General features: G+C 29.8%; 41 protein-coding genes. 9 read left to right on the top strand and 32 right to left on the bottom strand.

Translation table 11 applies throughout. The features are described 5' to 3' along the window. Positions 1-148: 148 nt before the first annotated feature. Complete coding sequence (locus tag COL3_RS18065) at positions 149-1,480, bottom strand: PLP-dependent aminotransferase family protein (RefSeq protein WP_008423170.1); 1,332 nt, start codon at positions 1,478-1,480, stop codon at positions 149-151. A 165-nt stretch (positions 1,481-1,645) separates the two neighbouring features. Between COL3_RS18065 and COL3_RS18060 the strand changes: the two genes are divergently transcribed. Then, positions 1,646-2,980, top strand: coding sequence for an MATE family efflux transporter (locus tag COL3_RS18060; protein WP_008423168.1), 1,335 nt, complete (start codon positions 1,646-1,648; stop codon positions 2,978-2,980). 59 nt (positions 2,981-3,039) lie between these two features. Here COL3_RS18060 and buk read toward each other — a convergent pair whose 3' ends face one another. Then, the gene (buk, locus tag COL3_RS18055) at positions 3,040-4,110 is read right to left on the bottom strand and encodes a butyrate kinase (protein WP_008423166.1); all 1,071 of its coding nucleotides are present in this window, start codon (positions 4,108-4,110) and stop codon (positions 3,040-3,042) included. Between the two features lie 313 nt (positions 4,111-4,423). Beyond that, positions 4,424-4,651: a small acid-soluble spore protein Tlp gene (gene tlp / locus COL3_RS18050; protein ID WP_008423164.1), complete on the bottom strand. Its 228-nt coding sequence runs from the start codon at positions 4,649-4,651 to the stop codon at positions 4,424-4,426. Between the two features lie 222 nt (positions 4,652-4,873). Here tlp and COL3_RS18045 point away from each other — a divergent pair, with 222 nt between their 5' ends. Genes COL3_RS18045 through COL3_RS18030 form a run of 4 tightly spaced genes read left to right on the top strand, consistent with a single transcriptional unit; the run spans position 4,874 to position 5,967 of the window. Beyond that, the gene (locus COL3_RS18045; protein WP_008423162.1) at positions 4,874-5,062 is read left to right on the top strand and encodes a hypothetical protein; all 189 of its coding nucleotides are present in this window, start codon (positions 4,874-4,876) and stop codon (positions 5,060-5,062) included. A 31-nt stretch (positions 5,063-5,093) separates the two neighbouring features. Next, on the top strand, positions 5,094-5,375 hold the full coding sequence (locus COL3_RS18040; RefSeq protein WP_008423159.1) for a spore coat protein: 282 nt from the start codon (positions 5,094-5,096) through the stop codon (positions 5,373-5,375). A 51-nt stretch (positions 5,376-5,426) separates the two neighbouring features. Beyond that, positions 5,427-5,657 carry a hypothetical protein gene (locus COL3_RS18035; RefSeq protein ID WP_008423158.1) on the top strand — a complete coding sequence of 77 codons (231 nt, stop codon included), beginning with the start codon at positions 5,427-5,429 and terminating at the stop codon, positions 5,655-5,657. Positions 5,658-5,676: 19 nt separating this feature from the next. Further along, positions 5,677-5,967: a spore coat protein gene (locus COL3_RS18030; protein WP_008423156.1), complete on the top strand. Its 291-nt coding sequence runs from the start codon at positions 5,677-5,679 to the stop codon at positions 5,965-5,967. A gap of 44 nt (positions 5,968-6,011) precedes the next feature. Here COL3_RS18030 and COL3_RS18025 read toward each other — a convergent pair whose 3' ends face one another. From COL3_RS18025 to COL3_RS18015, 3 genes are all read right to left on the bottom strand, one after another. After that, positions 6,012-6,770 (bottom strand): methyltransferase domain-containing protein, encoded by a 759-nt coding sequence (locus COL3_RS18025; protein WP_008423154.1) that lies wholly within the window; start codon positions 6,768-6,770, stop codon positions 6,012-6,014. 139 nt (positions 6,771-6,909) lie between these two features. Continuing rightward, positions 6,910-7,848: an N-acetyltransferase gene (locus COL3_RS18020; protein WP_008423151.1), complete on the bottom strand. Its 939-nt coding sequence runs from the start codon at positions 7,846-7,848 to the stop codon at positions 6,910-6,912. A gap of 34 nt (positions 7,849-7,882) precedes the next feature. Continuing rightward, positions 7,883-8,170, bottom strand: coding sequence for a YciI family protein (locus COL3_RS18015; protein WP_008423148.1), 288 nt, complete (start codon positions 8,168-8,170; stop codon positions 7,883-7,885). A gap of 111 nt (positions 8,171-8,281) precedes the next feature. On the opposite strand from COL3_RS18015, the gene COL3_RS18010 reads away from it, so the two are divergent. After that, positions 8,282-9,616: a PLP-dependent aminotransferase family protein gene (locus COL3_RS18010; protein ID WP_008423146.1), complete on the top strand. Its 1,335-nt coding sequence runs from the start codon at positions 8,282-8,284 to the stop codon at positions 9,614-9,616. Positions 9,617-9,731: 115 nt separating this feature from the next. On the opposite strand, the gene COL3_RS18005 is transcribed toward COL3_RS18010, so the two are convergent. Continuing rightward, entirely contained in the window at positions 9,732-10,640 is a 909-nt protein-coding gene (locus COL3_RS18005; RefSeq protein ID WP_008423143.1) for an ROK family protein, read from the bottom strand. Positions 10,641-11,042: 402 nt separating this feature from the next. Between COL3_RS18005 and COL3_RS18000 the strand changes: the two genes are divergently transcribed. Beyond that, positions 11,043-11,912, top strand: a complete 870-nt coding sequence (locus tag COL3_RS18000; protein ID WP_008423140.1) for an AraC family transcriptional regulator — start codon at positions 11,043-11,045, stop codon at positions 11,910-11,912. A gap of 84 nt (positions 11,913-11,996) precedes the next feature. On the opposite strand, the gene COL3_RS17995 is transcribed toward COL3_RS18000, so the two are convergent. Continuing rightward, entirely contained in the window at positions 11,997-13,334 is a 1,338-nt protein-coding gene (locus COL3_RS17995) for a glycoside hydrolase family 30 beta sandwich domain-containing protein (RefSeq protein WP_008423138.1), read from the bottom strand. A gap of 365 nt (positions 13,335-13,699) precedes the next feature. Here COL3_RS17995 and COL3_RS17990 point away from each other — a divergent pair, with 365 nt between their 5' ends. Beyond that, on the top strand, positions 13,700-15,028 hold the full coding sequence (locus tag COL3_RS17990) for an APC family permease (protein WP_008423136.1): 1,329 nt from the start codon (positions 13,700-13,702) through the stop codon (positions 15,026-15,028). 342 nt (positions 15,029-15,370) lie between these two features. Here the strand turns inward: COL3_RS17990 and COL3_RS17985 are convergent, their stop codons facing one another. The 23 genes from COL3_RS17985 to COL3_RS17875 form a co-directional block, all read right to left on the bottom strand. After that, entirely contained in the window at positions 15,371-16,219 is an 849-nt protein-coding gene (locus COL3_RS17985; protein ID WP_008423134.1) for a helix-turn-helix domain-containing protein, read from the bottom strand. A 144-nt stretch (positions 16,220-16,363) separates the two neighbouring features. Next, complete coding sequence (locus COL3_RS17980; protein WP_008423133.1) at positions 16,364-16,768, bottom strand: Rid family hydrolase; 405 nt, start codon at positions 16,766-16,768, stop codon at positions 16,364-16,366. 19 nt (positions 16,769-16,787) lie between these two features. Then, a complete protein-coding gene (locus tag COL3_RS17975) occupies positions 16,788-17,915 on the bottom strand; it encodes an FAD-binding oxidoreductase (RefSeq protein ID WP_008423131.1) in 1,128 nt (375 codons plus the stop codon). Position 17,916: 1 nt separating this feature from the next. Further along, positions 17,917-18,246 carry a (2Fe-2S)-binding protein gene (locus COL3_RS17970; RefSeq protein WP_008423129.1) on the bottom strand — a complete coding sequence of 110 codons (330 nt, stop codon included), beginning with the start codon at positions 18,244-18,246 and terminating at the stop codon, positions 17,917-17,919. A gap of 11 nt (positions 18,247-18,257) precedes the next feature. Beyond that, on the bottom strand, positions 18,258-19,835 hold the full coding sequence (locus COL3_RS17965; RefSeq protein WP_008423127.1) for an FAD-dependent oxidoreductase: 1,578 nt from the start codon (positions 19,833-19,835) through the stop codon (positions 18,258-18,260). Between the two features lie 37 nt (positions 19,836-19,872). Beyond that, entirely contained in the window at positions 19,873-20,184 is a 312-nt protein-coding gene (locus COL3_RS17960; protein ID WP_008423124.1) for a (2Fe-2S)-binding protein, read from the bottom strand. Positions 20,185-20,217: 33 nt separating this feature from the next. Beyond that, positions 20,218-21,354, bottom strand: coding sequence for a tyramine oxidase subunit B (locus tag COL3_RS17955; protein ID WP_008423122.1), 1,137 nt, complete (start codon positions 21,352-21,354; stop codon positions 20,218-20,220). Between the two features lie 389 nt (positions 21,355-21,743). Beyond that, positions 21,744-22,964, bottom strand: coding sequence for a tyrosine--tRNA ligase (gene tyrS / locus COL3_RS17950; RefSeq protein WP_008423120.1), 1,221 nt, complete (start codon positions 22,962-22,964; stop codon positions 21,744-21,746). 208 nt (positions 22,965-23,172) lie between these two features. Further along, positions 23,173-24,327: an RNA-binding domain-containing protein gene (locus COL3_RS17945; protein ID WP_008423117.1), complete on the bottom strand. Its 1,155-nt coding sequence runs from the start codon at positions 24,325-24,327 to the stop codon at positions 23,173-23,175. A gap of 116 nt (positions 24,328-24,443) precedes the next feature. Continuing rightward, positions 24,444-25,526 carry a sensor domain-containing diguanylate cyclase gene (locus tag COL3_RS17940; protein WP_099716678.1) on the bottom strand — a complete coding sequence of 361 codons (1,083 nt, stop codon included), beginning with the start codon at positions 25,524-25,526 and terminating at the stop codon, positions 24,444-24,446. Between the two features lie 698 nt (positions 25,527-26,224). After that, the gene (gene galU / locus COL3_RS17935; protein WP_008423111.1) at positions 26,225-27,097 is read right to left on the bottom strand and encodes a UTP--glucose-1-phosphate uridylyltransferase GalU; all 873 of its coding nucleotides are present in this window, start codon (positions 27,095-27,097) and stop codon (positions 26,225-26,227) included. Positions 27,098-27,232: 135 nt separating this feature from the next. Next, positions 27,233-28,336: a Gfo/Idh/MocA family oxidoreductase gene (locus COL3_RS17930; protein ID WP_008423109.1), complete on the bottom strand. Its 1,104-nt coding sequence runs from the start codon at positions 28,334-28,336 to the stop codon at positions 27,233-27,235. 163 nt (positions 28,337-28,499) lie between these two features. Further along, positions 28,500-29,105 carry a sugar transferase gene (locus COL3_RS17925; protein WP_008423107.1) on the bottom strand — a complete coding sequence of 202 codons (606 nt, stop codon included), beginning with the start codon at positions 29,103-29,105 and terminating at the stop codon, positions 28,500-28,502. A gap of 35 nt (positions 29,106-29,140) precedes the next feature. Continuing rightward, a complete protein-coding gene (locus COL3_RS17920) occupies positions 29,141-30,163 on the bottom strand; it encodes a glycosyltransferase family 2 protein (protein ID WP_008423105.1) in 1,023 nt (340 codons plus the stop codon). Between the two features lie 75 nt (positions 30,164-30,238). Further along, a complete protein-coding gene (locus COL3_RS17915) occupies positions 30,239-31,330 on the bottom strand; it encodes a glycosyltransferase (protein ID WP_035283310.1) in 1,092 nt (363 codons plus the stop codon). Positions 31,331-31,442: 112 nt separating this feature from the next. Next, on the bottom strand, positions 31,443-32,930 hold the full coding sequence (locus COL3_RS17910) for an O-antigen ligase family protein (protein ID WP_035283308.1): 1,488 nt from the start codon (positions 32,928-32,930) through the stop codon (positions 31,443-31,445). A gap of 10 nt (positions 32,931-32,940) precedes the next feature. Next, positions 32,941-34,806, bottom strand: a complete 1,866-nt coding sequence (locus COL3_RS17905) for a nucleoside-diphosphate sugar epimerase/dehydratase (RefSeq protein ID WP_008423099.1) — start codon at positions 34,804-34,806, stop codon at positions 32,941-32,943. Between the two features lie 39 nt (positions 34,807-34,845). Beyond that, a complete protein-coding gene (locus tag COL3_RS17900; RefSeq protein ID WP_035283306.1) occupies positions 34,846-35,829 on the bottom strand; it encodes a glycosyltransferase family 2 protein in 984 nt (327 codons plus the stop codon). 290 nt (positions 35,830-36,119) lie between these two features. Continuing rightward, positions 36,120-36,992, bottom strand: a complete 873-nt coding sequence (locus tag COL3_RS17895) for a LicD family protein (protein ID WP_008423095.1) — start codon at positions 36,990-36,992, stop codon at positions 36,120-36,122. Between the two features lie 58 nt (positions 36,993-37,050). Then, a complete protein-coding gene (locus tag COL3_RS17890) occupies positions 37,051-38,034 on the bottom strand; it encodes a glycosyltransferase family 2 protein (protein WP_008423094.1) in 984 nt (327 codons plus the stop codon). 346 nt (positions 38,035-38,380) lie between these two features. Beyond that, complete coding sequence (locus tag COL3_RS17885) at positions 38,381-39,718, bottom strand: PTS transporter subunit EIIC (protein ID WP_008423092.1); 1,338 nt, start codon at positions 39,716-39,718, stop codon at positions 38,381-38,383. Between the two features lie 226 nt (positions 39,719-39,944). After that, a complete protein-coding gene (locus COL3_RS17880; protein WP_008423090.1) occupies positions 39,945-40,253 on the bottom strand; it encodes a PTS sugar transporter subunit IIB in 309 nt (102 codons plus the stop codon). A 146-nt stretch (positions 40,254-40,399) separates the two neighbouring features. Next, positions 40,400-40,720 carry a PTS lactose/cellobiose transporter subunit IIA gene (locus COL3_RS17875; RefSeq protein WP_008423088.1) on the bottom strand — a complete coding sequence of 107 codons (321 nt, stop codon included), beginning with the start codon at positions 40,718-40,720 and terminating at the stop codon, positions 40,400-40,402. 444 nt (positions 40,721-41,164) lie between these two features. Here COL3_RS17875 and COL3_RS17870 point away from each other — a divergent pair, with 444 nt between their 5' ends. Then, entirely contained in the window at positions 41,165-43,843 is a 2,679-nt protein-coding gene (locus COL3_RS17870; RefSeq protein ID WP_008423086.1) for a sigma-54-dependent transcriptional regulator, read from the top strand. Positions 43,844-43,991: 148 nt separating this feature from the next. Here the strand turns inward: COL3_RS17870 and COL3_RS17865 are convergent, their stop codons facing one another. Then, the gene (locus tag COL3_RS17865) at positions 43,992-44,717 is read right to left on the bottom strand and encodes a MurR/RpiR family transcriptional regulator (protein ID WP_008423084.1); all 726 of its coding nucleotides are present in this window, start codon (positions 44,715-44,717) and stop codon (positions 43,992-43,994) included. Positions 44,718-45,054 lie beyond the last annotated feature (337 nt).

Genomic DNA, 45,054 nt, shown 5'->3' with positions numbered 1-45,054 from the left:
TGCCCTCATAGTGGGCCTATTAGGTCAATTTGCCGACACAGCATGATGGAAAATATACTGGCAAATGGACTTGTTATTTTTTTGAATGTGCCTTATTACGTACACTCTAATATACTTATCGTATTAAAGAGGTATAAATTAACTATTTTTAACTGCTAATCTCATTTAATATTATTGAAATTCCTTTTTCAATCTCATTGTTATTTAGTTTACTTATACTGATTCTTATAAATTTGTTATTTACATTATTATTTAAATAATATCTGCTTGAATCACCAATTAAAATATTCTTTGTATATAAATTTTTAATTATATCTCTAACATTCTTATCATTATTAATTTCAAAGCTTGCAAAAAATCCACCCTTAGGTATGTAATATTTATCAATTGGATAATTTTGATTTTTAACTAAATCAAAAAGGAAATTCATCCTTAAATGATACAAATTTTTAATTTCTTTTATGTGTCTATCAAACATACCACTTTTAATATATATCTGTAGTGCCCCTTGAGAAAGCATTGAAGTATTTATATCTGTCCATTTTTTATATTCTCGAAATTTACTGATAAGTTTTGATGGTATTACAGTTGCAGCGATTCTTAGCCCTGGTAGTAATATTTTAGAATAAGTTTTTAGATATATTACTCTTGCTGAAGCATCTAAAGAATATATTGGGTATGATCTCTTATCTACATCTAAATCCCCAAGATAATCATCTTCAACTATATAAACATCGTATTTTTCGCAAAGCTTAAGTATCCTTTGCTTTTCTTTATTAGTATAAGAGTAGCCTGTAGGATTATGAAATCTCGGTATAGTATAGAAAAACTTTATATTTTCATTCCTAAAAATTCTTTCAAGTTCATGAAAGTTTATCCCATCTTCACTTCTATCTATCCCTAATATCTTTACATTATTAAGCTCTAAGGATTTAATAACACCATGATATGTTGGTTGCTCAACTAGTACATTTCTATTCCCATTTGGAAATTCCATCATAGTTAATATGTTTATTGCTTGTTGAGATCCAGAAGTAATAAATATATTCTCTTCATTAGCAAATACCTGATAATTTTGCAATTGCTTTTTTACTACAGTTAATAAATCTTTTAATCCTTGAGTATCTGAATTATGAAACAAATTCTCCTTATAATAATTCATAGCCTGATTTATACAATGCTGAAAGTCTTCATAAGGAACAACGGAGCTATCTGGAGCAGATGTAAAAAAATCAATTTTTTCCGAAACAAGCTTCTCTTCTTTAGTTAAGTTTCTCGCTATAGCATAATGTCCGCTTTTAGGAATCGAGTATGCTATATGCTCCTTTTCTAACAAAGTATACGCCTTTGTTGCAGTTACTTTGCTACAATTAAATTTTTCAGAAATAGTTCTTATTGATGGAAGCTTTTTACCTTGCTTAATACTTCCACTCATTATCCCGTCTTTTATATAATTTATTATAGCTTCATATTTGGTCAAAAGGCTTCCCTCCATATTTATCTGTACTAGTCCACATTCAAAATCCAGTTGTTGTCCATATTTTATAACTATCTTATACTCTTAGTGTACTATAAATGCCAAATAAATTAAATGAAATGAGTACTTTTATTATAATAAAATATTTAAATATGGATGGTGATAAAAATGAAAGATTTAACTAAAGGCAAAGAAGAGTCTGTTATATTAAAATTTACAATCCCAATACTTATAGGAAATATTTTTCAACAGTCATATAATATTGTAGACAGCCTTATAGTAGGTAATCTTCTAGGTAAAAACGCACTTGCTTCTGTTAGTGCCAGTTCTAATATTATGTTTGCTATCTTATTAGTAGTTATGGGATTAACTTTGGGCATTAATATATTAGTTGCTCGATATTTTGGCGCAAAAGACATGCTCAATATAAAAAAGACTATAGATACATCATTCATATTTTCCTTTGTTATATCATTAATAGTTACTATATTAGGATTTATAAATATTTCGCACTTGCTAGTCTTTTTTAATATTCCACTGGAGATAATGTCTGAATCTAAAACTTTTCTTAAAATCCTTTTAATTGGAACTATATCTTCATTTCTTTATAATACTATAAGTAGCATTTTAAGAGGTATGGGTGATTCAAAAACACCTCTGTATTTTCTTATAGCTTCAACTATTCTAAATATTTTTTTGGATTTTTTGTTTATAGGGATTCTTAATTTAGATTCATCATCAGCAGCTGCTGCCACAGTTATATCTCAAACCTTTTCTTTCATTGGGTGCTTTATTTACTTTAATAAAATTTATTATGAATTTAAGTTTAACATTAGAGATATACATTTTGACTTAAGTATACTTAAATTAAGTTTAGACATTGGATTCCCAATTGCAATCCAAAAACTATTTATTGCTGGTGGACTTATAGTTATTCAAGTTTTAACTAATAGCTTTGGAACAGATTCTGTCGCTGCATTAGCCATTGCTGGGAAGCTTGATTCCTTTGCTCAAATGCCAGCTCTTAATTTAGCTGATGCTCTCTCTATTTTTACTGCGCAAAACTTAGGTGCAAATAAACCGTGTAGAGTAAGAAAAGGTTATTATTGTACATTAGCAATAAGCTTTATTGCCTGCATAAGTATAACTAGTATAATTGTTTCATCTTCAAGATTTCTCATGCGGTTATTTGTCAGCGACCTTTTAGTTATTAACATAGGACAAAATTATCTTACTGTAGTTGGATTATTTTATATTGTATATGCAGCTATGGTTGTTACTAATGGTATTTTACTTGGCATGGGTAATTCTTTAATACCAATGATTTCGACTATAATATCACTATGGTGTGTACAAATACCTATTTCAATATTTTTAATTAATAGAATTGGTATAAGCGGTATATGGATTGCTATACCTATTGGTTGGATTGCCGGATTTTCTGTACGATTTCTATATTATCTCTATGGAAACTGTAGAAAGAAAATTCTATTAAATACTTAATTTTTAATTGTGCCTTAAACATATTGCCACTTTTAATTTGGCAATATGTTTATATAAAATTATTTATACTCTTTAACTTCCTCTTCTCCATTTAAAACTCTAATTACTCCTTGCGCCAAAGCAAGCATTTCATCTTCACCAGGATAAACGGTAATCGGAGCTATAAATGATACCCTTTCGCTAATCAAGTTTACTATTGGTTTTCCGTATGCCATACCTCCAGTTAAAATTATAGCATCTACCTTGCCACTAAGTACTGTTGCTGCTGCACCTATATCTTTAGCCACCTGATATCCCATTGCGTCATGCACTAATTTTGCTTTTGGATCTCCTTCTAAGGCTGCATTTTCTACGACTCTTGCATCATTTGTATTAAGGTACGCTACAAACCCACCTTTTCCTGTTATTTTCTTTAAAATTTCTTCTAATGTATACTTTCCGCTAAAGCACATTCTCGCTAAATCACCACTTGGAACGTTTCCACTTCTTTCTGGCGAAAAAGGTCCCTCTCCATCGAGAGCATTGTTAACATCAATTATTTTTCCTTTTTTATGCGCCCCAACAGAAACTCCTCCACCCATATGTGCTACGATAACATTTACATCCTCGTAATTAAGTCCAGATTCTTTTGCATATTTTTTAGCTACCGCCTTCTGATTTAGTGCATGGAAAATACTTTTTCTTGGGAGTTCTGGAATTCCTGATAATCTTGCTATTTCTTCCATTTCATCTACAACTACTGGATCTACAATAAATGCTGGTTTATCTATTGATCCCGCAATTTCATTTGCAATTATAGCACCAAGATTTGATGCATGTTCTCCATTTACGCTTTCCTTCAAATCTTTTAACATATTATCATTTACTTTGTATGTTCCACTTATAATCGGCTTCAACAGTCCTCCTCTGCCAACTACAGCGTCTACCCCCTTTATATCTATTTTATTATCCTCTAACATTTTTAATATAACTTCTGTTCGGAAATTTTGTTGATCTGATATGTGTTTATATTTACTTATTTCTTCTGAAGAATGTCTTAATGTTTCTCCAAAAATTTCTTTTTCATCCTCATATACAGATATTTTTGTTGATGTTGAGCCTGGATTTATTATTAATAATTTATAACTCACACTTTTTCCTCCCTTAAACTTTTATTTTCAATATTCCCACATACTAAAAAAATTAAACCTCATGGCTGCTAAAAATCACTGCATAATTCAAAATCGTTTTAAATATAATATAATTATAATCTAATACCATTATTTTACATATACTTTTTAAAATTGATTCTGCTATTTTTATAAAATAAAGATCACCTGTGAACTTATTAATTCACAAGTGACCTTAAGTGCTAGTTCTTTAATTTATATTATTAGAGGAAATTATAATATTATTTAAAATGGGGTATTTTGTTAAATGCTATATTATGTTCTAAGCTAATCTTTATTTATATCCGTTTTCTTTATCTAGTGCCTCATCCCTAATTTCTTCTCTCATCCCTTGAAGAGACTCTTCTCTTCTTTCATTCTTTTCTCTTAATGCTTGCTTCATTTTAGGATCATCTGTTTTTGCTATCATCTCATCAGCGAGTTCACAATTTAGAATAGTTCTATCAATGTTATATTGAATTCTGTCTACATTATCTGTTCTATCATCTGGCTTATTGTTCATAATTGCATCTCTCCTTTGTTAAAAAATTTAAGGCGACTTATTTACTAAGCGCTTTACTTTTTTATTATGTACAAAAACGTAGTGCATTATGTACAAACACTTAACACATAAATGAAATTAATATTTATTTCAAATTATACTAATAACTTATCTAAATTCATTTATTTTCCACACATTAATGCACATATGGGAGAAATACTATTATAGTCAGGAGGTGATTATATGAATGCACAATTAGCACCACATGAAGTTATTGAGGTTAGAGAACTTATAAGCCAAGAAATGTTAGGTATTAAGAAAATTAGTGCAAGCATAAACATGGTGAATGATGAAGAGTTAAAAAATTTTATGCAAGATTCAATATCTTCAAAGAAGACTGCTCTGCAAAATATACAATCAGTATTATCATAACTAAATTATTACTTAGAAAGGAGACATTTTAATGAATCAAAATACTACTTTATCAGAAAAAGACATTGCTCTTGACTTAATTACAAGTTCAAAAGCAACAATAACAACCCTAGGAAAAGTACTAACAGAAACAACAAATCCTGAGTTGCGTAATACACTTCATGGTCAACTAACTGCTTGTATTAATTCTCACTATAGATTATCAGATATTGCAATGAATAAAGGCTGGTACAATGCTCAAGAGGATCCACAAAAGCAGCTTCAAAATGAATTATCCTCTATTAGTTCACTAACTCAAAATCAGCAAGGTTAATAAATTCATTTATATGTTAAGTCCAAAAACTATAAATCAGGAGGTGAAATCATGAGTAATAATAATAATAATAATAATAATAATAGCTTAGCTCCACATGAAATCCTTGAAATAAGGGAGTTAATGGATACAGATATTATTGGTGCAAAAAAGATTCAAGCTAGCATGTCAATGGTTGAAGATGATGATTTGAAGTCTTTTATGAGCAAATGCTTGGATAGCAAAAAGGATAATATAAATTCAATGCAGACTTTTATTGAAAATAATTTAAATATGCAATAGGAAATAGGAGGTAATTATTATGTCTTTTTTAGATGCGTTACTAGGAAATGATGACTCATCATTATCAGATAAAGATATAGCACTTGATATGGTTAAAGACTCAAAATTTGCTGTTACTTCTTTATCTGCTGCAGCCGCAGAAGCTGTAAATCCGGAGCTGAGAGAAATGTTACGAGGACAATTAGATAAAGCTGTAACTGAACATTTTGAATTGTCAGATATAGTTATAAATAAAGGTTGGTATCCAGCGCAAGACCAACCAATGGAACAACTAAAAAATGAGTATGAAAACTCTCAAAGCTTAAGTTAATTAGTGCATGCAAAAAAGTTAGAGTATAAAATACTCTTATTACTCTAACTTTTTATTCCTACATAAAACTGCACGCATCCATTAGACACATGATTTTCTTCAGAAATACTATCTATAAAAACCTTACAAAATTCAGGATAGTTTTCTCCTAAATACTCTTGTAATCTAACCATCCTTTCTAATCTTGCCTTCCAATTCTCAATAATTTCACTGGAAGCTTTTCCTTTAAAGTTCAGTTCTCTATCATGCCAATCTATTTCTTCAACAGTTACTTTAAGTCCATTTTCCTCCATTAATTTTTTAATTTTACTTCCTATTCTAAAATCATAATTCCCACCTTTTTCAGATTCGTTTTCAAATTTTTTTATTTGATTAAAATATTTATTGTCTACTGACAAATGCTTGGAAAACAGCCCATCTATATCAACAATTGCAAACCATCCTCCGGTATTTAGATAACTTGTCCACTTACGTATAAATAAATTAGGATTTTCCATGTAAGCTAATGCAAAACTAAACCAAATCCCATCATATTTTTCTAATACATTTGGATCTAATTTAGATATATCCGCCAGCGCAAAATTACAAGTATCTTGTTTTTCTCTATTTGCTTCCTCTAATAGATATATATTATTATCAAAGCCAACTACCTTACTTACTTTAGTGGACAATAACTTTGAAACTTTTCCAATAGAACAGCCTAGATCATAAACAATTTGATTTTTATCTAACGGTAATTTTTCTAGATATCTTTCCCATTGGCGCCAATTATTCTGTTTTATATATTCCTCTAATAATGTCATATAAATTCCCTTGCCTTCTATAATATAATGAAAATTTTTACTTATATGTTATCATACTCCTTATATTAATTCAAAAAAACTGCAAATAAACAAAACTTGTTCACTTACAGTAAAATATTCTATAAAATACTTTCAATCTTTATCCAGCTAAACGAGTCAATAATAATGTTCCTTTACTTTCAAAAGGATTAACTTCTCCCATAAGCATCATGACCTGAGTCTTGTCTATTTTGAATTTATGATTTTCCATTAGGTAATTACAAATCTCCTTATTATAAGTATTGCAGTCTATAGATATACTTTCATAGTTAATTTTTTTTGCATACCTGGTACAGAAGTGCATTATAGAATCTATTGCTTCTTTATAATCTATTTTATTATCTATAATTGCTAGTTTTATCTGCAAGTTTTTAGATGAAAAGTCTCTTACTGCCTTTGTATAACAAATTACTATTCCATGAATTTCCCCATAACTTTTTAATGTGAGAATAGTTCCAAAAGATTCTTCCCTTATTAAATTAAGTTCAGAAGCTAAATCAAAACCCATATGTATTTTATTAGACAATGATTTTAGATTTTCTTTTATGGTTAAATAATTTCCTTCATTACTTATATCTATATCGTTAATATCATACTTGTTAGATTCTATAGAATCCTCTTTACTTGTAAAATCAAGCTGCCTTTTCATGCTTAACGAAAGCTTAAGTGGTGTAAAATCAAGATTCATATAAAAACCTACATTGTACTGAGATTCTGGCATAGTATTAAGACCAATAGTTGATACCTTATAATCTTCTTTTAAGATTCTTATAGTTTCATTTATTAAAACTTTTCCGATACCTTTTCCTTGATATTCAGTATGCACTCCAAAAGGACCAAACCAGCCAAAAGATCCCCATATATGTATAAAGTTAAATCCGACAACTTTATTATTTACTTCATATACAATACTTGAATTATTACTTGCTTGCATATATCCGCGTATTCCTTCTGTAGTTCTTTCAACATCAATTTTAAAACATACTTTATCTATTTTCTTTATCTCTTCAATATCTCTAAGTTCCATTTTTCTTATCATTTTAAAATCTCCTTATATGATGTAATTAATGACTTTATAAAATAAATTCCTTGAAATTCTCTGCGTATTTAGTTGGTATAAACTCTATAATTTCGTATTTTGCAATATTATTTTTGTAAAAAGGATCTTCTTTAATTATTGAATTTATTTCCTCTTTATTTTTACCATTACATAATATTATTCCACCTACTTTTGGTTCTTGTCTTCCAGAACATATAAATTTATTTAAATCATAATATTTTTTTAGAAAAACATTGTGATCATCTAAATACCTCATAACATCCTCTATTGTTTTTTCATATTTTAAAACTATTATAAACATAATATTTCTCCCCCTTGAATTATATGGTTATGGTACAATTAAATTGTAAATTATAAAATATACTTATTCAATTTATAAAAATTCACATTGTACTAGTACAAAAGGAGACATATGAGTAAATATAATGATATAGTTAATTTTATTAATAATCAAATTGATAATGGCAGTATAAAACATAATGAGAAAATGCCTACAATCAGAGAATTATCTGATAGATTTAGCTGCAGTAAGCAAACTGTTGTGCATGCTTATGAGAAACTTCAAAAAGAACATATTGTTTATTCTATACCTCAAAGTGGTTATTACTTAGTCGATAAGAAAAAACTACATCTAGATAAAGAAAATACAATTATAGATTTTTCAGCTGGTTCACCTGATGAAAGTATATTAGCCTATGAAGAATTTCAGCACTGCTTAAATCAAGCTATAGAAATATATAAAATTACCCTTTTCAATTACTCATCGCCACAAGGGCTCCCAGGATTAATTGGGACGCTAAAGACTTTTTTTGAAGATTATCAAATTTTTTGTTCCCCGGACGATATTTATATAACTTCTGGTTCACAACAAGCAATTAATATACTCTGCAGTATGCCTTTTCCAAACGGAAAAAGCAATGTCCTTGTAGAGCAGCCAACTTATCATGGCACATTAAAAGCTCTGGAAACTACTAATACTTCTGTTATCGGCATTGAAAGAAAGTTTAATGGAATAAATCTTGAGGAACTTGAAAAAAAATTTGCTCATGGAAGTATAAAATGTTTTTATACAATTCCACGTTTTAGCAATCCTCTTGGAGTAAGTTATTCAAATGAAGAAAAGAGACAAATAATAAGATTAGCTGAAAAGTATGATGTTTATATAATAGAAGATGATTATCTTGGGGATTTAGAGAATAAAAATAATGTTTATCCAATGTATTACAACGATGTTTCATCTAGAGTTGCATATATAAAGAGTTTCTCAAAAGTGCTTCTTCCCGGACTTAGAATTGCTGCTGTTGTTTTACCTAAGATATTAAGGAATACTTTTGAAGAATACAAGCGATGGATGGATTTAAATACCTCTGTACTATCCCAAGGCGCTTTAGATATTTATATTAAGAGCGGGATGTTTAAAGCAAATAGAAATCGTATAAGAACCATATACAAGGATAGAATGGCTGCCTTAAATAATGCATCTAAAAAAATTAATATTTCAAGTATAAAATGGCATATTCCAGACACTGGATTTTACGGATGTATTGAATTTTTAGATAACATTAATATTGATTGGTTGATTAACGAATGTGGTAAAAAGGATATTATTATCAAAGATATGCGTGAAAACTATTTAAAAGACTACTTTAACAATGATATTTTGAAGATAAGCGTTGGAAGTTCTAAAATATCTGATATAGAAAATGGAGTTGTTGATATACTAAAAATAATTGAAAGATCTGTATGAATAGAATTTTACTTAATCTAAATGATCTATCTTTTCCAATGTAATAGAACATGATTGTAACAACAGCCATGTTCTATATTCAAATTTTACCTAAAATAAAAATCAATCTAAAAACTTAATTATGATTTAGAAAACTAAATAAGGCACCTATTAAATTGGCATCATTTCTGAATTTGCATCTAACTACATTTAATTTGGGAATATAAAAATCAGAACCATTAATTTTTTTAAAGTTTTCACGGTACTTGTCTATGTTTTTCTGAATATATTCTATTAATATATCTTGGCTGCTTATACCTCCACCAATTGCATATACCTCTGAATCTAAGACACAATGTAAGTTAAAAATTTGAACAGCTAATTTGTAAGTAAAATCATCTAGTACCTTAAGAACATCTTCATCTTTATTATTTGCATAATCGAATACTCTATATCCGTCTAATTCTTCTATAGGCATATTTTTTGCTTTGGCGACAGCTTGTATTAATGCTTTGGAGCCGCTAACAGCCCCCCACCAGTTTTCACTACTTTTAGTATCATTAATATTAGTAGACATAAAACTGAATTCTCCAGCGAAAAAGTTTTTACCTTTATGTAGTTTCTTATCTGTAATTATTCCTCCACCTACTCCAGTTCCAAGAACAATAACTACTCCATCATTATAATCTTTTAAGCTTCCTTTCCATACTTCTGCTAGAGCTGCACACTTCCCATCATTTTCTATTGTTATCTTTGTTGGACATCTTTCTTGTAATATCTTTACAATCTCTTTCCCATTATTATAAGTTAATGCTCCTCCTGTATAAGCATAACCTCTTTCACTATCTAATACTCCAGGCATACTTATAGCCATTCCCTCTATTTCATCTTTATATTGATCATATATTTTGCCAACGGTTTCAACAAAACTTTCAATACTGTCCATAGGTGTTGGCTTTTTCCCTTTTTCAATGAAATCTAATTCCTTTGTCATTAGTGCGTATTTAACAGCACTACCGCCAATATCTAAAACTAAATACTTCATCCTTTCACTCCCTGCCATATGCAATTACTTACTTCTAAACTTATGTGCATATAATTAGTTATACCTCTATAATAGCTCAGATTTTCATCTTAACCAATAACGTAATTTATTCAAAATACCTCACATTTTTTAATGCTGATTGTTTTCTTCAATAACTATTAAATCCCAAGAGTTTAATAGTTGTATTTTTAATTAGTAATCTCTAGTTGCACATAGTTTTTACTTATAATAAAATTAAAATATAATTTTTTGTTAAACATTTTCAACTGTTTGAATAAATTATATCAATTTTTTCTTTTATAAATTAGTAATATTATTGACCTAATTTAGGTTGTTTTTTGTCCTAATTTTAAATTGTTAGATTGCTGTAACTATTTAAATAAAAAGATTGTAGGTGGTTTTATGGAATTTAAACATGAATTAGTTAAACCAAATGAAGATATTAGAGTAATGTTCGCTAATATAGAAGATAATGCCAGAATTATACCTAAGCATTGGCATAATCATATGGAGATTATTTATATTTTAGATGGTTATCTTGAAGTGCATATAAATAATTCTAAGTATTTAATTGAAAAAGATCAGTTAATAGTAATAAGTCCAAGAGATATTCACTCAACAGCTAATAAGGATTCCAATACATCAATACTTTTACAAATTCCCTACGAACTTTTGGAAGATAGTATTGAGGATGTTCAAAATGTCTATTTTAAATGTAATCCTTATATGGAAGACAACAATTATTTTATTTATCAAAATGATATAAAAGTTCTTTTGAAGTCTTTTGCAGAAATTTATAAAAACAAACCTCTTGGTTATAAACTTAAAATTAATAGTTTAATTTATGATTTGCTATTTATTCTAGTAAGTCATTTTAGTACTTCTTTGCCAAAATTAAATATGCAAAAAACAATTCGATATTTAGATAGATTGGAATTAATAACAAAGTATGTTAAAAGCCATTATGCAGAATGTATAAGCTTAGATGACATATCAGCACATGCTGGATTAAATCCTGAATACTTTTCAAGGTTTTTTAAAAAGTATATGGGAACAACCTTTTTAAAGTATTTAAACAGTATACGATTAGAACATTTTTATACTGATTTAATAAACACTGATTATAGTATTACTGAACTTATTGAAAAAAATGGCTTCACAAACTATAAAATGTTTATGAAATTATTTAAAGATACTTATGGATATACTCCAAGTAAAACCAGAAAGTTAGTTTTAGAAGCTAATTTTAAAAATTCGAAATTTCAATTTTAACTCTAAAATTATATCCATATAATTCTCTAATTTTCAAATCATATAAATATTAATTTCTTTTAATCGAGATTCAGGTACTTTTTGTCATGCTTGTACATAAAAAGTATTAACTGAATGAGATTTAATAATTGTAGAAAAACTTGTATCTTTATACTTGAATGTAAATTCTCTTTCACTATCCATTGCATTGCCAACAATGGCTACTAATTCGCCATTAGGATTTTTAAATACTATAGAATTTGAAGTCCAGTGTCCTGTAGTTACTATTCTCTTAGCTTCTGGCTTTACAAAATGTGAAAAATGCTTCATCACATAAAACTCTGGTTCATAAACTACTTCTTTTGTTTCTGGATCAATTGTTATCATAGTATTTTGTTCCCAACCCCAAGTACTTACTCCGCCTTTAGGTAAAACCATATTCCAATAAGAATAACTTTCAACATTGTGAGTGAAATAATGCCAGAAAAGTCCAAAAACATATTCAGCATGTGTCCACGTATTTTTACCATCTCCACATTCATTTTCAGTCTGCATAAGTCTTACCTCAGGATAGCTTAATGCAACCTGTTCAATTACATGTTTTCCTCCCCACTGAAAGCCTGCTCCTGTTATATACTTTCTTGCCTCTTTATCAGAAAGTACTGTATTTACACATTGATCATAAAACTGTGAAAACGGTGCTCCATAACCTGGAAGCTGAAAATCTACAAATGGCCCATTTATTGTACCAAGCCAAATTTCTGTATCAATTCCTTTTTCCTCAAATACTGGTCCAAGATGATTCTTAATAAAATCTCTCATTTCCTTACCTGTCCACATGCATGATGGGAATTTTTGATCAGCATGAGGTTCATTTTGAATATGAATTTGCTCAATTTTTATCCCTGCTTTTTCATATGCTTTTACATATTTAACAAAATAATTTGCATAAGCATCTAGGTTTTCTTTTTCCCAGCATAATGTCCCATAATTGTATACTTTCTTAGTTTTCATCCATGTTGGAGGACTCCAAGGGGAAGCAAATAGTGACATATTAGGCTTACGAATTAATGCTTCCTTTAAATAAGGCAATAAATATTCTTCATCCCTTTTTATGCTGAAATCTTTTAATTCATAATCTTCATCTGTTTCATCATAGCTATGCCACTCAAGAGCATAATCGCTAGCCCCTATTGGCAAACGACCTATATTTAAATTTAAACCCTTCTCTGTAAACAAATTATCTAAAATTTCATTTCTGCTGCTTTCATCTATTCTTTTTAATACATCCCAGCTGATTTCATTAAAACATCCACCAAAGCCCTTTACAATTTGCTTTGTTTCATCGGTTATTTCCAATGTATCTTCATATTCTGCATTTTGAATTTGTCCTTCTTGCCAGTAAATTTTATCACTACTATAAATGTGTTTAATTTTCCTCACTTTCATCCCTCCTGAAATCAATAACTTATTACTTATTTATATATGAATAATATAAAGGTTAAATTTGATATCATTTACAATAATAATTTTAACAAAACTATAGTTTTCATTTTAGTATCTTTATTGACGTAAACCTAGTATCTTTTTGACCTAATCTGCGAATCCTTCAACTACAATAACCATTCCATTGTTCCGAATTTTACAATCTTTAAAAATTTAAATTTGCTATTATAGCTAAAAGAAGGTTCTTCCTAACAAACATTTATTTAAGAGAAATTTTTTATTAAATTTAGGGCAAGGGTGCTCTGCTTTAGCAGAATACTCTTGCCTTTTTTATAATTTTAAATATAATGGAGGTTTTTATTATGGAACACGGAAAATTAAAACGAACTTTGAAAACGAGCGATTTAGTAATTTTTGGACTGGTATTTATGATACCACTGGCCCCTGCTGGTATGTATGGTGTATATTTAGCACCTTCTGGAGGGATGGTTGCATTATGCTACTTAATAGGAATGGTCGCTATGTTCTTTACCGGGATGAGTTACCGGGTGATGTCACAAAAGTTTCCAACAGCAGGTTCTGTATACGTATATGTTCAGAAAGGTGTATCACCTTCATTAGGTTTTTTAACAGGCTGGGCCATATTATTAGATTATTTCTTAATGCCTGCAACTGTTGTTATTATTGGAAGTGTTTATGGCAATGCTCTCATACCTTGGATTCCAGCCTGGATTTGGATACTACTATTTATATCATTTAGTACAGTTATTAATGTTTTAGGAGTAGATCTGATGTCTAAATGCAGCTGGATATTATTTGCATTGCAGATAGTTGTAATTGTAGCCTTTATAGGATGTATTATCAGGCTTCTATTTAATGGAACCATTCATTTTAACATGATTTCATTTTATAACCCTGAACAATTTGATTTATCTAGTATCCTTAAGGCAACAGGTATTGTTATTCTTAGCTACTTAGGATATGATGCAATTAGTACATTAGCAGAAGAAACTATTAATCCTGAGAAATCTGTAGGAAAAGCAATTATACTTTCAATTTTAATCATTGGATTAATATTTATTGCAACCACTTTTTTTGCAGGAATGGCTTATCCAAATTATCAAGACTTAAATCCTGATACTGCTTTTACAGATGTAGTTACTTTTGTAGGTGGGACATGGCTTAATATATTAACAACTATTACATTGATTGTTTCCTTTGGAATAGCAACGACACAAGCTTCACAAGTAGCAGTTGCTAGAGTGCTTTTTGCAATGGGACGGGATGGAGTATTGCCAAAGCAGCTGGCATATGTTAGTGAAAAAACACAGAGCCCTGTAGTTGCTACTGTATTAGTAGGAATCATAATAACACCTATTTCACTGTTTTGTTCTCTTGATTTTATCACTTCAATTGTAAGCTTTGGTGCCTTACTGGGCTTCATTTTATTAAATATTGCAGTAATCAGCAGATTTTTACTAAAAAATAATGAACCAATCAGCTTAGGAAAGAAAATAATCAATTACGGAATATGTCCTATAATCGGCTTAGCAGTAACTGTGTGGATTTTTATTAATCTAGATACGAATGCACACTTAATTGGAGCAATTTGGCTGCTAGTTGGTTTTTTATACTTAGCAGTGGTTACAAAATTCTTTAATAATCCTGTTCCACAGTTAGAGTTAAATTAATAAAAATCACAACTACTCGCTAAGTGATGTTATAAATAGAAATAGAAGTAGACATAGGTGGAATTACCTATTGTCTGCTTTTTTGATGTAAACTAAAAAAGGAATCATATTATGGGCCTACCTAAGGAACTAAGATAATACAATTATAGAATAAATTAATGAATGGGTTAAGTCAGAACTACGTTGTGGCTATACACAATGCGGATTCCTCTAATCCTAATAGTGTCCTTTTGAATCTTCTACTTTGAATTAACAACTTCATTCTTTTTCAGCACGCAAAAAGTACACTGATAATCATATTAGCAATATAGTTATCAGTGTACCATTTTCGTTTATGATAAGTTATATGATTACTATTCGTTTTTTATATTCTATCTCTTGTAATGAGTGTATATATTTGCTAGGTGTTTTGTTGGTAAATTCATAAAAATCTTTAATCATATGAGATTGGTCATAGTATCCTAAATCCGTAGAAATTTGCGCTAAGTTAGAATCAGATATATCTTTATCAAAATCATTTAATATACTCAAAAGATATTGAAATCTCATTAATTTGCAAAATACTTTTGGTGATAAACCAAACTCTTGAGAAAACGTCTTATTAATATATCTAACTGAATATCCTGTTGCTTCTGCAAGTTCGTTAATTTTAATTTTCCCTGCTGTCTGCATAATGTTATTCATGATATATTTCTTTAAATCCTTGTATTTATTTATCTCTTCCAAATTAACATAAAGCTTTATATATCTCTCCAAAAACACCTGTATCTGATAGTTAAAATCTCTGCTGGTAGTAATTTTTTCAAACAGCTCCCTATCTTCCATTACTTCTAAGAAAGGAATTTCCTGCTCCACTAAGTCTGACATAGTGATATTCTTAAATTTAAATGGACTTCCTGGCAAAAATCTTACTCCAAAAAAATATTTATTTTGATTGTTATGAGTTAAAGTAGGACGGAGAACTGTTCCGCATACATGCGCATATGGGTCATTATCATCGCAACAAAACAATATATCAATACATCCATCCGGAACTGCAATAAATGAATTTTTTATTGTATCTTCTTTCTGAAAACAATAAAAATGAGAAATTCCATAATTCATTACAACTGCTTTATAGTAATGTGATGTAGTCATTACAAAATACGGTTGCTTAGGACAAATAATTATATCTTTTAATCCTACACTCATCAATTCTCCCCCACTTTTTTACTAATTATAATCAAGTTATTTCTCGAACTACATATGATATTCATAGTATTTATTTAAAAAAACCTACTTACACTTATCATAACTATATATTATTTTAGATCAATTGAAAACATATTTGTGTATCTATTCTACCCTTGCTCCAATAACTGCATCGATTTCTATTTCAACTAATTGAGAGGGACGATTAAGCATAGGAGTTCCAACAACTGTAAAAAGCGGCTTAATATCATGAAAAATCTCTGAATAAGCTTTTGCAATTTCAGGTGCAAATTTCATATCAGTTGAATATCCCTTTATTTTTATAACTTCTTCTTTTTTTGAACCTGATCTCTCAAGTAAGTCAACTAATTTTTCAAGAATGTACTTTGTCTGCTCGTAAGCACTGCCTTCACCATATACTGTACCATCAGGTTGCACCGATGTAGTACCTCCAATATAAACAAATGGACCAACTTTAACCATTCTTGAGTATCCAGTCTTCTCCTCTAAAGGAGCCCCTGATGAATAATTTACTCTAACTAACTCCATGTAAATTCTCCTTTTTAATTTATATTTTAGCTTTGAATCTATCATAACGGAAAGCACTTATATCTAGGGTTGTTTCAACTCCTTCTACCATTTCTGATAAGAGCATACCTACTGTTGGAGAGATCCCAAAGCCATGTCCACAAAATGCACATGCAAGTATAAGTCCAGGAACTTCTTCTACATGGCTTATGACAGGTACGTGATCTTTACAATCATCTATCCAGCCTGCCCAGGTACGAACTATTTTAGCATCTTTTAGGTCTGGGAAATACTTCATTATTCCTCTACAGATACACGAAGCGGTAATACTTGCCGTAGTTGGTGTTCCATTATCTTTATTAAGAGCTTCATAACCTGATGTACCACCAAATACAAAAGAACCATGTTTACTTTGATGTCCATAAAAATCTGCTTCAGCAGTACCAAGCATTTGGTAAAACATTGGCTTTTGAGCTTCTGTAACAAGAACTTCTAGCAGAACCTTATTCATTGGAATATCAATCCCCACTGTAGCAGCTATCTTTCGACTTTCATAACCTGCTGCAAGAATTATATGATTTCCTTCATATACATTATTTTTAGTTACTACCTGTCGTACTTTTCCTCTTATTTTTCTAATTTCAATAACTTCTTCACCTGTGATAAAATGAGCACCTAATTCTCTTGCTTTACGATAAAATCCTAAGGTTGTAGTTAAAGGATTGGCGTGTCCATCAGTTGGACACCAGCTTGCACCAATAACTTCTTCTGAAAGATATGGATTAATCTCTCTTACTTCATCACCAGAAATTATGTTTACATCGAGACCACATTCTTGAGCATTCTTGGCAAGATTGGTTAGTATCTTCATATGTTCTACTGTTTTACCTAATCTTAGATTACCTTCTTGATAATATTCCACATCTACCCCTAATTCTTCTGATAGATTTGGCCAAAGATTCTTTATACCATACATAGCAAGTGGAAGTTCTCTTTTATCACGTCCAGATTGACGAACTCCTCCACCATTTCTTGTTGAACCTCCATCTCCAATACTGTCACCTTTATCGAGGACAATAACTGAATGGCCTTTTCTTGATAAATAGTATGCTGCAGCATTACCTATTACCCCACTTCCAATAATTATTACGTCAGCAGAATTTTTCATGTTATTTCCCTCCTATTTTTTCATTTCCAAGAACTTTCATTTCTATAGGTCTCATAGGTGCACGTGATACTGCTGGTTCTAATTCTAAAGGTGATATTTTAAGCTCTCTTGCTACAATCCCCTTAACTAATTTACCGCAGGTTTGACCTTGGCATAATCCCATACTTGTTCTTAGATATCTTCTTATTTCCGTTATTGTGAACATTCCATCATGTACTGCTTTTCTGATTTCACCTTTTGTAATTTCTTCACAGCGGCAGATTATCATATCATCATCAGCTTGCGGAATGAATTCACCTATATCTCTTGACCTATCATTTACTTTATTCATAATCTTACCTCCTATGCTTGCTTAAAAAATCTTACTTTCATTCCCATTTCACTTGGAACCTTTATTGTCAATAAATTAGTGTGGTCAAAGGCTTTAACTGATTTAACATCTATAACTTCTACTTCACATACTTCTTTTCCACTTCTGTCGAGTCCAATTCCCTTTATACCTTTCTCTGGTAATGGTAGAAACTCATAGGGAAGTGTCACTAAAGTATAACCTTCTTCATAATCTTCATTTACAAGGAAAATTGATTGACCAGAACAAGATGCAACGCACATACCACAGCCAATACATGTTGATTCTTCATCAACAACTGGAAGAGAGGTAATATTTGCTCCAATCTTAATGCAGTTTTTAGGGCATGCATCTTGGCATGGATTACAAGGAATATTTTGCGAACATTCTATTACAGGATGAATTCCTTTAATTGATTTTACTCCTGGATATTTTATAACTTCTTCATCAGTTAAATATCCCTTTTTAAGAAGATTCTTTGAAACATCAAAACCTTCTTCTGTTTTATAAATGTCCTTTCCTTTACTTTCTGGACCAAACATACCTTGTCTTAAACTAGATAAAGCTTTTTCTAATTCTTCAGTTTTTTCCTTTAATTCCTCTTCTCCTATGAATCCTAATCTATGAGAAGCTGCCACTCCAGCAATTCTTCCCTCTATCATAGCCGAACTTGCCTCTTCTATTCCCGAAACATCACCAGCTGCAAATATTCCTTTAATAGATGTTTCACCATATTTATTACAAACAGGAACATATCCACCCTTCTTAGGATTTTCCTCCATAGTGCATCCAGCCATTTTAGTAAGCTGAGACATAGGAGAAAGACCTACTGCAAGACATATAGTATCAACGTCAAAATTCTTTTCTGTTCCAGGTATTATCTGCCACTTGCTGTCAACTTCACCAATAGTAACTCCTGTAACAGATTCCTCTCCTTCAGCTTTGATTATGGTGTGAGATAAATAGAATGGAACTCCACATCTAGCTACCTTTGCCGCATGAACGCCATATCCTCCAATCTTAGGCGCTGCATCTACAATTGCAACTACTTCACAACCACATTGTATAAGTTGGTATCCTACAACTACCCCAACATTACCACTTCCAAGCATAAGTATTTTATTTCCTGGCTTTACGCCATGAAGGTTCATCATTGTTTGTGCCGCTCCTGCACCTATTACTCCTGGCAGCGTCCATCCGTCAAAGGTAACCATATTTTCAGATGCACCTGTTGCAATTATTATTGCATCACCTTTGTAATGAACAACTTCATCATTTATCTTTACAGTAACTTCCTTATCTAAATAAAGACCAATTACTATAGCATTTAAAACGACTTCTACTCCTGCCTCATTTGCTTCCTTTAAAAGTTCTTCACCGATTTTAAAACCTCTTACCTTTGCTCTATGTTCTTTTGAACCAAAAAATTTGTGTATCTGTTTAAATAATTGTCCTCCTGGTTTAGAATTTTCGTCAAATACAACAACCTTTAGCCCTCTTTTTGCTGCTTCTATAGCTGCTGAAAGTCCAGCTGGCCCTGCACCAACGACAATACAATCATATCTTTTCATACGAATACCTATCCTTTCTTAGAAAATACTTTTAAATCTAACCTTCCAATTTTGCAGAAACACCATATTGTGTTTTGACTTTCATTCCTTCAACAAGAGGAGTAACACAAGTTCTTACATTTGGCTTACCGTCTACTACCATAACGCAGTCTGTACATCTTCCAATAGCACAGAATATGCCTCTTGATGATCCTTTTTTTGTATGTCTATGTACCAATACACCGGCTGCCCTTAATGCAGCTGCTATTGGCTCTCCCTCATACCCTTCAAAGACTTTTCCGTCAAAATCAAAAGTTACTAATCGTCCTTTATTAGTTTCACCCAAAATTGGATGCTCTGTAATTCTCATTAAAAACTCTCCTTCCAAATTGAATAATTAAACTTATGCCAACTGAGGCTCATCCCAAAGATTTAACTTAGTTCCAATTCCTTTTTTAATAGCATTTCTATAAACTATAGTTCCCCAGGCAACATCTTCTACCGGCATACCTCCAACTGAATAGATAATGATTTCGTTTTCCTTACGGTGTACTGGCACCTTTCCAATTAATACATCACCTAAATCATCGATTTTATCTTTTGCCATCTTGCCTTCCGTAATTAAATCCATGCAATGTACCGCTGGAATTGGGATAGAATTATATGCTGGGAATTCCATTTCTTCTTCCCAAGCTTCATATAATTGAATATTATCAGTAACAGTTCTAGCTCTATTTAAAATGAAGTCATCATCAAATCTTGCTGCTGCCGGACAACATAATATTGCTCCTGGTTTAATCCACTCTTCACTTATATATGGGTATTCATTAATATCACCAGTTGGGCTTGATGTAGCAATATGCACAATATCGGAGCCTCTAACAGCCCCCTCTATTGTATCTACAACAATGATATCTTTAATTTGAGGATAATCCTCATTAAGATACTTAATAAATCCATCAATTGATTTTTTACTTCTTCCTTTAATCTTTACAGTTTCAATTCCTGATCTAACCGCCATAGTTGCTGCAAATGCCGTCTTACTCATAACTCCAGGTCCTATAATACCAACAACCTTAGAATCTTCCTTTGCAAAATATTTTACTCCTACTCCAGGAACTGCACCTGTTCTATAAGCACTCAAGATATTAGCTGACATATATGCAAGGGGAGCACCTGTATCCTTATCATTTAAGATAAGCATAAGTATTGATCTTGGAAGTCCTTTGCTCTTATTCTCTACATTTGAACCGTACCACTTCATACCAGCCATATCAAACTTGCCACCTAGATAAGCAGGCATAGCCATAAATCTTCTGTCTGGTCCATCTTTAGGCATGTTAGGGAATGGAGATTCCTCTGGGAAAGTCATCATTACACCATGTGAATTTCCATTAGGACCGCCCATACGATAGTCACCAATTTTTAACAACTTAAACATCTCTTCCATAGCTTCTACGCAGCTGGCCATTTCTTTCACTCCAGCTTTAATCATATCCTCTTCATTTAGATATAAAAAATCTATTTTTGTTTCGCCCATACTACTTTTACCTCCTAAAAATATACTTATAAATTTTATAAAAAAGAGGTCTAGTTTCTTCATTGAAACTAGACCTCTTTGCCTTTCTTGAGTATTATATTACTCCTTTTGTACAAACTAAAATTGTAAAAATCGGAACTAAATCTCTTATCTAAGATAAATTTTTTTCTCATAACTAATCTGAATTCAAGTTTAAGTTATACGATAATAATAAAAATCAGCACAAATGTTATTTTATCGCTTCTTCCATAACCGAAATAATAAGCTAATCAGCAAAGAAGTTCTAGATATAATTAAAATTTTAATCCACAATAAATATATATAAATTAGAAAAATCCATAATAATACTTACACTAAGTATTATTATGGATTCAACTAACAACAATCTATTATTTAACTTCTATTTTATTATAATTTTTCTTACCTCTTTTAATTAGTACAGCTCCATCTTGGAAATCATCCTCATTTAGAGTTCTAGCTACATCTTCAACCTTAACTCCATTAATAGATAATCCACCCTGTTCAATTAATCTTCTACCTTCTTTTTTAGATGGAACAATTTTAGTGCTCGCCATAATATCTAATATTGGAAGACCAATTTCTTCTTTAGTAATTGTCACTGTTGGTACATTTGACATATCTGCTCCACCGGCAAATAGTGCTGCTGCTGCCTCTTCTGCTTTTTTGGCTTCTTCTTCACCATGAACAAGTTTTGTTATTTCATATGCAAGTACTTTCTTAGCATTATTTATTTCAGCACCTTCTAAGCTTCCAAGTCTTCTTACTTCATCCATTGGCAAGAACGTTAATAATGCTAAGCATTTTTCAACGTCTGCATCATCTACATTTCTCCAATATTGATAGAAATCATATGGTGAAGTTTTTTCTGCACTAAGCCATAATGCTCCTCCAACAGTTTTACCCATCTTTTGGCCTTGGCTATTAGTTAATAAAGTACAAGTCATCGCCATAGCCTCACCTTGAGCCTTTCTTCTTACAAGTTCGACTCCAGCTATCATATTAGACCATTGGTCATCTCCACCAAGCTGCATTTTACAGTTATACTTTTGATTTAATTCATAAAAGTCATATCCTTGCATTAACATATAGTTAAATTCCAAGAATGATAATCCCTTTTCTAATCTTTGCTTAAAGCATTCAGCTGTTAGCATTCTATTTACCGAGAAGTGAACTCCTACTTCTCTTAAGAAATCAACATAATTAAGATTTAATAGCCAATCAGCATTATTTAACAATAGAGCCTTGCCATCAGAGAAATCAATAAATCTTTCCATTTGTTTCTTTATAGAATTAACATTATTTTGAATATCCTCTTTTGTGAGCATTTTTCTCATATCAGTTTTACCACTTGGATCTCCAACCATAGCTGTTCCGCCACCAATTAAGGCTATTGGTCTATGTCCTGCTTTTTGCATATGAGCCATAAACATCATAGCAATAAAGTGACCAACATGTAAACTATCGGCTGTTGGATCAAATCCTATATAAAAAGTTATCTTCTCATTTTCTAATAACTTTCTTGTTTCTTCTTCATGAGTAAACTGTTTTATGTATCCTCTTTCTAATAGCTCATCTAATACATTTGCCATTATAGTACCTCCTAAAAATCTTCTTATATAAATTACTTTTTGCAATAAGCATTTTGTAAATCAATTTATTTAAAACATCCTGTTTTTTAAATCACTTATTATAGTATATCCTCAACATAATATTTTGGCAACAATATAGCTAAATAATCAATACCTAAGCACTTAAGAAAATTCTATAATTTTCTCTCTAACTGCAAACTGCGAACCGTTACTTGTTAACTGACAAAGTTCCTGGCAGTATCACTTTAAAGCTGTGCTCTACTCTAGAATTAATAAATTTCACTTTACCTTTTCCTTTAAAAGCATTTCGAATTATTGTAAATCCCCTGCCGCTATTTAAAAATCTTTTTTTCTCATCGATGGAAATCAATTTTTCATATAACCAAATATTTCGCTTATTATAATTTGTCCTTTGTCCTTTGACATTCTCTCCTATAAATTCACCAGGGCTTGAAATACTTACCTTGTTATTACTAATGATAATTTCAATTATTTTATTTAAATCAAAGTATTCCCTATAGAGAACTGCATTTTTTACTGCTTCAATTACTGCCTCCGCAGGATAGTCTTTTGGTAATATCTCCATTATCTTTTCTTCCGCCTTATCAACCATTGATAAAAGGTTACCTTGTATTATGTGAGTTTCACCATCGGTATTATTTAACTTATTAATAATCTTTATCATATTATTGGGAATATATATATAATTCTCATCTGAAAAAACAAGTAACCCTCCGTAAGTACACTTTAATGGTGATCCCTCTTTTTGCTCAAAAGCTATTCCCGCACTTAGCAATAAAAATCTTCTATTTTCTTCACTGATTTTTATCCCTTTTTTATTAAAATATTCATTAACTAGTTCCATATTTAATATATCAATACTACTTTTAATCAGAGGACAAGTTTCAATAGTTAAACTTAAATTTTCTTCAAATAATGCTATAAGTTCTTGTTTTCTCATTGTATCCGTCGTAGAACCTCTTCTTATATAAAAGGCACCATTTTCTCTAACCTGATAGGGCTTTTGGCCGCCATCATAAATTGATATCACACCTACCTTTTTATTATCAACTTCCACAAACTCCACCTCTATTGGTATGGGAGGCTCGCATCTAGTTGCAACAATTTGCTGTATTTGTTCTTCCGGAAATAAATCTTCATCTTCTAGCCCTACAATTTTTTTAGTTTTATCCTCAACTCCAACTATTATATAACCCCTTCCACCACTCGAGTTAGCTATGGCGCATATATCCTTGGTCAATTCTTTTTTTCCTGTCTCATAAAAAAGTTCTAATCTTAATTTAAAATCTAACTTAGTACCCTCTTCCCTTTTTATCAAAGATAGTAATTTTTTACTATCCATAAATATAATCCTCCTTATTTATTACATAAATTGATCTATACTAGATTACATAATCTCTCTAAAGAATAAAAAAGCAGTCTTATTAAATTTAAATAAGCTTGCTTTATATATTATGATTATATTTTAATTATATTTCCACTTAATACCCTATTTTTTCCACTTTTCTTAGCCCTATATAATAATTCATCAGCTTTGTTAATAAGATCATTTAAATCTATACCATTTAATGGAAAAAATGAAATTCCAAAACTAGCAGTTACAGATTTTTGTTCACCATTAAAACTTACTTTACTATTTTCAAGAGTTTTTCTGATTGCTTCAATTTTATTATACACGCTTTCTTCACTTTCAAAGTTTGGTATGTATAAAATAAATTCTTCCCCGCCATACCTAGCTAATATGTCATCTTTATCTATACCATTTCTAACAACATTTGCAGTATTAATTAAAATTTTATCTCCAAATTGATGTCCATATGTATCATTTATCTTTTTAAAATCATCTATATCTATCATTACTATTGCAAATTTATCGTTTTCCTTATTAATTTCATTTCTTTCTATTCTTTCATAGAAATATTTTCTATTGTATATTCCAAGAAGAGAATCTCTTTGATTTATCTTTTCTAATTCTTTATATAATATAGAATTTTCTATCGCTATTGCAATCTGGTTAGCTATAGATCTAAGAAAAAGTTTTAATTCTGTAGTCATGAATTTATAAAGATTATGCTCTACAATTATGTACCCGATAAATTTTTCTCTTACTTTAATTGGTGATCCCATAATCGAATGTATATCTACCTTATGTTCTCCAGTTTGCTTTAATGGCTTTTTTGAATTTATTAAAAATTCTTCTCCTTGATTTATATATGTGAATTCTTTTGAGGTTAAGTTTATGTTCATATCTTCAATATTACTAGCCTTAATAGTTAATTCTCCATTTTCAATTAAGAATATAGTTGAATAGGTAACTCCTAATATGCCAAGTATCATATCATTAATCATGGATATTAAATTATCACTACTAAAAAAAGTGTTTATGTATTTACTTACTTCTATTATATTAGATAAAGAATCTATGCTTTTCTCTAGCCTAACATTTTTTTCATTTAACTCTTGTATGTGTTGCTCTGAAAATTTTTGATACGTCTCATATTCTGTCTTTAAAGAATTGTATAGTTTCTCATAATCCTGCATTTATTCCCACCATCCTCTAACCATAAACACTTCATGATTATTTAACAACTTTTACTAAACATCATTCTATAATACTCTAATTATACTACAATTATAAAAATAATTGAATAAAATTATCCTAAGCTATTGTATTAAGTTTAAATTTGTTAATAATAAGCATAGATTCAGTAAAATAATTTATATATATTAACCATAAATACGCCTCAAGGTCAATATCTTACATTTATGCTCATTAATGCATATAAAAGAATTTAATTATATTATATGAATACCATTACTAAAGTACAAGTGTATGGATACATCATTATTATAATTTATGAATTTCATTTTTCAATTTAGGATAAACTAACAATGAAAAATTTAATTCTTACAAGGAGATAAAATAATGAGATATATACACTGGCTTTTAAGCATATTCATATTTTTATTTATCTGTGTACTTTTTATACAATTTGGTAATTCGATATTAAATATAATCTTACTAATTTCGCTAGTTATCTTTGGTATAAAGTTCTTAGTTCAAAAGTATACTAATCATTATTAATTTCAAAACAAAATCTGCTTTGCAGATTTTGTAATGTTTCTCTATATGAATTCTTGATATTTTAAATTAATGAATCCTAAAAAGTATTGCAACTTTTTAGGACTTCTTTATCTAGGTACCTTTAATAAAATTTTTGTACAAGCTAATAATTTTCTTATATTTGCTCCCAAGGTTTAGAATTTAAGTAATCTATGACATCTCCTCTTAATTCTTCCTTCTTCAGAGCAAATTCTATAGTTGCTTGTAAAAATCCTAATTTATCTCCCACATCGTATCGTTTGCCTTCAAAATTATATGCATACATAGCTTCTGTACCAATTAAAGCCTTTAATGCATCAGTTAATTGGATTTCTCCACCTTTTCCTGGCTTAGTATTTTCTAATATATTAAATATCTCTGGAGTTATTATATATCTTCCTAGTATTGCCACATTGCTTGGTGCTTCTTCAACACTAGGCTTTTCTACCAAATCCTTAACCTTGTAAATTCTATCTTCTATATGAATTCCGTCCACTATACCATACTTTGATACATTTTCTTGAGCCACAGTTTGAACGCCTAAAATAGTAGTTTTATATTCACTATAGCAGTCTATTAATTGCTTTAAACAAGGAATCTCACTATCTACTACATCATCACCTAATAAGACAGCAAAAGGCTCATTTCCTACAAAAGTCTTTGCGCAATGAATAGCGTGCCCTAGCCCCCTTGGCTCCTTTTGTCTTATATAATGTATATCAACCATATCTGAAATATCTCTTACCAGTTCAAGCAACTCCGCTTTTCCAGATTTCTCTAATTCTAACTCCAACTCTATTGATTTATCAAAATGATCTTCTATAGATTTTTTATTTCTACCTGTAATTATCAAGATTTCTTCAATTCCAGAAGCAACTGCTTCCTCAACTATATACTGAATTGTTGGTTTATCAACTATCGGAAGCATTTCCTTTGGTTGTGCTTTAGTCGCAGGCAAGAATCTTGTTCCAAGACCTGCTGCTGGTATTATAGCTTTTTTTACTTTCATCTCATAATCATCCTCTCAACTTTTATTCTTAATTTTTGGGGCACATGAAAGAAGTGAACATGTTTTAAGTCTGCCTTAATTTTATTATATGTAAACATATCTCATCATATAAATATTTTTGATCGCGCCTAAGCATTATTTTCTTCCCTTAAAGCTATCTTTCATATCTAAAGTCCCAAAGTCTGCTAAAGGAAATTGCACAGGCATTCCTGTCTTCCTTGATTTGTAAGCTGCTAGGATTATTGACATAGCTTTCTTACCTTCTTCTCCAGATACTAACGGATTTCTATTACTATTTATTGCATCAATTACATCTTTAAATAAAGGAGTATGCCCCTCTCCATAGACATTGTCTATTTTAACATTTACAGATTTCTTAATTTCTTCCTCGTTTTCACCATCAAATCTCCATGTTTCAAGCTCATTAACAGCAAGCCCTCCGATAGATACTGCTCCAGTTTCCCCAAATATACTTAATGTCTCTTCTAAATTTTTAGGATAAACGCAGGCTGATCCCTCGACAATTCCGATTGCACCATTTTTAAATCTTATTATAACAGCTCCAAAATCTTCGGCTTCAATATCTCTTAGGTATGTATCACATTCAGCATAAACCCTTTCAATTTCTCCGCCCATCATCCATTGAAGCAAATCAATATTATGTATGCATTGATTCATAAGAGTACCACCATCTAAAGCCCAAGTTCCCCTCCAAGGAGCTTGTTCATAGTACCCCATATTTCTATTCCAAAGTACTCTAGCTGTGCCATTAACTAACTTTCCAAATTTGTTGCCTTCTATAGCTTCTCTTAGTTTTTGTATAGGCTTATTGAATCTATTCTGATGACAAACTCCAAGCTTAACATTGTTTTCTTCTGCAACTTTAATCATTTCATTAGCATCTTCGATAGACATAGCCATTGGTTTTTCTACTAAAGCACTTGCTCCCTTTTTCATAGAGTAAATCGCAATTTCTGCATGATAACCACTCTCAGTAGCTATAGTTACCACATCAATATCTTCTTTATCGAGCATTTCCTTATAATCCCTATATGTATGAACAGAATCTTGAGATGCTCCAGTTTTTTCTATATATTCTGCTTTTTTTGCTTCTGCCTTCTCTAAAATAACATCGCAAGTTGCAACTAATTCTGCTTCCTTATTATTTTTTGCTAAAGCTTCAACATGTTTATAAGAAATTCTTCCACAACCAATAATCGCAAATCTTAATTTTTTCATAGTAATTTTCAACCTTCTCCCAGTATATTTTTAATTGACAATTGACAATTGTCAATTGTCAATTTATGTTGAAAGCCACGGGCTTTCTTTTAATTTATTTCTTGAAAAGCCGCAGGCCTTTCTTCCAAAACTGTTAACTGTTAACTGTTAATTGTAAACTGAACTAAAGGCATTTTATTATAGTCTTAAATATAATATAAATGTCAAAAAAAACATTGTTTTTACTTATATATTCTAAATTTAATGCTAATTTATCAGGCATTATTGTATTAATGTAAAACTCATCTGGATTCTCAACTTTTCCTAGTAAATCATTTTCATCTCTATATCTTATAGATGCTAAGTCAGTTATTCCAGGTTTAACTTCTAAAACTTTTCTTTGCTCTTCATTATATAATTTAACATACTTTGGTACCTCTGGTCTTGGACCAACAAGGCTCATATCTCCTTTAAATACATTTATTAGCTGTGGTAGTTCATCTAGCTTATATTTTCTTAAAAATGCCCCTATTTTAGTAATTCTGCTATCATTCCCCACAGTAATTTGCCGACCCAATTTTTCAGCATCAACAACCATTGTTCTAAACTTAAGAATCTTAAATTCTCTATTTTTCTCTCCAACTCGTACTTGTTTAAAAAATACTGGTCCATCAGAATCTGTTTTTATTTTAATTGCAATTGCAATTAAAACTGGGCTTAGAACTATAAGCCCTAAAGTAGAGCATATTAAATCAAATATTCTTTTAACTACTTTATTAAATATATTCATATATCTACTCCTGTTAACATTATTTAAAGATTATCTTATCTAGACATTTCCTTATTACTTTCTTCTAATTTAGAATTTTTAAATAGGTAAAAGTTAACAATTCCTAGTAAAAATCCTAGCCCATAAGAAATATGTAGTATTGGGAACGTAAATATTAGATACTTAAAATATCCCATCTTCTTTGCAGCTGAAATTTTAGCACTAAAAATTAGGTCCATAATTACATATAATGCTAATATTAAAAGGTATGGTATTCTAATAAACTTTGAAAATATGCTTAATGTTCCTCCGACTGCTAGAAATAAAACAAATAACATTGGAATCAAATGTCTCAAAGCAGCTGGTTTTTTATGTTTTTGTATAACTCTTACTTTCCAGAAACCATACTGAAAATATTGTTTCCAAAGCTTTTTCAAATCTCCTCTACCAAAATATGTAGATTTAATTTTAGGGGATAATAATATTTTTGCTCCACTTTTTACAACTCTATAATTTAACTCATCATCTTGATTTCTAACAAGTTCTTCATCAAAATATCCTATTTCATTTAGTAATTCTCTTCTATAAGCTCCAAATGCTACAGTATCAACAAAACATTCCTTTTCAGCAAATCTAAATAAAGCATTACCTACACCAAATGGACAGCTCATACCTTCTGCTATTGCAGCTCCTTTAATGCTATCATTTATAGTAGTTATTAAACCGCCAGCACATCCTACTTCTTTATTCTCAAGTGCTTTTACATTTTCAGCTACAAAATCTTTATCTGCATATGCATGAGCACCAAATATAATAATTATATCTGATTTGGAATATTTAATACCGAGATTCATTCCTTTAGGAGCTGTTAGCCCCTCATTTTCTAAAAGCACAACATTGTTATTATCCTTTTGTAATTCTTTAATTATATTCCTTGTATTGTCTGTTGACATTCCATCTGATACTATAATTGTTAATAACTCTTTTGGATAACTTTGATCTAAAAATGACGTAATACAATCTTTAATGTATTTTTCTTCATTTCTGCACGGAATTACTATTGAAACTGATTTATTCATTGAGAAAATCCTCTCTTTCATTTTATAAGATTAATTATTTCAATACAATAGATTAAAGAGGGTATACTAAGTCACTTATTTTTTTAATATATCCCTGTAAATTGAGTCTATATCATTGAAATTATTAACAAGGCTATAATTTTCTTCTACAAATTTTCTTGCTGAAACTCCCATTTTCATTCTTAATTCATTGTTGACTACTAATTTTTGAATTTCAGTAAATAAGCTATCTACAGACTTTCTTTTAGCAACTAAACTAGTAACATTTGGTTTAGTTGATTCCATTAATCCACCTACATCACTTACAATCACAGGTATTCCGCATGCTTCTGCCTCAACCGCTGCTACACCAAAACTTTCACTATCTAAAGTTGATGGAAATACTGCTATGTCAAAGTTTTGAAATTCGGTTATAACTTGTGCTTCGCTTAAAAAACCTAAGAACATAACATCATCTTCAATGCCTAACTCAATACATAAGTTTTTTAAATACTCTTCTTGGCTTCCTTTACCACCTATTCTTAACTTTACATTTAAATTTTCATTATTACTTTTAACTTTTGCAAAGGCTTTTATTAAATATTCTACACCATATTTTTCTTCCAAAGTTTTTATTGTCCCAATTACTATCTCATCTTTACCTTCTTTATTATCAACTTTTGGTATAAACTTTTTTATATCAACACCAAAAGGAGTTACCATTATTTCTTTATTTGTATACTTTTCTGTTTCTTTTTTCATTACACGACTAGTAGACCATATATAATCTGCCTTCTTTAAGTTGTATTTTACAATCCATTTGTGCAAAAATGATTTTATTGGAAAGTCGTAAACATCGGCTCCCCATACTGATATTATATAGGGATGGTAATTAGTCATGGCCCCGAGCAATCCATAACTTGTGGCGTAGTGTGCATGAAGGATATCCGGTTTTATTTTATTAACTAATTCTTTAACTCTAGTTATTTTTTTCAAGTATCCAAACTTACCTGTATCTGACTTTTGCTTCACTAAACTTTCGTCTATATCTAAAGAATGAACAGTAACCCCTTCATACTCACCATCACTTAATGATATTACATGAATATCATAAGACTGCTTTTTAAAAAAATTTATCCACTTATGAGTATGAACACTGTTAATATCCGCCAAATAACATATTTTCACCATAATCACCCTTCTGAAGCATATTTTTCTACACATTATTAATCACTATATACAAATTTACATATTTATAAACTTGTATATAGTGCTTTTAACTATAAATCTAACCAAATATTTAATTTATTTTGAATTCCTTTATTTTTGATGAACTAATATATTCTTCAGTATTCTTTGTCACTTGAATACATGATACTGAAAATGCCACAAGTATCCAATAGGAAAATACATATGTTATCGAACTTGGTCCAAAACTTGCTGGCGCAAATGCTACTAACCCAGCTGCTGCTGCAAAGCAATACACATTCTTTTTCTTTATTCCTAGCATTACATTTACTACGAGCATATACAAATAATATACTCCGTATAATAGTAATCCAGGTACTCCAAAATCCGATAATATCTCTATTGGATAGCAATGTGGATTATATATTCCATTTGTGTTATGTTGATTTGATAAAAATTGAAATACATTTCCAACCCCATGTCCTAAATAATTTTTGTTTTTAATTACGTCATCTAACACATTATGTATTATTGTCATTCTTTCATTAATAGAACCTTCTCCGCCTAGTGTTACATCCGCATCAACTAAAACATTCATTTTGCTTGACATGTCATTTTGCTTAGAAAATTCTTCAGAGCTCATAGAGTCTGTTCTTAAAATTTTGTAAGCATTGTAATATGAAAATGTAAGTCCTAAAATTAAAACAATCGGGAATATTAAACCCTTTATGCCAATATTTTTAATATTAAAAACACAGTAAAATAAGTATACGATTAATCCAAAAGCTACAGAAACAAGACCAGTTCTTGAACTTGTCAATATTACTAAGGTAAATCCCATTATGCTAATAATTGCAAAATATACTTTTAACAATATATTTTCGAATCTATTTATTGAGAAAAAGCATATAGGTGTTAATATTCCAAGCGTAGCTGCCAAATTATTAGTGTTAAAAGAAAAAACAATCGGCCTTGCTCTTAAGGCATTAAAATCATGGAGATTAGTTACTTTTAATCCATCATAATGATGTACCACTGGCAATTGTCCAAATAGCACCTCTCCAAAACCAATTATAATAATCAATGATATTAGCCCAATAAGTAAAGTTATTGTTTTATTAAAACGTTCTTTACTAGTGTTATATATCATGACATTTAATATAAAACAAAACATTAATATATATATTGCAATATATTTAATTGATAATTGTTTATTTAATGCCCAAACTATACTCACGCACATGTATATAAACCATATTACATAAATAGTTAAAATCTTCTTATCTATGTTGAACAAAATTCTTCTATCTTTAATTATTTTATACAGTGTCATAAGCGTAAATAAAGCTAATACTATATGAAACATATATGCATTCGTAATTCCCGGTACATATAATACATAATCATAAAAAGTAGAAACTAAAAGTATTCCATAAAGTAAACTATATGTATCATCATCTTTCATGAAATACGCAACTGGAACTAAAGTAAGAATGTACATTCCTGTTACCAAATAATTTTTATTCATTACTCCCATAGCTAATGCAATAATGTATATTATTGCCAATAATACACTTTTCATTCTATTTTCTTTCGTCATATACATAAGTTTACTCCTTATCTGCATTTTCTGCAGCCACTTCATCCTCGTTTTTATAATGATACGTTGGTACAATTTTTTGCATTTGGCGTTTAATTTCTGCTATATCATTAAGTTCTAGTAAATTTTGTAATTGCTCAAGCTTAGCCGTTAGGCTCTGCATATCCTCAAAGGTTGGTTTACCCACATATATCTTATTGTGAACGGTATTTTCTAAACCTTCTTCACTCATTAAAAGTTCCTCATACAGCTTTTCCCCGGGTCTAAGTCCAGTAACCACAATTTTTATATCCCTATTTGGTTCTAGTCCAGAAAGTTTAATTAAATCACATGCCAAATCGTAGATCTTTACTGGTTTTCCCATATCTAAGACAAATATTTCTCCACCTTTTGCAAATGCTCCTGCTTGAAGCACTAATTGAGCCGCTTCTGGAATTAGCATAAAATACCTAATAATCTTTTTATGGGTTACAGTTACAGGTCCACCATTAGCGATTTGTCTCTTAAATTTAGGTATTACTGAACCGTTACTTCCAAGTACATTACCAAATCTAACAGCAACAAACTCTGTTCTAGACTGTTTATCCATAGCTTGAATAATCATTTCACATAGTCTCTTTGTTGCACCCATAATATTAGTTGGATTTACAGCTTTATCTGTAGATATCATAACAAATCTTTCTACATTAGCATCACTAGCTTCTAATGCTAAATTCAATGTTCCAAACACATTATTTTTTATCGCTTCTTTTGGACTGTCTTCCATTAGTGGAACATGCTTATGAGCCGCCGCATGAAATACTACGTTTACTTTATACCTTGTAAATATCTCATGTAGTCTTTTTCTATCTCTAACTGAACCTATTAATACAGTTAGATTCATATCTGGAAAATCCTCTATGAGCTCATTTTGAATATCATACACATTATTCTCGTATATATCGAATATTATAAGCCTTTTAGGATTATAGATTGAAATCTGTCTACAAAGCTCCGAGCCTATAGAACCTCCTCCACCAGTAACCAATATGGTCTTTCCTTCTATATATTCTGATATTCCTTTGTTATCCAATTGAATAGGATCCCTTCCAAGTAAATCTTCTAAGTCAACATCTTTAATTCTACTAACTGTAGCATCTCCACTTAATATTTCATACATTCCGGGGATAATCTGCAGCTTACAATTAGTATTCTTACAAATCTCAATTATTTCAGCTTTATTTTTTGCATCTATAGATGGGATAGCAATTACTATTAAATCAATTTCTTGTTCTCCAGCAATATAAGGTATATCATACCTATTTCCCTCTATTTTAACTCCTGATATTCTTTTTCCCAATTTATTTTTATCATCATCAATTAAGACAATAGGATTATACTTTAATTCTCTTCTTGCCATCATTTCATTAATAATCATCGTTCCCGCTGAACCTGCTCCAACTATCATTACCCTTCTTTGATCTGAAGAATATTTAAATGGTATGTACAAAAGCGTCCTTCGATAAACTCTATAAAGAATTCTATATCCTAATACAAAGAAAATTCCTAAAAGTGTTCCCACAACACAAACATTTAAAGGAATAGTATTTCCAAAATAACTTCTAGTATATCCAATTGATATTACTCCTGCTAAAATATTTCCTCCAACACCTAATAAAAATTCATCAGTACCTGTTAAATGCCATAAGCTTTCATACATTTTAAATAAGTAAAAACATACTAAATAAATTAAGCTTAGAGCTATACAATCCTGAGAATATATTTTTGCAATTGTTGGAAAATAACCAGTGTTTGTTATATTTATAGCAAAAAGATATGCCATATTAACCATAAAAATATCAATAATCATTATTATTATTGTTTTCCAGCTTCTCAATTCAAATTTCCTCCAATCTGGAAAGATTCTAATAAAATCTTAAATTCTGCAACTAAAAATTCTTAATAAAATATTAGGAAAATAGAGCATTCCCTTACATTGAATTAAGTATCTAATATATTTCTTATTAAATTTCTGTATTTTATAGGCTTTTAAATAATTTCTAACATCATCTCTATTTAAAAACTCAAGTAAATTTTCATGAAAGTTCTTATCCCTCGATAAAACAGAAAAAACATGTGCAACTGCATATGGAATTTTATATGTTAGTAAAAAGTCTTTCACCTCTACCGAATCCTTGTAACTTTTTACATATTCTAATAAATCTAAGTAAGAGTTATAGCAATCAAGGTGCTTTAATGATACTGAACTAGTTACAGACGCTTCCCATATAACATAAAATGCTAAAACCTCATTAACACTTGTTATTTTATTTGAGCATAATAGCGATTTAACTATAAATACCATATCCTCACCATATTTTCTTTTACTATCAAATAATAAATTATTTTCTTTAATTATAGAAGCCTTATATATGGCACTTCTCATACCTATGTTAATATCATCATCTAATTGCTTTAATGCTGCATCTTTCCCACTAATAAAGCCACTTAAGCAATTAGCCCTATTTTTCACTAAAATATTGCCATTAATATCAACTTCACTATAATCACAATATATTACATCACTTTGTGTTTCTTTTGCTTTACTGTACATCATTTCAACAAACTTAAAATCAATATAATCATCCGAATCTAGAAATGCTATATATTCACCATTTGCTTGTTTTATTCCCGCGTTTCTTGCTGCGCTAACTCCAGAATTTTCTTGTGTAATAATTTTATAATTAACGTCAGACTTTTCTAACAACCCTCTTGCTATTTCTATACTTTTATCCTTTGAACCGTCATCTATAAGTAAGAGTTCAAAATCTTTAGAGCTCTGATTTATAATTGAATTTATTGTCTTTTCAATGCATCTTTCTACATTATAAACAGGAGTAATTATAGATACATTTACCAACACTATTCACACCTTTACTAATTTTATACTTTATCTTAATTCATTTGTTTATTAGAAAATATTCACAGATTTTTTTCATCTCTTACCCAGCCTAGTATATTCTCTTTGAATTATACTAATATTATTGATTATATGCAATAATTAGTGGTTTTTCTTAAGCAAAAATTCATATTTTGATTAATGGTGAATGATGAATAATGAATAATTGATGACGAAATTCCTCCAGAATTTCTTCTTAATTATATATTTTATAAACTCCCGAAGGGAGCTTATTCCTTAATCATTCATCATTAATTATTAATCTTTAATTTCTTTATTTCCTTCGCATGCCATACTCTATCCTCTTCCTTTGGCATTGTCATGTAATCTCCATATAGCTGAGCCAAAATAGCATCATAATTCTTTGGAGCATAAAAGTACTCTCCCTCAAACTCTAATTTAGCTAAATCAAAGTAGTCAGACTTTTTATATACATATTCGCTCCAATAGGTATCAACACCATAACCCATATATTCAGAATTGGGATTATTCCATTTAATTAAATAATTAAAAAATTTTAGTCTGTTTTTTGTAGTAAAAATCTTAGTTATTATTTTATAGAAAGAAAAGGTTAGCTTATTTTTATAATTTAATTTATCAGGTGGATTTGCAATTCTTTTGAAACTTTTTAATACATTAAAACTTAGCGTTCTTTGCAGATTATATACCCATTTCTTTTTAGGCAGATTATCATATGGGAATATATCAATGTATATTCCATTATGCATGTTATAATTATCAATAGTGTCTTTTTCCATTAAAATAGTATCATTAAGTCTAACTTTACAAGGAACAGGAAAAACATTATAATACTTATCTGTTTCAAAAGTTTGTAAAAACAGATGATCTGGCAACTCTTTTTTAGCAACCTCTAAAAATTTTTTATAATCTTCTCTTAGCATTCCAATGTCCATATCGTCATCCCAAGGAATAAATCCTTTATGTCTCACTGCGCCCAACAAGGTACCAGCATCTAAAAAATATTTAATATTATGCTTTTCGCATAGCACATGTATATCCTTTAAGATACTTAACATTGATAACTGCGCATCTCTCAAGCTTAACTCTTCATAATTTTCTTTATCATATATACTAGGTTCCATTATTTTTGCTGACTTTTCCATTATGTTCTATCTCCTATATATTTCAAATTATGTCCTTACATAAATATTTTTTATCTCTTCATTTCTTTGAATAATATTTCACTACTGCTTTAGGAAAATATAAAATCATTTTACTTAAAATCAAATACTTAATTCTATCCTTTTCTATTTTCACCATTTTATATTTACTTAAATCTTCTCTTACTTTCTTTTGTTTGATAAAATCATACATCGCTTTATGTAAATTTTCATTTTTAGCAAATCCAATGAATATATTCACAATTCCAGCCGGAATTCTACTTTCAATTAATGATTTTTCTACTTCTAAATAATTAAAGTTTTCTTTTATATATTCTAAAATTTCTAAATTTGAATAATACACATCTAAATAATCTAATGACATGCTATTCATAGCTGAACCTTCCCATTTTACATAGTGAAAATATATTTTTTTGCAACAATAAACTTTTTGAGAGTGACAATAAGCCTTGACTGCAAATGCTATATCCTCTGCAAATTTTCTATTAGTATTAAATTTAATATTATTGTCAATAAGTAGTGAACGTTTAAATATTCCTGCCATTATTGGTGTATATGAAATCCCATATATATATTTTATAACGGCCTCTTTGCCTGAAAGAACACCTTCCGCTAATCCTTCTATATTATCTAAAATCTTCGTCCCATCAGCCTCTTCGTAAACATAACCAGTATAAACAATATCGCTGTTAGTCTCTATCGCCTTGTTATATAAATCCTTAAGCATATCTTTATCTATGTAATCATCTGAATCCAAAAATTGTATGTATTCACCCACAGCCTCTTCTATTCCTAAGTTTCTGGCTGAGCTAACCCCTCCATTTTCTTTTTTTATTATTCTATAAATTACATGTGAATCTTTCAAATAATTATGTGCAAATTCACTGCTATTATCTGGAGAACCATCATCAATAAATAAAACTTCAAATTCTTTAAGAGTTTGTGCTTTTAAGCATTCTAACGTTCTTAAAATCCTGTCTCTAACTTTATAAACAGGAACAATAACACTGACCTTAAAATTCATAAATGCTTCCTTCCTTTCAAATTATAAGCACGCTAAGTAAAATAATATACCTAACTATAGGATATAGCTATACATAAATATAACTTTTCACTAGTTATGTCGAGTATTTTCAATGTATACTCCTATATTGGTTTACTATTATACTAATTTAATAAATTCTTGTTTAATTATACCACAAAAGAACTGCCTTCTATCAGAAATTAATCTAAATTTCAACAAGCCCTTATGTCATAGAAAATAAAAAGATACTTATAAACAGAAAAAGATCCGACATTACTATAAATCCCGGATCTTAATCTTAATTGAATATATTTTAAATTGTTAATAAAAGGGCTAGTTAATTTTATTAAGCTTCAACACCATGTGACCTTTGAGCAGCTAACTCATCAGCGTAAGACATAGCATCTGCTTTCTTAAAGAATGGATAGTAAATTAATCCTGCAATTATTAAGAATACAAATTGTGCTATAGCGTAGCTAGGACCACCAATTATGAAACCTGAGAATATAGTTGGAACTGTCCAAGGTGGCATTGTTGCTCCCATTGGTGCAAGTATACCTGTTGCAATTGCCATGTAAAGTAATATTGCATTTACTACTGGAGTTAATATAAATGGTACACCCATGATTGGATTTAATACTATTGGAGTACCAAATAATATTGGTTCGTTAATGTTGAATAAGTTAGCTGGAAGAGCTAATTTACCTAATTGTTTATATTGAGCAGATTTTGCAAAGAATAATAATAGCAATGTAAATGCAAGTGTTTGACCACTACCTGTTAAGTTAATAAAGTTATCATAGAATTGTTGAACAACTATATGAGCTCCATGAGCAAGATCTAAGTGTCCTGCTTTTTGTAATTCTGCATTGAAGTTAGTATTAGAAATCAATAATGCTTGTGTTACACCTCCTACTGTAGCTCCTCCATGGATTCCGAAGAACCATAAGAATGGTACAGCAAAAGCAATTAGAATAGCTCCTGGAAGTGAATCTGATGCAGCTTGTAATGGTGTTTGAACAATTTTATAGATAATTTCTACGAAAGAAGTATTTAAACCAAATTTACATACAGCATATATAACAGTTGCTCCTAAAAATATTACAGTAGCTGGAATTAAAGCTGAGAATGCATTAACAACACCTTGTGGAACACCTTCTGGCATTTTAATTGTAATATTTTTCTTAACCATTGTACTATAAACCCATGAAACAACTAAACTTACAATAATTGCTGTAATCATACCTTGACCACCAGTCCAAGACATTGGAATAACGCCTCCTACTTGAGCTGGAGTTGCATCTGGTGTTGGTTGGAACATAACAAAGTTATTAGTAACACATAAGAATGTACTTAACGCAATTACCGCTGGCGAGAAAGGTTCAATACCTTCATTTTTACAGTAAATATAAGTCATACCCATAACAGTTACTATTGCTATAATGTTCATTGTTGAACCTTGTAATTTAAACAGTGGATCATTCCACCCTGCTCCAAAAGCTCCAGTCATAGCATCTGTAAAAGCTTTTACTGGGAAGCAAGCAATTAATAAGAAAATAGATCCTATAATGTTTAATGGTAAAGTGAACATTACACCGTCTTTTAACGCTTGAACACCTTTAAGATTAACGAATTTCATTACCACTGGTACTACTTTTTCGTTCAGTGTTTGATTGAATGACATAATAATTTCCCCCTTATAATTAAATTAAGATTAAATATGAATAATTACAAATATAAATTTGCTATTATTACCTTTTTAAAAGTTGATGGTTTGTTTAAATTATTGAATTTTATTCATTTTTTCTATGAAAGCTAATTTTTCAAAGTAATATAATATCTAAATTCTGATATCCTTTTCACTAATTTAGTATTAACTTATTATGTTAATACTTAGAATGAATATAATATTATTTCTTAATTAAGCTTAATGCCAAATCTAAAACTTTAGCTCCGTTCATCATTCCATAATCAACCATAGGTATTACCTCTACTGGTATTCCTTTTGGTTCACAAATCTTCTTTGCCTTTCCTAAAGTATATCCAACCTGAGGTCCAAGAAGCGCAACATCCATACTATCTAGGTGTCTATCCATTTGAGATTCTGGGAATGCTATAATTTCAGCATCTACACCTTTAGCTTTAGCTGCCTCTTTCATCTTATTAACTAAAACACTTGTTGACATTCCTGATGCACAGAATAATTTGATAGTAACCATAATTTTTTCCTCCTTAATATGATTAAAATTAATTTTAAGTATTTATTGAAGTATGTCTATAATTGTAGACATATTTATTTGTAATGTTATTTTATTAAATTTTATTTCCTTACTTTCTAATTTAATGATTAGTTATTTTATAACTATTATTTAGTTAATGTGTTCACAACTTTTCTCAATTCTATAATTTGCTCTATTAAATTTTTTTCTGATATAGCTGTCATTAAATGATCTTGTGCGTGAACAAACAAAACTGATAATTCTATTTTTTCCCCAGCTGCTTCCTTTTGAAGCATTTCTGTTTGTGCATCATGTGCCTTAGCTAATGCATCATTAGCCAAATCCAATTCCTTTGCAGCCTCTTCATATTTACCTTCGTTTACCATGCCAAGTGCCATGTAAGCGTGATTTTTGCAATCTCCCGCATTAATTATGATATTCATTATTGCCATTTCTAATTGATCCATTTCTACTCCTCCAATTCATGCTTTATTGCCTTATGCCATTATATATAGCAATACCTGTGCCAAACACTATTAAAAATTTATAATTTTTTTCAAATTTCTTCTTAGTTAAACTGTATATATTCTCTTTATCCTTGATACATCAATGTTTTTATCAATAAAATTTATCACAATTCTATTATAAAGTCATATCATTTTTATTTTATATAATATTCATTTTATTTATTTTAAGATATGTGTTTACTTAATCTGATTAGTGTTTTATAATTATATATAGTGTTTAATGCTTCTTCAAACCATTAATAAACACTAAGCAAATAATGTTTGATTATAATCAAATACATTTGAGCAAAATAATAAATTTATAAGATTACTTTCAAATAGTGCATGAAAATGTTTAATCTATTATAATAACTCAAAATATAATTTAATATAGGAGGATATATAATGGCTAAAAAAGATTTAATTTACCAAAAACTTCTCCAAATTAATTCTCCAGATGGTATAGATACTAAAACACTAGCGCCCCTAGTTAATATGACTAGAGCTAATTTAAGTCATGAATTAAATGAACTTTGTAAAGAGGGTAAGTTGTACAAATCGTCTGGCAGACCTGTATTATTTTTTCTTGCAGAGAATAAAATTCAAAGCAATGAGTCTCAATTAGATTTATTAGCAAAAAATAATATTTCTCTAAAAGATTCTGTTGAACAAGCAAAGGCTGCAATATTGTACCCACCTAAAGGTATGAATTGCTTGATTCTAGGTGAAACTGGAGTAGGAAAATCCATGTTTGCTTCTCTAATGCACAATTATGCTTTAGAAATGAAAGTAAAAACAGAAGATTCTCCTTTCATAGTGTTTAACTGTGCAGATTATACTAATAATCCTCAACTATTAACCTCTCAACTTTTCGGAGTAAAAAAAGGTGCTTATACGGGTGCTGATGCTGACAAAGTTGGATTAATTGAACAGGCAAATGGTGGAATTTTATTTTTAGATGAAATTCATAGGCTGCCTCCAGAAGGACAGGAAGCGCTCTTTATATTTTTAGATACAGGTAATTTTAGACGAATTGGTGATGCTGAAATTAGAAAATCAGATGTATTAATAATTTCAGCAACTACCGAAGATCCAAATTCCGCTTTATTAAATACTTTTACTAGAAGAATTCCTCTCGTTATTAATATTCCTTCTCTTAAGGAAAGAACTTTAGATGAAAGATTATTCTTAATTAAAAGTTTCTTCAAATTTGAAAGTATACGATTAAATAAGGAAATATATGTATCGTTAAATTCACTAAGAGCATTACTTTCTTATGATTGCCCAAATAATATAGGTCAGTTAAAAAGTGATGTTCAGTTGCTTTGTGCAAAAGCTTATTCAGAATTCTTAACTAATATAAGGCGTGATGTAAGAATTCATAGTAAAGCATTACCCCTTTATATTAAGGAAGGGCTTTATAAAGAAAAAGAACATAGAGTTTTATGGAATAAGCTCATGAGTGAAGAAATTGAATATTTTAGATTCAATGGATCTACTGAAGATACAAACACTATATTTAATAGTGGAGACAATACAGTCTATGATTTTATAGAAAGCAAACTCGAAAAGTTAAAATCATTAGAAATTTCAGATATAGATATTGAAAACATACTTGAAAAAGATATAGCAAAACATTTTAGCAAAAATAATTCTGAAGTATCCGAAGAAACAAGCAAACAAAATTTATTAACTATTATTGATGAAGATATATTAAAATGCATTGATAATATAACAAGCCACGTAACTAGGAAGCTTCCTGTAGTGTTTGATAGTAATTTATATACGGCTTTTGCTCTTCACATTAACACATTAATTAATAGGATTAATAGCGATAAAATAATAATAAACACTAATTTAGGCAAAATAAAAGACCTTTATCCTGCTGAGTTTAATGTTGCTATTGAAATTAAAGAAATTATAGAAAACACTATTAATAAATCAATACCAATAGATGAGGCTGGATATTTAACATTATTTTTAATACCTGATAATACTTTTAATGATACATCTCAGGATAAAGTAAAAGTTATACTTATCGCCCATGGAGAATCCACTGCAACTTCAATGGCTGATGTTTCTAACAGACTGCTTGGAGAAAACTATATAATTCCGATAAATGCTCCAATTGATGTTGCTCCATCAAAAGTATTAGAAAGCTTAAGAATTGGTATTCGAGAAAATCCAACTTCTGCTGGTTATTTATTACTAGTTGATATGGGGTCTTTAACGACCTTTGCAGATGTGATAAAAAAAGAATTTCAAGTTGATATTAAAGTAATTTCTCTTGTGTCAACTCTTCATGTATTGGAGGCTGCAAGAAAAGCACTTATCGGATCATCTTTGGATGAGATTTATAATGATGTACTAATGGTTAACTCCTATGTAGAAATGCATAAGAATATAAATACCACATCTGAAGACTCAGACAAAATATTAATAGTTACAGCTTGCTTAACTGGTGAAGGCGCTGCAATTGCAATTAAAAACTTTTTGCTTAGCAACCTTAGAATTAGTAAAGATTTTTTTGAAATTGTATGTTTAAATTGTTTAGATAAAAAATATTTTAAACAAAAAATAATTAATCTTCAAAAACAAAATGAAATATTATTTATAGTTTCCTCTTTCCCGGTAGATTCTCAAATAAAACAATACACTATGTACGAAGTGTTTAATATGGATATTTTAAAGGAATTGCAAGCTGCAATAGATGCAAAAACAACTATGCTTAATATACCTAGAATCATAAAGGAAAATATCTATAATATAAATGGCGTTGAATTATATAAGGATGTTACTTACTTCTTAAGCAAGATAGAAGAAAAGCTTTCTTTTAAGTTGCCTGATGAGAACTCTGTTGGTATTATTCTTCATCTATCATTTGTTGTAGGTAGATTAAGAAATGAAGATAATCCTGCAATATATCCAAATAAAGATGAGTATATCACTGAAAATATTAATTTATATAATATAATAAGAGAAAATTTATCTTTTATAAATATCAAATACAAAATAGATATATCAGATGATGAAGTTTGTTATTTAATGAACCTTTTACTAAATTCCGTACCAACACTAAAATAAAGGAAGTGCAAAGCACTTCCTTTATTGATGAATGATTACGGAATTTTTATAATTAGGGTACTTTGCTCGTAATAATTTTAAATTTTGCAGAGCAAAATCTCCCTAATTATTCATTATTCACCATTAATCATTCACTAATTTTGCTGTACTATACAAATCTATTATGCAGCCTTTTTCCTATACTTTCAATAATATATAATACTGGTATTTGTGTGGTAATATCAGTAATTCCTATTTTTTCTTGTTGAATATAATATGAAATGTTCAAATCCGATATTTTTGATATTGTACAATTTTCGCTATTAGTTATACTTACAACTGTACTATTCTCTCTTTTTATATTGCTAATATTATCAATAACTGAACTTGTTTCTCCTGAAACAGATATGGCTATTATTACAGAATCTTCATAAACCTTATAATTTCGTGGAAAATAGGGATCATCAATATACATGGCAAATTTACCTATAGATGAAAAAAATCTAGCTGCATACTTACATAATATACCCGAAGTTCCAGCCCCTATAAATATAACATTACTTGCATGTTCTATTAAATCACAAAGTACATTTAGCTTCTTATCTAATTCACCATTATCCAATTTTTTTAGATGATCAATTATTACTGAAGCATCATTATTTATTTTTTTTGTCTCGTTTTGCTCAACATACATTTTTAGCTTTATTTTAAATTCTGAGTATCCTTCACAGTTAACCTTCTTACAAAATCTTAAAATTGTTGTGGTTGATACATGGGCTTCATCCGCTAATTCTCTAATTCTCATATAAACGACTTTTTCAATATTTTTCATTATGTACCTATATAATAATAGTTCTAAGTCGTTAAAACTTTGGATAATTTCGTAATTGAACATAGATTAATTAACCTCTCCCTTCATATCTTCTGTTTCCTTAAGTATATATTATTTATAAAAATTTTTCACGAAATTAGGCAAAAAAGATGTATCAAAATACTTATTTGTATTTTGATACATCCTTACTATCCAGAATCTAAATTCAATATCTTATTTCTTATTATTCATTCAATACGATAATTATCGAAATTATATAGGTATCAAATTCTCTATTCATTTCTTACCTTTTTAACCTTATTTACAACATTATCTACTGTAAATCCAAATTGTTTAAATAATACTTCTGCATTTCCTGATGCTCCAAAAGTATCTAAAGATATAACTTCTCCATCAAGAC

The sequence above is a fragment of the Clostridium sp. LS genome, assembly GCF_002760435.1.
Taxonomy (GTDB): domain Bacteria; phylum Bacillota; class Clostridia; order Clostridiales; family Clostridiaceae; genus Clostridium.
Note: the sequence above shows the minus strand (reverse complement) of the source record. Positions and strands in the feature narration are given on the sequence as shown.

What these genes read in the sequence shown, in the direction of transcription:
- COL3_RS17960 (WP_008423124.1), bottom strand. Translation starts at nt 20,184, where the DNA reads ATGAGAATTACAGAGCATCCAATTTTGGGTGAAACTAATAAAGGACGA.
- COL3_RS17930 (WP_008423109.1), bottom strand. Translation starts at nt 28,336, where the DNA reads ATGAAAAAATTAAGATTTGCGATTATTGGTTGTGGAAGAATTTCTTAT.
- COL3_RS18020 (WP_008423151.1), bottom strand. Translation starts at nt 7,848, where the DNA reads ATGATAAGAAAAATGGAACTTAGAGATATTGAAGAGATAAAGAAAATA.
- COL3_RS17880 (WP_008423090.1), bottom strand. Translation starts at nt 40,253, where the DNA reads ATGGTTACTATCAAATTATTCTGTGCATCAGGAATGTCAACAAGTGTT.
- COL3_RS17970 (WP_008423129.1), bottom strand. Translation starts at nt 18,246, where the DNA reads ATGAATAAAGTAAATGATAGGTCAAGAGATATAGGTGAATTCATTCCG.
- COL3_RS18015 (WP_008423148.1), bottom strand. Translation starts at nt 8,170, where the DNA reads ATGTTTATAATAGTTTTAAAATATGAAAAAACAATAGAGGATGTTATG.
- COL3_RS17980 (WP_008423133.1), bottom strand. Translation starts at nt 16,768, where the DNA reads ATGGAGTTAGTTAGAGTAAATTATTCATCAGGGGCTCCTTTAGAGGAG.
- COL3_RS18035 (WP_008423158.1), top strand. Translation starts at nt 5,427, where the DNA reads ATGAGTAATAATAATAATAATAATAATAATAATAGCTTAGCTCCACAT.
- tyrS (WP_008423120.1), bottom strand. Translation starts at nt 22,964, where the DNA reads ATGGCAAATGTATTAGATGAGCTATTAGAAAGAGGATACATAAAACAG.
- COL3_RS17920 (WP_008423105.1), bottom strand. Translation starts at nt 30,163, where the DNA reads ATGAATAAATCAGTTTCAATAGTAATTCCGTGCAGAAATGAAGAAAAA.
- galU (WP_008423111.1), bottom strand. Translation starts at nt 27,097, where the DNA reads ATGAAAGTAAAAAAAGCTATAATACCAGCAGCAGGTCTTGGAACAAGA.
- COL3_RS17890 (WP_008423094.1), bottom strand. Translation starts at nt 38,034, where the DNA reads ATGAATTTTAAGGTCAGTGTTATTGTTCCTGTTTATAAAGTTAGAGAC.
- COL3_RS17955 (WP_008423122.1), bottom strand. Translation starts at nt 21,354, where the DNA reads ATGGGCGAAACAAAAATAGATTTTTTATATCTAAATGAAGAGGATATG.
- COL3_RS18025 (WP_008423154.1), bottom strand. Translation starts at nt 6,770, where the DNA reads ATGACATTATTAGAGGAATATATAAAACAGAATAATTGGCGCCAATGG.
- COL3_RS17965 (WP_008423127.1), bottom strand. Translation starts at nt 19,835, where the DNA reads ATGAAAAGATATGATTGTATTGTCGTTGGTGCAGGGCCAGCTGGACTT.
- COL3_RS17990 (WP_008423136.1), top strand. Translation starts at nt 13,700, where the DNA reads ATGGAACACGGAAAATTAAAACGAACTTTGAAAACGAGCGATTTAGTA.
- COL3_RS17885 (WP_008423092.1), bottom strand. Translation starts at nt 39,718, where the DNA reads ATGTCATTCAATCAAACACTGAACGAAAAAGTAGTACCAGTGGTAATG.
- COL3_RS18040 (WP_008423159.1), top strand. Translation starts at nt 5,094, where the DNA reads ATGAATCAAAATACTACTTTATCAGAAAAAGACATTGCTCTTGACTTA.
- COL3_RS18060 (WP_008423168.1), top strand. Translation starts at nt 1,646, where the DNA reads ATGAAAGATTTAACTAAAGGCAAAGAAGAGTCTGTTATATTAAAATTT.
- tlp (WP_008423164.1), bottom strand. Translation starts at nt 4,651, where the DNA reads ATGAACAATAAGCCAGATGATAGAACAGATAATGTAGACAGAATTCAA.
- COL3_RS17895 (WP_008423095.1), bottom strand. Translation starts at nt 36,992, where the DNA reads ATGGAAAAGTCAGCAAAAATAATGGAACCTAGTATATATGATAAAGAA.
- COL3_RS17865 (WP_008423084.1), bottom strand. Translation starts at nt 44,717, where the DNA reads ATGTTCAATTACGAAATTATCCAAAGTTTTAACGACTTAGAACTATTA.
- COL3_RS17910 (WP_035283308.1), bottom strand. Translation starts at nt 32,930, where the DNA reads ATGACGAAAGAAAATAGAATGAAAAGTGTATTATTGGCAATAATATAC.
- COL3_RS17985 (WP_008423134.1), bottom strand. Translation starts at nt 16,219, where the DNA reads ATGAGTGTAGGATTAAAAGATATAATTATTTGTCCTAAGCAACCGTAT.
- COL3_RS18010 (WP_008423146.1), top strand. Translation starts at nt 8,282, where the DNA reads ATGAGTAAATATAATGATATAGTTAATTTTATTAATAATCAAATTGAT.
- COL3_RS18000 (WP_008423140.1), top strand. Translation starts at nt 11,043, where the DNA reads ATGGAATTTAAACATGAATTAGTTAAACCAAATGAAGATATTAGAGTA.
- COL3_RS17875 (WP_008423088.1), bottom strand. Translation starts at nt 40,720, where the DNA reads ATGGATCAATTAGAAATGGCAATAATGAATATCATAATTAATGCGGGA.
- COL3_RS17945 (WP_008423117.1), bottom strand. Translation starts at nt 24,327, where the DNA reads ATGGATAGTAAAAAATTACTATCTTTGATAAAAAGGGAAGAGGGTACT.
- COL3_RS17870 (WP_008423086.1), top strand. Translation starts at nt 41,165, where the DNA reads ATGGCTAAAAAAGATTTAATTTACCAAAAACTTCTCCAAATTAATTCT.
- COL3_RS17925 (WP_008423107.1), bottom strand. Translation starts at nt 29,105, where the DNA reads ATGAATATATTTAATAAAGTAGTTAAAAGAATATTTGATTTAATATGC.
- COL3_RS18045 (WP_008423162.1), top strand. Translation starts at nt 4,874, where the DNA reads ATGAATGCACAATTAGCACCACATGAAGTTATTGAGGTTAGAGAACTT.
- COL3_RS18030 (WP_008423156.1), top strand. Translation starts at nt 5,677, where the DNA reads ATGTCTTTTTTAGATGCGTTACTAGGAAATGATGACTCATCATTATCA.
- COL3_RS18005 (WP_008423143.1), bottom strand. Translation starts at nt 10,640, where the DNA reads ATGAAGTATTTAGTTTTAGATATTGGCGGTAGTGCTGTTAAATACGCA.
- COL3_RS17940 (WP_099716678.1), bottom strand. Translation starts at nt 25,526, where the DNA reads ATGCAGGATTATGAGAAACTATACAATTCTTTAAAGACAGAATATGAG.
- COL3_RS17975 (WP_008423131.1), bottom strand. Translation starts at nt 17,915, where the DNA reads ATGAAAAATTCTGCTGACGTAATAATTATTGGAAGTGGGGTAATAGGT.